We start from the raw sequence: 57,671 nt of genomic DNA, 5'->3' as shown, positions 1-57,671 counted from the left end.
CGAAGAACAGGATGCCTTTGCCATCACGTCATTGACGCGGGCGCAGCGGGCGATCGCGGATGGGGTCTTTGCCGCCGAAATCGCGCCCATGACCATCCGGGGCGCGACCGTCGCCATCGACGAACAGCCGGGCAAGGCGCGGCTGGACAAAATACCCACCTTGCGCCCGGCTTTTCGCGAAGAGGGGACAGTGACGGCGGCCAATTCGTCCTCGATCTCGGACGGGGCGGCGGCGCTGGTGCTGATGCGCCAGTCGCAGGCCGATGCCCGCGGATTGCAGCCGCGCGCCCGCATCCTTGGCCACGCGACCTATGCTGATGCGCCGGGGCTGTTTCCGACCGCCCCCATTGGCGCGATCCGCAGGCTGATGGACCGCACGGGGCTGGATTTGGCCGATATCGACCTGTTCGAGATCAACGAGGCATTCGCCGTGGTTGCAATGGCCGCGATGCGCGATCTGTCCCTGCCCCATGACATCGTGAACCTGCATGGCGGTGCCTGTGCGCTTGGCCATCCCATCGGTGCGTCGGGCGCGCGGGTGCTGGTCACCCTGCTGGCCGCGTTGGAGACCCACGGCCTGCGCCGGGGCGTCGCCGCGCTGTGCATCGGCGGCGGAGAGGCGACGGCCATGGCCATCGAAAGGATCGCATGATGCTGACCCCCGAACAGGAACAGATCCGCGACGCTGCCCGCGATTTCGCGCAGGACCGCCTTGCCCCCGGCGCAGCCGCCCGCGACCGCGACCACGCATTCCCCCGCGCCGAACTGGCCGAGATGGGCGCGCTGGGTTTCCTTGGGATGCTGGTCCCCGAAGCGCATGGCGGCGCAGAGACTGGCAGCGTCGCATATGCCTTGGCGCTGGAGGAGATTGCAGCGGCGGACGGGGCGTGTTCGACCATCATGTCGGTCCACAGCTCGGTCGGCTGCGTGCCGATCCTGCGCTTTGGCACGGATGCGCAAAAGGCGCGGTTTCTGCCCAAGATGGCCGCTGGGGAATGGATCGGCGGCTTTGCCCTGACCGAGCCGCAGGCGGGCTCCGACGCCTCGAACCTGAAGACAAGGGCCGTGCGAAAGGGCGATCACTACGTCATCGACGGGGCCAAGCAGTTCATCACCTCGGGCAAGAATGGCGATGTCATCATCGTCTTTGCCGTGACCGATGCAGCGGCGGGGAAAAAGGGCATCTCGGCCTTTATCGTGCCGACTGATACACCGGGCTATCAGGTGGTGCGGGTCGAGGAAAAGCTGGGCCTGCACGCCTCGGACACCTGTGCGATTGCCTTCAGCGACATGCGGGTGCCCGTCGAAAACCGGCTGGGCGAGGAAGGCGAGGGGTATCGCATCGCGCTGGCCAATCTTGAAGGCGGGCGCATCGGCATTGCCGCGCAGGCGGTGGGCATGGCGCGCGCGGCTTTTGACGCGGCGCTGGCATATGCGCGCGAACGGGTGGCGTTCGGCAGGCCCATCGCTGAACATCAGGCGGTGGCCTTCAAGCTGGCCGACATGGCGACCCAGATTGATGCCGCACGGCTGATGGTGCTGCGTGCGGCCCAATTGCGCGATGCCGGAAAGCCCTGCCTGACCGAAGCGAGCATGGCTAAGCTGTTCGCATCCGAAATGGCTGAAAAGGTCTGTTCGGACGCCATCCAGATCCATGGCGGTTACGGCTATCTTTGCGACTATCCCGTTGAAAGGATTTACCGCGATGTCCGCATCTGCCAAATCTACGAAGGCACCAGCGAGGTGCAGCGCATGGTCATCGCGCGCAGTCTTTAAGGGGGAAATATGGACGATTTGCTGAACCGCTGGCGCAAGATCCCCGTGCCCGTCATCGTGGACCTTGCGCCCGAATGCCAGATCGACATCGCGATCCGCCCGCTGATGCCCGCAGGTCAGCAACCGCCGCTGTTCGGGCGGGCGGTGACGGCACGATGTGCGCCGCCCGATTTCGGCGCGGTGCTGCGTGCCATCGGCCAGATCAACGCGGGCGAGGTGCTGGTCATCGACGCGGCGGGCGAAGCGGCCTGGGCCATGATCGGCGACGTGTTGGGCGGACATCTGCACCGCATCGGCGCGGCGGGCATCGTCTGCGACGGCGCAGTCCGCGACACCGGCAACCTTGCAGGCATGGCGGGCCTGTCGGTCTATTCCCGCCATATCAATCCGCGCGGCCCCACGGGTGCCGCCAAAGGCGAAGTGAATGCCCCCGTCACCATCGGCGGTCGCCCGATAGCACCCGGCGATCTGATCGTCGGGGACGATGACGGGCTTGCGGCGCTGACGCCCGCCGATCAGGAACGGCTGATCGATGCCGCCGAGGCAAAGTTGGCACTGGAAGCTGAATGGATCCGCCGCCTGGCCTCGGACGAGCCGATTGGTCAGATCTTCGGGCTGTTGTAATCCGCAACCAGCAGACGCCAGGCCGCTTCGTCCTCATCAATGCGGGCGAAGCGGCCGACCTCCTGCGCGAACACGTTATCGGTCAGATCATCGTTGACGGTCGAAACCTCGCCCGCCAGCACGTCGCCGTTTTCGGCCCAGAAGCTGTGCCAGACTCCGGGCAGCAGCGTCACGCTTTCGCCCGGACGCAGACGCAGATGCCCGCCGGGGGGCAATTCGCGCAAGGTGCCGTCGGTGGGCACAGTGACGCGGCTTTGCGGGTCCACGTTGCCCTGCGGGTCCGAGCCGTGGATCGACAGCACCAGATCGCCACCGCCCCGGTTGATGATGTCCTCGGCCTTGATGTTGTGGCGGTGCATGGGCGTCACCTGACGGTCGCGCACCACCATCGCCTTTTCGGCGTAGCACATGCCGCGCCCGGCCTTCAGGTCCGCCTGACGGCCATTGCGCAGCGTGAACAGCAAAAGCCCGCTTTCGGCATAACGCCCAAAGCCGAAATCGGTCAGATCCCAGCCCAGCCCCGCCGACCTGATCGCTTCGCTGGCATTGGCGTGGAATTCGTCCGGCGTCCAATGCGCAAATGGCGGCAGATGAAAGCCGAAGCTGCGGATGAAGGCATCGCCCGCACGCAGGGTTTCGTTGACTTCCGAGCGTTTCATGGGGTTCCTTTCTGATGGGATGCGGCATCCAGCCGAAAGCCGCGCAGCCTTGGCAGGACGGATGCCAGATCGACCGCCGCCCCTTGACCAAAGCCAAAGTAAAGCTCGCGAAACAGCGCGAACAGACGTTCGTAGCCGTCGCGCCGGTCGTGACGCGGGGCAAAGACGCGGGTGGGTGGGCAAAGCACCTGCTGCGCCGCCTGAAAGGTTGCGAACGCCCCCGCCGCCACCGCAGCCGCCACGCACGAACCTGTCCCCGTGGGCGAGGTCGCGGGGACATGCAGCTCACGTCCCAGCACATCGGCATAGATCTGGTTCAGCAGGTCGTTCTTCTGCGGAATGCCACCTGCATTCAGGATGCGGGCGGTCTGCGTCCCGCCGCTTTCGATGCGTTCGGTGATGATGCGGACATGCATGGCCATACCTTCGATCGCCGCGTGCATTTCATCGGCGGCGGAATGGTTCAGATCCCAACCCAGCGTCACCGCGCCAAGGTCCGAGCGGACCAGCACCGTGCGGTCTCCATTGTCCCAATTCAGCCGCATCAGCCCGCTGCCACCGGGGGGCATACTGTCCAGCCCTTGACACAAGGTCGCCACATCGCTGCCAGCGCGCCGCGCGATGGCCTCGAACACGTCTCCGGTGGCGGATTGCCCTGCTTCGATCCCCGTCCAGCCGGGCAGGACGCTGCCGGGAACGACGCCGCACAATCCGGGAACGGGCTGAAAGCCATCGGGTGCCATGGCGATGATGCAGGTCGAGGTGCCGACGACATTCACGATGTCCCCCGGCATGGCACCCGCACCAAGCGCGTCCCAATGCGCGTCGAAAGCGCCGACAGGGATGGGGATGCCCGGTTTCAGACCCAGCTTCGTGGCCCATTGCGGCGAAAGATGTCCCGCGATGGCGTCCGAAGTCAGAAAGCGCCCGTGCAGCTTTTCGTTGATCCCGTCCAGCAGCGGATCGACGCGGGACAGGAAATCCTGCGAAGGCAATCCGCCCCATTTCGCGCCATACATCCATTTATGCCCGGCTGCGCATATGCTTCTCGGTATATCCTCGATATTTTCGATGCCGCACAGTGTTGTGGCCACCATGTCGCAATGCTCAAGCGCGGTCGCCAGCCTTGGTCGCAGGTCGGGATTGTGGCGCAGGAAATGCAGAAGTTTCGCATAGCCCCATTCGTGAGAATAGGTTCCGCCACACCATTCCAGTGCCTCAAGGCTTTCGGCACGGGCAAGGGCCGTGATCTCGGCGGCTTCGGCATGGGCACGGTGGTCGCACCACAGATAGTAATCCGCCAGCGGCTGCAGGTCGGCATCCACCATCACAACGCTTGATCCGGTCGTATCGCAGGCAAGTGCCGCAACCCGATCGCCGTCGATGCCCGCCTGTGCCACTGCTTGATACATGGCGTGTGCCAGGGCCCGCATGTGGTCGGCATGGGCCTGCGCGCCCAGCAGCGGATCGGCGGGACTGCGTTTCAGCGGATAGCCCGCGCTTGCGCTGGCCAGCGTTGCGCCCGAGCCGGTCTCCATCAACGTCACGCGCACGGAAAGCGTGCCGAAATCCACCCCGGCGACGATCATGCGCCCGCCTGCCCATAGGTCGCATCTGCGCCATGCTTGCGCAGATAGTGCCGGTCCAAAAGTTCCTGCGAAATAGGTTTAGGTTCGCTTGATAAAGCCATGCAATGCCACGACATTCGCGCCACTTCTTCAAGGATCAGCGCATTGTGCACGGCCTCATCCGGTGTCCTGCCCCAGACAAAGGGGCCGTGGCCCGCAACCAGCACGGCGGGGATCGTTAGCGGATCAATACCCGCGAATGTCTCTGCGATGACTTCGCCGGTCATCAGCACGTAATCCTGCGCAATCTCCTCGGGTGTCAGGTCGCGGGTGACGGGGATCGTGCCGTAGAAATAATCCGCATGGGTCGTGCCAAGGCAGGGGATCGGGCGGCGTGCCTGCGCCATGATCGTGGCAAAGGTCGAATGGGTATGGATCACGGCGCCTATGCCGGGAAACGCCCGATACAGCACCGCGTGGGTCGCAAGGTCGGATGACGGGCGCAGGCGGTTGTCCAGCACCCGACCCTGAATGTCGCAGGCCACCATCGCGTCTGCGGTCAGCTGATCATAGGGCACGCCCGAGGGTTTGATCAGGATGCGCCCCGTCGCGCGGTCGATGCCGCTGGCATTGCCGAATGTGGACACCACCAGCCCATGGCGCACGGTATCAAGGTTCGCCCGCAGCACGGCGCGGCGAAGGGTATCGTCGTCGGACATGTCAAAGTCCCGTCAGGATGAAAAGGGGGCCGCGCAAGGACGCGCGGCCCCGAAGCCTTTAGCGGGGCGAGGTCCAGCCCTTGTAATCACCGATATTGTCGTGGGTGATCAGTTCCGGCTCCAGCAGCACGGTGTCGGGATTGGGCGTTTCGCCTTGCAGCGCCTTGTAACCCATTTCCAGCGCCTGACCCGCCATCGTGTAGGGGTCTTGCGAGGCCGAGGCCTTGATCAGACCTTCGCCCGATTTCAGCTCGCCCTCGATGTCGGGCGCGCCGTCCACGGCGGTGATGATGAACTCGCTGCGGTTGGCCTGCTTGGCGGCCAGCGCAAAGCCGATGGCGGTCGGGTCGTTGATCGCGAAAACGCCGTCGATCTTGTCGAAACGCGTCAGCAGCGTCTGGCCGACATTCAGGCCCCCGTCGCGCGAGCCTTGGGCGTTCTGGTCATCGGACAGGATCTTGATGTCGGGCGATTTGGCGAAAGCGTCCTTGCAGCCTTTGACCCGATCCAGGATCGAGGAGGAAGCGGGGCCGTTCACGATGACCACATCGCCTTTGCCGCCCAATTGGTCAACGATGTATTGGCACGCCTTTTCACCGGCCTGCACGTTATTCGTCATCACCGTCACATCCGCGCCGGGTGCCGACACGTCGAAGGCGGCGACGATCACGCCCGCATCGCGCGCGCGTTTGACGGCAGGCGCAATTGCCGCCGCATCCACCGCGTTCAACATGATGATGTCGGTGCCCGCCGCGATGAAGCTGTCGATCTGGCTGGATTGCTTGTTCAGGTCGTAATCGGCCGAAACCGAGGTGACCTTGACGTCAGGATTGATCTTTTTCGCGGCATCCTCGATCCCCTTGATCGTCGCGACAAAGAAGGGATTGCCCAGCAGACCGACCGAGATGCCGACGCTGTTGAGGTCTTTCGCGGCGACCGGAACCGCCGAGACTGCGGCCAGCGCTAGCGCCGAGGCCAGGGTTTTCGTGTAACGCATGTTATCCTCCCAAATGATGCGTTTTGTTCAGGAAATCAGGTGCGGGCGCCGCCCTTCTGGCGGTAGCGGTCCAGCGCCACGGCGGCGATGATGACCAGACCCTTGACGATATATTGCCAGATGTCGCTGACCCCGATCAGGATCAGGCCGTTCGACAGCACCGCGATGATCAGCGCACCGATCAGCGTGCCCCAGATCGAGCCGATGCCACCCACAAAGCTGGTCCCGCCCAGAATGACGGCGGCGATTGCGTCCAGCTCGTATGCCTGCCCCAGTTGCAGCCCGTTGGCGGCGTAAAGGCGGGCTGCGGCCATCGCGCCACCCAGTCCCGCGAAAAGCCCCGAGATGCCATAGACGAACAGCAGGACCAGCGGCACCTTGATCCCGGTCAGGCGCGCGGCCTCGGGGTTGCCGCCGGTGGCATAGATCCATGTGCCCAGCACGGTGCGTTTCAGGATGAACCATGACAGCACGATCACGGCGGCTGCGATGATCGCCAGCCACGGGATGCCGAACAGGCTGCCATTGCCGATCACGTCAAAGGGCAGTTCGGCGTTGAAGACGGTTGTGTCATTGCCCAGAAGTCGCGCGATGCCCCTGACGGCGGTCAGCGACCCCAGCGTGACGATGAATGGCGGCAATCGCAGCGCCGAAATCAGGATGCCGTTTGCCAGCCCGCAGGCCAGACCCACGCCCATTGCCGCCGGAACGCCCAGCCAGCCGACCTCTGGGATCAGCGACACGATCACCGCGACCATGGCCGATGTCGCCAGGATCGAGCCCACCGACAGGTCGATACCGCCCGTCAGGATCACGAAGGTCATCCCCGAGGCCAGAACGATATTGATCGACGCCTGTTGCGCCACGTTCGAGATGTTGCCCACGCTGACGAAACGCCCGCTCATCAATTCAAAAACCACGGCAAGCAGGATCAGCACGGGCAACATGCCGACCACGCTCATGATCGTGCGCAGGCGCTGGCTGGCGGGGGTGGTCTCGGTCATTGGGTCGCTCCTTTGGTCTGGGGCGCGGTGCCGGTCGAGAGTTCCATGATGGCTTCCTGACTGATCGGGTCGGCGACCTCTCCCGCGATATGGCCTTCGCGCATGACCAGCACACGGTCCGCGACCCCGATGATCTCGGGCAGCTCGCTAGAGATCATGATGACGCCGACGCCCTTGCGGGCCAGCTGGTCGATCAGCTTGTAGATTTCGGATTTCGCGCCGACATCGACGCCGCGCGTGGGTTCGTCAAGGATGACGACCTTGGGGCCGGTTTCCAGCAGCCGCGCGATCAGCACCTTTTGCTGGTTGCCGCCCGACAGCCCACCCGCCGGCATCCGGGCCGAGGGAGCCTTGACCGACAGCGCCTTGATCGCGTCGCCCGCGCGCTTTGCGGCAGCGCGGAAATCCAGCAGTCCGGCCTGTTTCGCATCCTGCTGGATCACGCCGATATTGACGTTTTCCAAGATGGACATGTCCAGAAACAGCCCCAGCTTGGCCCGATCCTCGGTCAGATAGGCGATGCCCGCATCCAGCGAAGCGCGCGGGGCCGAGGTATCGACCGCCTGCCCATCAAGCATGACATTGCCAGAGGTGCGCGGGTCCGCGCCATAGATCAGCCGCGCAAGCTCGGTCCGGCCCGAGCCGACAAGCCCCGCGATGCCCAGAACCTCGCCGCGATACAGGTCAAACGAACAGCCCCTGACCGGCCCGCCCGCCATGTCGCGCACCGACAGAAGCGGCGTGCCGCTATGGTCAGCCGAGGCGACGTGCTGCTTTTTGTAGAAACTGTTCAGATCGCGCCCGACCATCATCTGCACCAGCCGCTGGGCCGACAATTCGGCGCGGTCCAACGTGCCGATGAATACCCCGTCGCGCAGGACCGAACAGCGGTCGGCCAGCGCATAGACCTCCTCCATGCGGTGGCTGATATAGATGATGGCGATGCCGTCGGCTTTCAGCTTGGCGATCACATCGAACAGCCGTTCCGTTTCGCGCGCGGAAAGCGAGGTGGTGGGTTCGTCCATCACGATCAGGCGGGCGTCGGTCGTCAGCGCACGGGCGATTTCGACCATCTGGCGTTCGCCCAGCGACAGATCCTCGACCCGCGTGCGGGCGGAAAATCTGACGCCCAGACGGTCAAGGATCGGTTGCGCCCGCTTGCGGGTGGTTGCGCGGTCCACGACGCCTTTGGTCGCGATCTCGCGCCCTAGAAACATGTTCTCGGCGACGGTCAGGTTCGGGGCCAGTGACAGTTCCTGATAGATGACCGCGACGGCGCCCGCGGCCTCGGCCTGTGGCTTGCCCTCGATCGTGACATGACCGCCGGGATCGGCCTTGTAGGCACCCGAAAGAATTTTCATGAGCGTGGATTTCCCCGCCCCGTTTTCGCCCATCAACGCGTGCAGTTCGGCACGCATCACGGTCAGGCTGACATCCTTCAGCGCCTTGATGGGACCGAAGGTCTTCGAAATGTTGCGCATTTCCAGAATGGGGGCGGTCATTCATCCCTCTCGATCTGGGCGATGACGATTTCGACGCCCGCGCGTTCCAGCATCCGCGCATTGGCGTCCGACAGGCCATCATCGGTGACGACCCGCGAAATGCGCGAAAAAGGCAGGGAAAGGGTCGGCGGGCGCACGCTAAACTTGCGGCTGTCCGCCAGCAGGATCACCTCGGAGACAACGCTGCTCATCTCATCCGCTAGGCGGACCAGCAGCGGGTGCTGTTCCAGCACGCCCTGTTCGCTGATCCCCAAGGCGCCGACAAAGAATTGTTCGGCAAAGAAGCGGTCCTTGGGCGCGCTGACATCGTAAAGGATGCCCGGTTCGCGGTGCAGGTCGCCGCCGCCGACAGTCAGTTGGCAGGTGCCGTTTTCCGCCAGCCACGCGGCCAGCGGCATGGAATGGGTAAAGACGCGAAGGTTGCGATCCGCGATGCGGCAGCCGAAATGAAAGCAGGTCGAGCCGCCGTGAATGATGATCGCGCTGCCATCCTGCACCAGCTTTTCAGCCTCGCGCGCGATGGCGCGCTTGGCTGCGACGGCGATGTCGCGGTTTTCGACAAAGGGCAGGGGGGCGGTGCGGCCATTGCGTTCCAGCGCCGCGACGCCGCCATAGACCTTGCGCGCGCGCCCGGCCTCATTCAGCTTTTCGATGTCGCGCCGGATCGTTGCGCCCGATACGCCTATCAGATGCTGAAGATCGCGCACGGATGCGAAAGGTCGTTCATCCAGAAGCGACGCAATACGTTCCTGTCGTTCGAAATCGCTCATCAACCTCCCCTTTGATGCGCGTTCATGATCAACCTCTATCGGCACAACGCTAATCTGTAAATACTTAATCACATCATGATCACACTGCGTCGCAGCGTGACAAACTATGTGCAGTCGCGGCATGGCGCGGCATCTTTGCTGCGGGTCGGGGGGGAATAGCCGAAATCGTTATAAATACCGTCTGCGATGATTATTCGTTTTCGCGTTCTTTTCACGGGCGGTTCACGCCTGCGTGTTTAATCTGCGACTCGGCATTTTACCCGGTGGTTGCATCCAACACGCAGAGGAGCTGCAAATGCCTACTGGAACCAATGGAAATGACACCCTGATTGGGACGAACTTTTCCGAATATTTTTACGGCTTGGCGGGCAATGATTATATTCTGATGCTCGACGGCAATGATGTCGGCTATGGCGATGACGGCAATGACACCATCTATGGCTATGGCGGCAACGACTGGATTTATGGCGGGCTGGGAAATGATTTTCTCAGCGGCAATGACGGGAACGATTATATCGTCGGCGGCGGCGGGACCGACACCGCCTATGGCGGTGCGGGGTCCGATACGCTTGTATCCAGCGGGGCGGGCTATTACGACGCGGGCGATGACAACGATTATGTCTATGCCGGTCTTGGCACCCCCGAGACGCTGCGTGGCGGCACCGGCACCGACTGGCTGAACACCACGACCTTCAACGGCAATTACAGCGTGAACCTGGCCACGGGTGTCACGAACTATGCCGGTGAATCCTTCATCGAGTTCGAGAACATCGTCACCGGCTCGGGCAATGACACCATCACCGGCACATCGGGCGCCAACTACATCTATGGTGGTGCTGGTAACGATTATCTTTATGGCGCGGGTGGTTACGACACGGTCTATGGCGGCACGGGCATTGATACCATCGTGTCGGGCGGTCTGGGCTATTACGACGCTGGTGACGATACCGACTATGTTTATGCCGGTCTTGGCACACCTGAAACGCTGATCGGCGGCAACGGCAACGACTGGCTGTATACCACCAGCTTTAACGGCGATTACAGCATCAACCTGACGACCGGCGCGACGAATTATTCGGGCGAAAGCTTTACCGGGTTCGAAAATATCATCACCGGCTCGGGCAACGATACGGTGATCGGAACTTCCGGCGCGAACTATATCTATGGTGGCGCGGGCAGTGACAGTCTGGTCGGCGGGGGTGGAACCGACACCATCTATGGCGGTGCTGGTTATGACACGATCCATTCCAGCGGATACGGCTATTACGATGCCGGTGATGACAATGACTATGTCTATTCCGGGCTGGGCACGCCCGAGACATTGCGGGGCGGCGCAGGGATCGACTGGTTGAACACTACCACCTTCAACTTTGATTATGTGGTGAATTTGGCCACCGGAGCGACCAACTATTCCGGCGAGTCCTTTATCGAGTTCGAACATCTGGTGACCGGCGCGGGCAATGACAGCCTGACCGGGACCAGCGGCACGAACTATATCTATAGCGGTGCCGGAAACGATACCGTCGATGGCGGCCTTGGCGATGACTATATCTATGGCGATATCGGCAATGACAGCCTTGTCGGTGGTGGCGGCAGCGACACCATCTATGGCGCGGCGGGCAATGATACCATCCGCTCCAGCGGTTATGGCTATTACAATGCCGGCGACGGCGGTGATGCGGTCTTTGCCGGGCTTGGAACGCCCGAGACGCTGATCGGCGGGGCGGGTGTCGATGTGCTGAACACCCGGACCTTCAACGGCGATTACGTGGTGAACCTGACGACCGGAGCCACGAACTATTCCGGCGAAAGTTTCACCGAATTCGAGAATGTCGTCACCGGCAACGGCAACGACGTCGTAACCGGAACCGCAGGGGTCAATACCTTCTATACCGGCAACGGCAATGACACCGTTTACGGCGGCGCGGGCAATGACTTCATCTCGGGCGAGCTGGGCAATGATCTGCTGTTTGGCGGCACCGGGAACGACACCGTGCAGGGTGGAACGGGCGCAGACCGGCTTTGGGGCGAGGCGGGCAATGACACGCTGCTTGGCCTGCTGGGTTCCGACACCATGACCGGCGGTTCGGGCGAAGATACCTTCGTCTTCCAGACGGTCAACGACTCGGCGGCCGGGCCTGGCTACGATCTGATTACCGACTTCCAAGGTGCGGGCAACCATCCGCCTGCATTCATCGAAGATCGGATCGACCTGTCTGCCGTCTATGGCGGAACGCTGACCTTCACCGGCACCACGCCGGGCGGGGCGGGCACCGTCTGGATGGTCAATTCGGGCGGAGAAACCTGGATGCGCGTCAATATCGACAATGATGCAGCGGTGGAAATGACCGTCCGCATTCTCGATGGCGGCAGTGTCGCTTCCAGTTATTCGGCAAGCGACTTTATTTTGTAAGCAATGGCGCGGCGGGAAATCGCCGCGCTTTTCTGGTTAATAATTATCTGCAATCCACGAACCGGACAAAATGCCAAGCATATGAAAGCGTCGGGCGGTCTTATATCGCCCGACGAACTTATGAGCTTTATCTAAACCTCATCGCCCAGACACGCTTAATCCGCGCAGGTTTGCGCGGTGAATGGCTGGATCAGGTCATAGCCATGCCCAAAGTCCAGCACGGCGCGATCGGCGCGGGGTGGTCCCATGATCTGCAATCCCATGGGCAGCCCGGTCGGACCAAAGCCTGCGGGCACGGCCAGAGCGGGCAGTCCGGCAAGGCTTGCGGGAATCACCACCTCCATCCAGCGGTGATAGGTGTCCATGCTGCGGCCCGCGATCTCGCGTGGCCAATGCAGGGCGGCATCGAACGGGAAAAGCTGCGCGGTGGGCAGCGCCAGAAAATCATAGCGGGTGAACAGGTCCAGCACATGGCGATACCACGCGCTGCGCTGTGTGAATGCGGCCTGCACCTGCGCCGGCGACAGAGCGCGGCCCCGTTCGATTTCCCAGACCGCCTCGGGCTTCAGGTATTCGCGGCTGCGCGGGTTGTCATAGACTGCGCCAAGGCTGCCCGACACAAGGAAGCTGCGCAGCGTGATCCAGCAGTCCCAGAGTTGGTTCATATCGAAACCGGGGGCCAGAGGCTCCACGACACAGCCCTGCGCCTGACACAGCGCCAGCGCCGCTTCGCAAGTGGCAAGCACACCCGGTTCAGTCGCCAGATGCCCGCCCAGATCGCCAAGCCAGCCGATGCGCTTGCCCTTGAGCGTCCCGGCCAAAGTGTCGCGGAATTCTGCCCCGTCACCGCAAAGCGACAGGGGATCGCGCGGATCGTGGCCCGCCTGCGTCGCGAACAGCATCGACAGATCGGCCATATTGCGTGCCATCGGGCCATCGGTCGAAAGCTGTTGCAGAAACATCTCAGGCGCAGGGCCGCGCGGCACGCGCCCGAATGACGGGCGAAATCCATAGATATTGTTCCAGCCCGCAGGATTGCGCAGCGACCCCATCATGTCACTGCCATCCGCCACGGGCAGCAGACGCGCGGCCAGTGCCGCCGCCGCCCCGCCCGAACTGCCGCCCGCGCTGCGCATCCGGTCCCAGGCGTTCAGGGTGGTGCCGAAAACCGGGTTGTAGGTATGCGAGCCAAGGCCGAACTCCGGCGTGTTCGTCTTGCCGATAAAGATTGCGCCTGCGTTGCGCAGGCGCTCAACATGGATCGCGTCGGATTTCGGAATGTTGTTGCGCAGCGCGGCCGAGCCCTTGACGGTGGCGATCCCCGCTGTCTCGGACAGATCCTTGGGCGCTTGCGGGATGCCATGCAGCCAGCCGCGATCCTGGCCATGGGCCAGCGCGGCATCCGCATCCGCCGCCTCGGCCAGCAGTTCTTCGCGCGGGCGCAGCGATACCAGCGCGTTCAAGCCGGGGTTCACCCGTTCGATCCGGTCAAGATAGGCGGCCATCACCTCGACGCAGGAAACCTGACGGCTGTGGATGGCACGGCTGAGGTCCAGTGCGGACCAGTCGGTAAGCGGGCGGTCTGTCGCAATATTCAGCATGACGGCAAGATCAGCAGAAATAATCCGCTCTTACAACCCATTCGGCTTAGCCGGGCTGATGACCGAACCGGCGAAAGACTGCGCGAAAGGCAAATGCCGATGCCACCAGTGCAGCGCCACCCGCAAGATGGGCAGGCATGCTGTGGCCTTGCGTTCCGGCCTCGGCGGCAAGTAGGAACGACATGTTGGCATCAAGACCGAAAGGGGCGCTGCGGGGGTGGCTGCGCAGCGCGGCCCCTGCGGCCAGAAAGGGCATGACCAGCAACAGAGCCCAGCCCGCCGGATCGACCAGCGACAGATCCAGCGCGCGATATGCCAGCGCAGCCCCCACCCCGATCAGCGATCCGGGCGGCATGTATTGCAGCATCGGCGCAGGTGTCCGGCTGGAGGCGATCAGTAAGCTGAAGATCGACAGCGACATGGCCCCGGCGATCCCCGGAGGCCCGCCAACGGTTTGCAGCCAGACTACGCCCAGCAGGCAGGCACCGCCTGCGATCATGCCATGACGCAGCACGTGGCGCATCTGCGGCGGAACGCGGCGCGGCATGGGTTCCGGCCTGCGCGGGGTAAAGACAAAGGTAATCGCCGTCACGGCAATCACGCCGATCAGCGTGCACCAGATGCGGTCCAGCGCGAAAGCGGTGGCTTCGACGTGGTGATCCATCGACGGGACCAGCACCACGGCCACGGTGATCCCGGCCAGCAGCGCACCATAGCTATAGGCGGTGCCGATCCAATATGTCGCGGCGGTCGCGATGCCCACGGCAAGGACCAGCACGATTCCATGCGCCAGCTCTCCGGCCAGTTGGGTCAGTGCAAGCCAGCCGATCGCTGCGCCAAGCGCCGTGCCCGCGACCCGCATAACGGCGCGAAGCAGCAAATCCTCGCGGTGGGGTTGGGCCACGACCCAGACCGGCATCGCCGCCCAGAACGGGTTTTGCAGGCCAAGCTGAACGGCAAGGATCAATGAGATGGCGGCAGCGGCGAACAGTTGCAGCGCACGCAGCGCCCAATGCGATGCAGGATTCATGGCCAAGACTTCGACAGGAAGGGATGGCCATTCCTTGCGTCAAACGGGGCGTAGATGCAACCTGTGCCGGATGCGGGAATTATGCAAAGGCCCGCAAAATCTGCCCGTGAGTTGCGCCATTGGCCAGCAATGCCGCCAGCAGAATGCGCGCCTGACCCGGACGCAGCCATCGCGAATGGATCGCACCCGCCGCCATCAGGTCGTGCCCGCCGCCGCCACCGCCATAGGCGGGTGCAAGCACCCCTTCGGGCACGCGGCTTGAGGTGATGACCGGGATGCCCGCAGCCGTTGCGCGGGCGACGGCCGCCACGACTTCGGCGGTGGTATTGCCCGAACCCAGTGCGGCCAGCACGATCCCTTTTGCATCGACAGCGATGCTGGCGTTCAGGTGCAGCGCATCCGCGCCGGGATGCAGCGCGACAATATCCACGCGCAGCCCCGCCACCGATGCTGGCAGCGCGGGCAGGGCAGGCGCTTGTCCCCCGGCCAGTGCGAATGCCTCGGCGCGGTCGGATGCGTGCTTGTAAAGTCCCCAGACCGGCAGCAGACGGCCCCCAAAGGCCAACCGCACGCCGTCGCCGCCGTCCAGCACCGCGTGGATGGCATCGGCCAGATTGCCCGGTCCGTCCGGCTGCGCGCTGTCAGCCGAAAACTGAGCGCCCGTGAAAACCACCGGCTTTGCCGCACCATGCTGAAGCCGGACCAGCAGCGCGGTTTCCTCCATCGCGTCGGTGCCGTGCAGGATCACCACGCCCGCGATTGCCGGATCGGCAAGCTGCGCGCCCACCGCGTCGCTGACAAGCTGCATATCGCTTAGCGTCAGGCTGGAGCTGTCCTTGGCCAGCAATTCCACCGCCCGCAGGCGAACCTGCATCGGCGGCAGCAGGTCCAGCAGATCCCGGCCGGTCAGCGCGGGACTGGCCGCGCCGTCCGTACCCTTGCGGCTGGCGATGGTGCCTCCGGTCGCGATGACCGCGACCAGAGGGATTTGCGTGGAAGCGTTCACCCGCGCCCCGCTTCGTTCGCCTGCGCGATGGCGGCAATGCGACTGCGCGCCAGATACCAGCCCACGACCAGCGCCGGCACGATCACCAGCAGCGATGCGACGGTATATGTCCCGATCGGATAGTCGAAGGCCATCAGCACGACGACGCCCAGCAGGAAGGCCAGCGTGGCGATGCCGGTGAAGGGCGCACCGAACATGCGGAAATCGGGGCGCTGGATGACGCCTTGGCGCGACAGGCTCCACAGTTTCAACTGGCACAGCACGATGGTGGCCCATGCGAAGATCAGGCCAAGTGCGGCGACGTTGATCGCGATCTCGAACGCGTCTGCGGGCATATAGGCGTTCAGCACTACGCCCAGCACGGTGACGAAAGCGGTGACGGCGATGCCCATGTAAGGCACGCCCGCCTTGTTCATCTTGGCCAGCGATGCCGGGGCCGAGCCAGAGATCGCCATCGAATGCAGGATGCGGCCCGTCGAATACAGCCCCGCATTCAGCGAGGACAGCACCGCCGTCAGCACCACAAGGTTCATGATCACGTCCGCTCCCTCGATCCCGATCGCGCCGAAGAAGGTCACGAACGGGCTTTCGCCTGCCTTATAGGCGGTATAGGGCAGCAGAAGCGACAGCAGAAGCACCGAACCGACATAGAAGATGACAAGTCGCAGAACCACCGTGCGGATGGCGCGCGGCATCACCTCGCGCGGATCCTGCGTTTCGCCTGCAGCCGTTCCGATCAACTCGATCGAGGCATAGGCGAAGATCACCCCTTGAATGATGACCAGCGCGGGCAGCAATCCATTGGGGAACCAGCCGCCGCTGTCGGAAATCAGCTGAAGTCCGGGGGTGTGGCCCGCGACCGGCGTGCCGGTGACGACGAACCAGATGCCGATCAGCAAAAAGCCGACCAGCGACACGACCTTGATCAGGCTGAACCAGAATTCCAGTTCACCGAAGACCTTGACCGAAAGCATGTTCATCGCCAGCACCACCACCAGCGCGCCGAGCGCGAACATCCACTGATCGACGCCCGCCAGCCACGGGATATAGGCCTTGAAGAAGTTCATGTAGACGGCGACGGCGGTGACATCTGCCACCGATGTCATGGCCCAGTTGATCCAATACATCCAGCCCGCCGCGAAGGCGAGCTTTTCGCCATAGAACTCACGCGCATAGCTAACGAATGAGCCAGAGCTGGGGCGGTGCATGATCAGTTCGCCCAAGGCGCGCAGCACCAGAAAGCCGAAAAAGCCGCATAGCGCATAGACCAGCACCAGTGCCGGGCCTGCGACGGCAAGACGCCCGCCCGCACCCAGGAAAAGCCCGGTGCCGATGGCACCGCCGATGGCGATCATCTGGATCTGGCGCGGTTTCAGAGATTTGTGAAAGCCCGCCTCTTCCTTGGCGAAGACCTGCCCGTCGGCAGGGGTGTTCTGATGTGACATAGGTTCTCCGTCCCGTCCCGTTGGCGACACCAGCCTTGTTGCGCGGCATTGCGACAGGCCAGTATCGGCCGCTCTTCCCGGATCGCAATGCTGCAAAGCTGTTTGACAGATTTGGCGCTTAATATCTGTGACACGGAATCGTCAAGGAAAAATGCAGACGCCCCGCGCGGAGGTGGCTGCGCGGGGCGGCGATCGTTTCTGGGAAATGCTTGCAAACCATTCATCAAGCTTGCGATGTTGTTGAATCAGACCCGTTCCAGCGCGATGGCAATTCCTTGCCCGACGCCGATGCACATGGTCGAAAGAGCACGCTTGCCGCCCGTCAGCGACAGCTCCAGCGCCGCGGTCCCGGTGATGCGGGCGCCCGACATGCCCAGCGGATGACCCAGCGCGATGGCCCCGCCATTTCGGTTCACGCGCGGATCGTCATCGGCAATGCCCAGCTCGCGCAAGGTGGCGACGCCCTGGGCGGCAAAAGCCTCGTTCAGCTCGATCACGTCGAAATCGGCGGGCGTCAGCCCCAACCTTGCCATCAGCTTCGCGCTGGCGGGCGCAGGGCCGATGCCCATGATGCGCGGCGGCACGCCCGCCACAGCCCCGCCCAGCACGCGCGCGATGGGGGTCAGCCCGTGCCGTTTCGCGGCATCCGCCGTCGCAAGGATCAGCGCCGCTGCCCCGTCATTCACCCCCGACGCATTTCCTGCGGTGACTGAACCGCCGTCGAACAATGGGCGCAGCTTGGCCAACGCCTCGGACGTGGTGGTGCGGGGGTGTTCATCGCGGTCCACGATCAGCGGATCGCCCTTGCGCTGCGGCACCTCGACCTGCGTGATCTCGCGCGCCAGACGGCCATTCGCCTGCGCTGCTGCGGCTTTGGATTGCGAGGCAAGCGCCATCGCATCCTGCGCCGCCCGGTCGATGCCGTAATCATCGGCGACGTTCTGGCCGGTCTGCGGCATGGAATCGACGCCATAAGCCTTTGCCATAGCCGGGTTGACGAAGCGCCAGCCGATGGTGGTGTCGTGGATCTCGGCGGCGCGGGAATAGGCGGATTCGGCCTTGGGCATGACAAAGGGCGCGCGCGACATGGATTCGACACCGCCCGCGATCATCAGATCAGCCTCACCTGCCATGATCTGGCGCGCGGCGACCAACACGGCATCCATGCCCGAGCCGCAAAGGCGGTTGATCGTCGTCCCCGTCACGCCGACGGGCAGACCGGCCAGCAGGACAGACATGCGGGCGACGTTGCGGTTATCTTCGCCCGCCTGATTGGCGCAGCCAAAGATCACGTCATCAACCGCCTGCCAGTCCACGCCCGCGTTCCGCGCCATCAGCGCGCGCAGGGGGATCGCGCCCAGATCGTCGGCTCGGACCGAAGCAAGCGCGCCGCCGAAGCGACCGATGGGCGTGCGGATATAGTCGCAGATGTAAACGTCGCGCATGATCAAAGCTCCGGGACGGTCAGGTCGGCCACGTCGCCGTCGATATACAGTGTGGCGCCGGTCATGGATTGCAATTCGTCAAATGACAGCGCCGCCAGCTTTTCGCGCAGCACGAAGCGGCCATCCTGCACATCCACCACCGCAAGCGAGGTATAGACGCGCGTGACGCAGCCCACCCCGGTCAGCGGCAGCGTGCAGGTCTTGACCAGCTTGGGCTTGCCGTCCTTGGTCACGTGATCGGTGATGACGGCGACGCGTTTCGCGCCATGCACCAGATCCATCGCGCCGCCCACGGCGGGGACGCCCTTGGGGCCGGTGGACCAGTTCGCCAGATCGCCCGTCTCGGCCACCTCATAGGCGCCAAGGATCGCGACATCCAGATGCCCGCCGCGCACCATCGCGAAACTGTCGGCGTGGTGGAAAAACGCCGTGCCGGGCTTGATCGTCACGGCTTTCTTGCCCGCGTTGATCAGATCCCAATCCTCGGACCCGGCAGCGGGGGCCTCGCCGAAGCCGAGGATGCCGTTTTCAGTGTGAAAGATCGCCTGACGGCCGGGCGGCTGGAATTTCGCCACCATTTCCGGGAAGCCGATGCCAAGATTGACATAGGCGCCATCCGCGATGTCCTGCGCCGCGCGCCATGCGATTTGGGTCGAGGTCAGTTTGCTCATGCTGCATCCTCCGGGTAGCGGGCGTTGGCGCGGTTCAGGTCCTCTTCCTGTGCGGGGTTCGCGACCTGCACGATGCCTTGGACAAAGATGCCGGGGGTGACGACGGTTTCGGGGTCGATGCTGCCCGGTTCGACCAATGCCGACACCTGCACGATGGCGGTCCGCGCCGCCATGCACATCAGCGGTCCAAAATTCCGCGCTGCCATGCGATAGGTCAGGTTGCCCAAGGTGTCGCCCCGATCGGCCTTGACCAGCGCGTAATCCGCCTTCAGCCAGCGTTCCTGCACATAGGCGCGGCCTTCGAATTCCTCGACCGGCTTGCCCTTGGCAAGATCGGTGCCGAAGCTGGTGGGGGTGTAGAATGCCGGAATGCCTGCGCCGCCTGCGCGGATGCGTTCGGCCAGCGTGCCTTGCGGGACCAGCTCTAGTTCGATCTTGCCGGCAAGGTAAGCGTCGGTAAAGACGCGCGGATCGGCGGAACGCGGGAAGGAACAGATCAGCTTGGCGACCATCCCCTGTTCGATCAGCGCCGCCAGCCCGACATGGCCGTTGCCCGCATTGTTGTTCACGACCGTCAGATTTTTCGGATGCCCGGTGGCAAGAAAGCGGTCGATCAGCGCGTGGACCAGCTCGATCGGCGCACCCGAACCGCCGAAGCCGCCAATCATCACGGTCATGCCGTCTTCGATCCCTGCCACCGCCGCGGCCAGATCGGGAAGCGTCTTGTCCATTCCGCCCTCCTGCGAATTGCGATGCGGGTGGGTTAGCGGATCGGCGGGGCTTCCGTAAATGCGGTTTGTGCGATATGATGTTTTTGTTCACATATCGCACGGATTGGCATGACGAACGAACGCGACCTGATGAGCGGGCTGGCCAAGGGGCTGCGCGTGATCGAAACCTTTACCGCCGAACGCCCGCGCCAATCCATCGCCGAGGTGGCCGAGGCATCGGCGCTGGACCGTGCCACCGCGCGGCGCTGCCTGCTGACCTTGGCCCATCACGGTTACGCCGATTACGACGGCAAGTTCTTCACGCTGACGCCGCGCATCCTGCGGCTGGGCACGGCCTGCCTTGCGACGATGCCGCTGCCGCAGATCGTGCAGCCCTGGCTGGACGCGCTGTCGGACAGGATCGGCGAAAGTTCATCGGTTTCGGTGCTGGACGGGGCGGAAATCGTCTATGTCGCGCGCGCGGCGCAGCAGCGGGTCATGTCGATTTCGCTGATGCCGGGGTCTCGGCTGCCTGCCTACTGCACCTCGATGGGGCGCGTAATGTTGGCGGCTTTGACGCCCGATGAGGTGCAGGCTTTGCTGGGGCCCGGCCCCTTTCCGGCGCGCACGGCGCAGACGATCACTGATGGCGCTGTCCTTGCGGCGGAATTGGGCCGCGTCCGCGAACAGGGCTATGCGGTGATCGATCAGGAGGTAGAACAGGGCCTGCGTTCCATTGCCGTGCCGCTGCTGAGCGCGCGGGGCAGGGTGGTCGCGGCGCTGAATGTGGGGCTGTCGGCCACACATGCGACGGTTCAGGATCTGCCCGCGCGGTTCCTGCGCGATCTGCTTCGCATTCAGGCCGAATTGCGCGGGCTGCTGCGTTAGGCCTGCGTGATCCGCGCGATGGCCTTTTTCACAAGGTCGAGGTGATCGGCCATGGCGGCGCGGGCATCGGCCTCGGATCCGGCCGCGATGGCCTGCGCGATGCGGCGATGTTCGTCATTCGAGGCCACGCGGCGATGCGCCAGCAGGTTGACCAATTCGGATTGCTGCATCATCGCATCGCGCGATTCCGACACGATCCGCGCAAACAGCGCATTCTGCGACGCAGCGGCAATCAGCGTGTGAAAGTCGCTGTCCATCTGCACCCATTTCAGCGAATCCACATGCGCGTCCATCTGATCGCACAGATGCAGCAATTCGCGGACCTGCGCCGCGTCGCGCCGCAAAGCGGCCCAGCCGGCGGCGGGAATTTCGATATGCGGGCGCGCCTCGTCCAGATCGCGGGCGGAAATGTCGCCGTAAGCCAGTTCGCTGCGCTGCTGGGTCGAAATGACGAAACTGCCCGAGCCGCTGCGGCTGCGCGTCAGGCCAAGCGTCTGCAGGGACCGCATCGCCTCGCGGATGATGGGGCGGCTGACGCCATAGGTCCGGGCCAGCTTTTCTTCCGAAGGCAGGCGGCTTCCGACGGGAACCTGACCGGAAAGGATCGAGCCGCGAAGATCCTCGAACACGACTTCAGCGGCGTTTTTCCGTGCAATTGGCGCCTTTTCGTTCAGCCAGTCTGCCACGACCTCCCTCCCTTTCTTTTTGTTGTCGGACAGTTTGGCAAATCGTTCCGGCCGGGGCAATGGTGATCGCGGCTTGACGTGGGGGCGAATTTTATTTACGAACGGTCGTATTGAAAAATGGACGAGACGATGGGACGCAAGCGCAGCATTGATCGCGATGGCCTGATGCAGGCCGTTGAATGCGTGGCGCGCCGCTGTGGCGTCAGCGGCCTGAGCATCGATGCCGTCGCCAAAGAGGCCGGCGTCAGCAAATCCAGCGTCGTCTATGACTGCGAAAGCAAGGCTGGCCTGTTGGCCGCCTTTACGCGCTATCAGCTTGACCAGCATCGCGAGAATTTCGACGAAGCCTTTGCCCGCCACGAAGGTCAGCCGAATGCCTGGCTGCGTGCGCTGATCGACGAATTCCGCACCGCGCCGACCGACGAAGACATTGCCATGGCGCTGCTGATCAGCGCGGGCATGGGCGAAAATGCCGAATGCCGCGACATCATGCGTCAGGAACTGTGCCGCGATGCCGAACGGGTCGCAGCCGAAGCCGATGAGCCGCGCAAGATGCTGCGCGCGCTACTGACGCTGCACGGCATGGCGTTTCTGGAATATTTTGGTTTCCACAGGTTCGACGACCAGACGCGCAAGGAAATTCTGGATGACCTGATGGTCATCGCCGAAAGCGACAAGGGTGCGCCGCGCCCGGACTGAAACATCTTTGACGACCTCCCCCTCCCATAGCCTCTCTTCCTCCCCGAAGACCGATCCGAAAGTCAAATCCATGCTAAATGACCGCAAGTCCGGTGGGTTCGCCTGCCTGCTGGCGGGCCTTGTCTTCCTGACCGGCCCCGCCATTGCCCAAGAACTGCCGCCGCCCGTCGTCAGCGTCCAGACGCTGACCCCGCAGCCCATGCCGGTGATCAACGAATTGCCGGGCCGCGTTGCCGCGACGCGCACGGCCGAGGTGCGCCCGCGCATCGGCGGCATCGTCGTCAGCCGCGTCTTCGAACAGGGCAGCACCGTGAATGCGGGTGACGTGCTTTATAAGATCGACCCAGCCCCCTATGCGGTCCGCGTGGCCAGCGCCGAGGCGACCCTTGCCCGCGCCGAGGCCAGCCGCAAGAACGCGCAGGACCAGTTGCGCCGGACCGAACAGCTTCGCGCCCGTCAGGTGACGGCAGGTGTCGATCTGGAAAACGCGACGACTGCGCTGGCCCAGGCCGAGGCGGATGTGGGCATCGCCCGCGCCTCGTTGCAGGAGGCACAGTTGAATTTCGGCTATACCGACGTGACCGCCCCGATCGGCGGCATCGTGGGTCGCGCTTTGGTGACCGAAGGCGCGCTGGTCAACGCCCAGACCGACATCATGGCGACGATCCAGCAGCTTGATCCGGTCTATGTCGATGTGACGCAATCGTCCTCGGACCTGTTCGCGCTGCGCCGTGCGCGCGATGCGGGCACGCTGATGATGGCAACCTCGCAAGAGGCGCAGGTTCAGCTTTATTTCGACGACGGCACGAAATACGCCCATCCGGGCAAGCTGCTGTTTTCGGAAGCCAGCGTGGACAGCACCACCGGCCAGATCACGCTGCGGGCCGAATTCCCGAACCCCGACGGCGATCTGCTGCCCGGCCTTTACGTCCGCGCCCGCGTCGAACAGGCCGTGCGCGAAAATGCCCTGACCGTGCCGCAGATGGCGGTGCAGCGTGACCAGTCGGGCGGTGCATTCGTCTATGTCCTGAAGGACGCCGATACGGTCGAACGCCGTCAGGTCCGTCTGGGCCAGACCAACGACAACCGCTGGCTGGTCGAAGAAGGTCTGGCCGCAGGTGAAAAGGTCGTGGTCGAAGGGGCGCAGAAGCTTTACCCCGACGCCAAGGTCGTCCCCGAACCCGTCGAGGCGACCCCTGCCGCCGCAACCGACGCAGCCACGCCCGCAGCCGAAAGCGCGCCCGCCGCAGCCGATCCCGCCCAAGGCGCGGATCAGGCTGCCGCAGCCGCGCCCACCAAGACGGCGACCAAGGAATAAGTCCAGATGGCACAATTCTTTATTCTTCGCCCGGTTCTGGCCTGGGTGCTGTCGATCTTTATCGTCATCGCGGGGCTGATCGCGCTGCCGCAGATGCCGGTCGCACAATATCCGCAGGTCGCACCGCCGCAGATCCAGATCTCGACCGTCTATACCGGGGCCACCCCGAACGAGATGTATCAGTCGGTGGCCCAGCCCATCGAGCAGGAACTGAACAGCATTCAGGGGATTCAGTATTTCGAATCCACCTCGGACGTATCGGGCGCAATCTCGATCACGGCGACATTCGCGCCGGGCACCAATGTGGGCACCGCGCAGGTCGATATTCAGAACGCGATCAGCCGGGTCGAACCTGTGCTGCCGCAATCGGTCGTCGATCAGGGCATCAACGTCGAGGAGGCGGGCGCGGGCTTTCTGATGATCGTCTCGCTCACGTCCTCGGACGGGTCGATGGACAGCGTGGCGCTGGGTGACTACATCAACCGAAACGTCGTGGGCGAAATCCGCCGCATCGACGGCGTGGGCCGCGCACAGGTCTTTGCCTCGGAGGAGGCGATGCGGATCTGGCTGGATCCCGACAAGCTGACCGGCCTGAACATGTCGCCTGCCGATGTGGCGAACGCCATCCGCGCGCAGAACGCACAGGTCGCCGCCGGTCAGATCGGGGCCGACCCGAACCCGGTGAACCAGCAGTTGACCGCATCCGTTCTGGTCAAGGGCCAGCTGACCGAGCCGCAGGAATTCGGCAATATCGTCTTGCGCGCCAACCCGGACGGCTCGACCGTGCGGCTGCGCGATGTGGCGCAGGTTGAAATCGGTGCCGACACCTATAACTTCGCCTCGCGCCTGAATGCGCAGCCTGCGGCGATGATCGGCGTGCAGCTTTCGTCCACCGGGAACGCGATGGCGACCTCGGCCGCGGTTCAGGCGAAAATGACCGAACTGTCGCAGCTTTTCCCGCAGGGTGTCGAATATTCGGTGCCCTATGACACCGCACCTTTCGTCGGCAAATCCATCGAGAAGGTGATCCACACGCTGATCGAAGCCGTGGTGCTGGTCTTTATCGTGATGTTCCTATTCCTGCAGAACATCCGCTATACCCTGATCCCGACCATCGTGGTTCCCATCGCGTTGGCGGGAACTATCGCGGTGATGCTGGTCGCGGGGTTCTCGATCAACGTGCTGACCATGTTCGCCATGGTTCTGGCCATCGGGATCCTTGTCGATGACGCCATCGTGGTCATCGAAAACGTCGAACGCATCATGGCCCACGAAGGGCTGCCCCCCAAGGAAGCCACGCAAAAGGCCATGGGCGAGATTTCGGGCGCGATCATCGGCATCACGCTGGTTCTGGCCGCCGTGTTCATCCCGATGGCATTCTTCCCCGGATCGACCGGGATCATCTATCGCCAGTTCGCATTGACGATGGTGGTGTCGATCATGTTCTCGGCCTTCCTTGCCCTGACGCTGACACCCGCCCTTTGCGCGACCTTCCTGAAGCCCATCAAGGGTCATCACGAAAAGAAGGGCTTCTTTGGCTGGTTCAACCGCAAATTCGACGCGGCTACCCAGCGTTACGGGCGCGGCGTGTCGGTGCTGACGCGGCGCACCGGGCTGGTGATGGTCGTCTATCTGGGTATCGTCGCGCTGACCGGCTGGAGCTTTACCTCGTTGCCGACCGGCTTCTTGCCTGACGAAGATCAGGGCTTCATCATCTCGGACATCCAGACGCCCGCGACCGCAAGCTCGCAGCGGACCGATGCGGCGATCCGCACGATCGAGGAATTCTACGGCCAGAACCCGGCAGTGGAAAACGTCGTAGGCATTCGCGGCTTCTCGTTCTCGGGGCAGGGTCCGAATGCCGGTCTGGCCTTCATCACCTTCAAGGACTGGTCCGAACGTGACCAATCCGCCAGCGAAATCGCGAACGGTGCCAACATGGCGCTGTTCCAGACCAAGGATGCGCAGATCTATTCGCTGTCGCCCCCGGCCATTCCGGGCTTCGGCACCTCGGGCGGTTTCTCGTTCCGTCTGCAGGACCGTGGCGGCAACGGCCAGGAGGCGCTGAACGCAGCCACAGCCCAACTGATGGCCGAGGCGCAGAACGGCGGGATCGTCACCGGCCTGCGCGTCGAAGGGATGCCCGCAGCAGCGCAGGTCGCGATCAATATCGACCGCGACAAGGCGCAGACCTTCGGCGTCGCCTTCAGCGACATCAACCAGACGATCTCGGCGAACCTTGGTTCCAGCTATATCAACGACTTCCCGAACAAGGGCCGGATGCAGCGCGTGATCGTGCAGGCGCAGGAAGAAAGCCGCATGCAGGCCGAAGACATCTTGAACCTGACCGTGCGCAACGCCAATGGCGGCATGGTCCCCTTCTCGTCATTCGCGACGGTGGATTGGGAACAGGGGCCAAGCCAGGTGGTCGGCTATAACGGCTATCCTTCGGTCCGCATCGCGGGTCAGGCCGTGCCCGGCTATTCCTCGGGTGCTGCCGTAGCAGAAATGGAGCGTCTGGCATCGGAACTGCCGCAGGGCTTTGCCTATGAATGGACGGGTCAGACGCTTGAGGAAATCAGCTCGGGCAATACCTCGACCATCCTGTTCGCCATGTCGATCCTGTTCGTCTTCCTGCTGCTGTCGGGCCTGTATGAAAGCTGGTCCATCCCGCTTTCGGTGATGCTGGTGGTCCCATTGGGCGTCATCGGCTGTATCGCGGCAGTTATGCTGCGCGACATGCCCAATGACGTCTACTTCAAGGTGGGGCTTATCGCGATCATCGGACTGTCGGCCAAAAACGCCATCCTGATCGTGGAATTCGCCAAGGATCTGCGCGAACAGGGCATGACCCTGATCGAAGCGGCGGTCGAGGCGGCGAAGCTGCGCTTCCGTCCGATCCTGATGACTTCGATGGCCTTCACGCTGGGCGTGGTGCCGCTGGCGATTGCCACCGGGGCTTCGGCTGCGTCGCAGAACGCAATCGGCACCGGCGTCATCGGCGGCATGGTCGCGGCCACGGTGCTGGCGGTGTTTTTCGTGCCGGTGTTCTTCGTCTTCGTGCTGGGTCTGTTCAGCCGGGGCAAGGACCGGGTGCGGCAGGCCGTCACCACCAACACGAATACGGCAGGCTAGATACGGCCCGTCGCGCGCGGGCAGGGCTGCTCCGGTCCTTGCCCGCGCTTTTCGATCCATGCCCCAAAGGCGGGGCGCAAGTTGAGATGATCCAGATGTCCCACTCTTCGATCCTGTCGCGTCGCCTGATTCTGGGCGGTCTTGCCTCGACGCTGGCGCTGGCGGCGTGTAGCCCCGCTGCCTATCGCGCGCCTGAAACCGATCTGCCCGAACGCTTTGCCGCCGACAGCCCCGCGCGCCGCGCGGGTGCCAACCCCTGGTGGTCGGCCTTCCGCGACAGCCAGCTTGATGCGCTGGTCGCGGCGGGTCTGGCGCGCAACCTTGACGTTCTGACCGCGATTTCCGTCATCCGCGAGGCGCAGGCCAATGCGCGTCTGGTCGGCGCGAACGATCTGCCCAATGCTGTGCTGCAAGGTGCCGCGTCGCGTGGCGACAGCGAAGGTTCGGGCGTGGTGATCGAGCAAAGCTCGGGCACGCTGGGGATTTCGTGGCTGATCGACATTTTTGGCGCGAACCGCGCGGCGCGTCAGGGTGCGTCGGCGCAGCTTGATGCGGCCTATCTGTCGGCCGAGGTGGCGCGTCTGACCGTCGCCAGCGCCATTTCGCAAGCCTATATTGACGCACGCTATTACGGCGAGGCGGCTGCCCTGACACGGCAAAGCCTTGAAAGCCGCCGCCGCACGCTGTCGCTGACCCGCGAACAGGATGTGCTGGGCTCGGTGTCCCGGATCGAGGTCTTGCAGGCCGAACAGCTGGTCACGCAGGCCGAAGCTGCGCTGCCCGCGCTTGAGGTGGGCTACGACCAGTCGATCAACCGTCTGGCCACGCTGACCGCCGGGCGCAGCGCCGATATTGCCGGGCGGCTGCGTCGTGGCGGTGGGCAGCCCCGCGCCCGTTACCGCGCCAGCGTTGGCGTGCCCGCCGATGTGGTTCGCGCGCGTCCCGATGTGCGCGTGTCCGAGCGCAATTTTGCCGCAGCCATTGCCAGCGTGGGCGAGGCGCGCGCGGCTTTCTATCCCAAGCTGACGCTGACCGGGAACGTCACCCCGATAGATCTTGGCAGCGCAGGCAGCATCAAGACCTGGGGCTTTGGTCCGCAAATCTCGGTTCCCTTGTTCAACGCCGCCAATCAGGCGCAGCTTTCCGCAGCTCAGGCAAAGGCCGAACAGGCGCGGCTGGCGTGGCAATCCTCGGTCCTGAAAGCGGTCGAAGAGGTCGAGAACGCACTTGCAGGCTATAACCGCGATGCGCGCGCCGTCGATGCGCAATCGCGTCTGGTCAACAACGCCCGTGAATCGGTCGGATTGGCGCAGACCTCGTATGAATTGGGCGAGGCGGGCTTCTTCCCGGTTCTGGACGCCGAACGCACCCTGCTGGACGCGCGTCAGGAACTTGCCAATGCCGTTCGTCAGCAGGCATTGAACTTTGTGGCGCTGAGCGCCGCCGCATCGGGCGGGGTCGGCATCCCTGCCACAAACTGACCCGTAAGGGGGCGCAAAACGCGCCCCTTTTTCTTTGCGCGACTGCGGGCTAGGGTCTGCGGCATGAATGCTTTCGTGATCTATCCCCTTGCCGCGCTTGCCGAAATTGCAGGCTGTTTCGCCGTATGGGCGTGGTGGCGTTCGGGCGCATCTGCACTGTGGCTGCTGCCGGGGATGGTCGCACTGGCCACATTCGCATGGCTTCTGGCACAGGTCGAAAGCTCGGCTGCGGGGCGGGCTTATGCGGCATATGGCGGGGTCTATATCGTCGCCTCGGTCCTGTGGATGTGGCTGGTCGAGGGCGAGCGGCCCGGCACCGCCGACATCATCGGAGCAGGGCTATGCCTGCTTGGCGCGGCGGTCATTCTGTCGGTCGCCCGCGCATGAGCGTGACGCTGATCATAGATGGAAATAAATTCAGAAATATCAAAGAATTTTACGAAGAAGTCAATTGTGTTTTCATGCAGGATGAGGATTGGCGGATCGGCGAAAGTCTGGATGCTTTCAACGATCTGCTTTTCGGCGGCTTTGGCGCGGCTGGTCCGGGTCCGCTGGTCCTGATCTGGCGCGACATGGAAAAAAGCTGCGCTGATTTGGGGATGCAGGCAACGCGGGACTATTACCGCGCCAAGCTGGCCCGGCCCGAGCAATTCAACGCCGCCAGATTTCAGGCCGAGCTGGCCGCGCTTGAGGCCGGAACCGGGCAGACCTATTTCGATATTCTGCTGGAGATTATTGCCGATCACCCGCAGATAACCTTGGTTCCTGCATAATCTTCGGGACAGATACCCGCGTCATGGCTGGCCGCGCAAAAATACCGCAGATGCTGCGCATCCACCGCTTCTGCTTTCCGTGTGCGGCTGCTATCTGCTGCCGCTCAGGAGGGTCAGTATGATCATTTGCGATTTCGGACCCGGCGATGCGCCCATCCGGTTTGACCATGCGCGGGATTTGATCGTGGCCTATGGCGCGGACGATCTGCGTCCGGCGCTGGCGCGGGCCGATGCCGCAAGGGCGCAGGGGCACTGGATAGCGGGTTGGCTGGCATATGAGGCGGGGCTGGCGCTTGAGCCGCGCCTGAAAGGGCTGCTACCGAAATCGGCTGACCCGCTGCTGGTGCTGGGTGTGTATGACGCGCCAGTTGCGGCAACTGACAGCGCTATAGAAGAAATTGAGATTGATGCCGTAATACCATTGATCTTAAAGGAAGAATATATCCGATCATTCCGCCGTGCGCAGGATTACATTGCGGCGGGCGACTGCTATCAGATCAACCTGACCTTTCCGCTGGAAACGCGGCTGCGCCAGGGGAGCGCAAGGGGACTTGCGGCGGCCTTGGCGCGGCTGCAGCCCGTGGGCCACGCGGCATTCGCGGATATGGGCGTGGGGCCGGTCATCGTCTCGCGCTCGCCCGAGCTGTTCTTTGCCACCAGTGCCGATGGCCGGATCGAGGCGCGGCCGATGAAGGGCACGGCGCCGCGCTCGGCCGATCCGGGGCTGGACGCGGCTTTGGCGGCGGAGCTTGCGGCGTCGGAAAAGAACCGGGCCGAAAACCTGATGATCGTGGATCTTTTGCGCAATGACATTTCCGTTCTGGCGCAGATCGGCAGCGTGAAGGTCCCCGAGCTTTTCGCCGTGGAAAGCTATGCGACCGTGCATCAGATGACATCGCGCATTACCGCCCGGCTTGCCGCGCCGCCCAGCCTTTCGGCGCTGATGCCTGCGCTGTTTCCCTGTGGCTCGATCACCGGAGCGCCCAAGATCCGCGCGATGGAGATCATCCACGAGCTGGAGCCTTACCCGCGCGGCATCTATTGCGGCACGCTGGGGTGGATGGCACCGGACGGGGCATCGCGTTTTTCTGTTGCGATCAGGACGTTGGCGATCCGCGGTGACAATGTGCGGCTGAATGTCGGCGGCGGTATCGTGGCGGATTCCACCGCCGAAAGCGAATGGGAGGAGGCATTGTGGAAAGCCCGTTTCATCCAGCCCTTGACGACCCGCAGCTGAGGCTGATCGAAACCGCGTTATGGGATGGTGCGGCCTGTCCCATGGCGGGGGGGCATCTGGCGCGTTTGCAAAGCGCCGCCGCGCGGCTGGGCTGGCCGTTGGATATGGATGCGGCGCGCGCCGCGTTCAGCGGTCCTGCGGGGCAGCCGCGGCGATTGCGGCTGCTGCTGGACCGCTGCGGTGCGATGACGGTGGAACATGGCCCGCTGGCCGCACCTATTGCGGAATGGCGGCTGGGGCTTGCCCAGGAACACCTGCAATCTGATGATCCGTGGTTGCAGGTGAAATCGACGCGCAGGCCCGCCTATGACGCCGCCCGCGCCGCTTTGCCCGCCGGCCTCGACGAATTGGTAATGCAGAACGAACGCGGTGAGGTTTGCGACGGCACCATCACCACGATCTTTTTCGACCGGGGCGAGGGTCTGCGCACACCGCCCTTGCGCTGCGGGCTTTTGCCGGGCGTTTTGCGCGCCGACATGCTGGCGTGGGGCCGGTGCACCGAGGAGGTGCTGATGGTTCGTGACCTGCCCGATGTCAGGCTTTGGGTCGGCAATGCGCTGCGTGGATTGTCACCTGCGGTCTTGACTGCGGCGAAGGGCCGCTGACGGGCGTTCCGGTCTGGTGCTGGGCGGCCCGCATGTATATCTGCGGCCCCAACGCATTTCCCAGCAGGAGCCATGATGGAACGCCTTATCGAACGCAGCCTTTTTGCCAGCCGTTGGATGATGGCGCCGATGTATCTGGGACTGGCGCTGGGTCTGGTGATCCTTGTCTGGGTGTTTCTGGTCGAGCTGTGGAAATTCGCGCTGATCATCCCGGTGATGACCGTCAACGACGCCGTTCTGGGCGTTCTGGCGCTGATTGATCTTAGCCTGGCCGCGAACCTGATGCTGATCGTGATCTTTTCGGGATATGAGAATTTTGTCAGCCGCATGGACCTGGATGGGCACGAAGACCGCCCCGACTGGCAGGGCGAGGTCGATTTTTCGGGACTTAAGCTGAAACTTGTCGCCTCGATCGTGGCGATTTCGGGCATCCATCTGCTTAAGGTGTTCATGGATGTGAAGAAATACACCCCCGAGGATATTCGCTGGATGGTCGTTATCCATCTGGTCTTTGTCATTTCGGGCGTGCTTCTGGCGGCGATGGACTGGATCGCCAATCACGCCAAGTCGCTGAAGAAGCCGAAGCTGGTCAAAGCCTGATTTGCGCAACCGGCGCTTGCAGCACAAACATGCGCCGGGCTAAAGTCGCACGGCACTTCGACGGCGCCTGACGGGGCGCGCGCTGAGCGGAGGGGGTGCGCAATAAATCGAGGGAGGAGCTGCATGGTGTCAGCCGTTTCACTTAGGGCTGTGGACATCAGCTTCAACGTCACTGGAAAGGCGCCGTTTCGCGCGGTGGCCAACGCCGATCTGGACGTCGCCAAAGGCGAATTCGTCGCCATCGTAGGACCGACCGGGTCGGGCAAATCGACACTGCTGAATGCGGCGGCGGGGCTTTTGAAACCCTCGGCCGGGGTGGTCGAAATCCATGGCAAGCCGCTGTCCGGCCTGAACCGCGAGGCGGGCTATCTGTTTCAGGCCGATGCGCTGATGCCTTGGAAAACCTCGCGCGATAACGTCGCCATCGCGCTGGAGATTGCGGGAACGCCGCGGCGCGAGGCTTTGGCGCGGGCCGATGAATGGCTGGTGCGGGTGGGCCTGCGCGGCTTTGGCGACCGTTACCCGCATATGCTGTCGGGCGGTCAGCGCAAGCGCGTCGCCATGGCACAGGTGCTGATCCGCGATCCGGCGATCCTGCTGATGGACGAACCCTTTGGCCCCCTGGACGCGCAGACGCGGCTTATCATGGGCGATCTGCTGCTGGATCTGTGGCAACAGGACCGCAAGGCGGTGATGTTTGTGACCCATGATCTTGAGGAAGCAATTTCGCTCTCTGACCGAGTGGTCATCCTGTCCACCGGCCCCGATGCTCGCATCATGGGCGATTTCCCCATCGGGCTGGAGCGTCCGCGCGATGTGTCGGAAATCAAGCTGACGCCGGAATTCCAAAGCCTGCACCGCGATATCTGGCACATCCTCAAGGAACAGGTGCTGAAAGCTTACGGCCATAGCACGGGGATGAAAGCCTGATGTCGAGAATGCTTCTTCTGACGCTGCAAGTACTTGTCGCGGTCGTAGCTGTGGCCTTTTGGTGGGTGCTGACGCAGACCACGCTGTTCGGAGATCCGTCGCGGACGCAGTTCTTTTTCTCGACGCCGATGGATGTGCTGAAACAGATCGTCGCGTGGTTTTCGTCAGGCCAGATCTGGTATCACCTGTGGATCACGCTGATCGAGGCGGCACTGGCCTTTGTCATCGGCACGGTCGCGGCGCTGATCCTGGGCTTCTGGCTGGCGCGCAGGCCAAAGGTCGCAGCCGTGTTCGACCCCTATATCAAGGCCGCGAATGCCCTGCCGCGCGTGGTGCTGGCCCCGATATTCACACTTTGGTTCGGGCTTGGCATCTGGTCCAAGGTCGCGCTGGGGTTCACGCTGGTGTTCTTCATTGTCTTTTTCAACGTTTATCAGGGCGTGAAAGAGGTGAACCGCACCGTCCTGCAGAACGCCCGCATGTTGGGCATGAGCGAGCGACAGCTGCTGCGCCATGTCTATCTGCCTTCGGCGCTAAGCTGGGTGTTTTCGTCGCTGCACATCTCGATCGGGTTCGCGGTCGTGGGTGCGGTCGTCGGCGAATATTTGGGTGCATCGGCGGGGCTGGGCTATCTGATCGCGCAAGCCGAAGGCATGTTCGACATCGCAGGCGTCTTTGCGGGCATGTTCGTGCTGTCAGCATTCGTGCTGATCATCGACTGGCTGGTTACGGTCGTCGAACGCAGGCTTTTGGTCTGGCGTCCCGACAACGACCAGCAACATTGATTCAAGGGGAGGGAACACATGAACATCCGCACCACGCTTATCGCCGCGCTGATCGCATCCGCCAGCGCCATTCCTGCAACAGCCGAGACGGTCAAGATCGCCATCGGCGGATCAAGCTGCATCTGCTATCTGCCGACCGTGTTGGCCAAGCAGCTTGGCAACTACGAAAAGCACGGCGTCGATGTCGAACTGATCGACTTCAAGGGGGGCTCGGCTGCGCTCAAGGCGGTGGTGGGCGGCAGCGCCGACGTCGTCTCGGGCTATTATGAGCATACGATCAGCCTTGCGGCCAAAAAGCAGCAGCTTGCATCCTTTGTGGTCATGGACCGCCTGCCGGGCATCGCGCTGGTCGTGGCGCCGGGACAAGAGGGGGAAATCAACTCGGTCGCCGATTTGTCGGGCAAAGCGGTGGGCGTGTCGGCACCCGGTTCCTCGACTGACTTTTTCCTGAAATACCTGCTGTCGCGGGAAAATGTCGATCCCAACGCGGCCTCGGTCGTGGGCGTCGGCGTGGGCGCCACGGCGGTTGCGGCGCTGGAGCAGGGCCGGATCGCTGCGGCGGTGACGCTGGACCCGGCGATCTCGCAGCTTAAGCAGCGCCATCCCGACCTGAAAATCATGGTGGATACCCGGAAAGAGGCCGATGCACGCCATCTGTTCGGCGCGGATTATGCGGGCGGCGCGCTTTACACGCGGCAGGAATGGATCGACGCGAACCCGAAACAGGCGCAGGCGCTCACCTCGGCCATCGTCGATACGCTGCATTTCATCCACGAATCCTCGCCCGAGGAGATCGCGGCCAAGATGCCACAAGACCTGATCGGCGATCCCGCGATCTATGCCGAGTCGCTGAAAAGCAGCCTTGAGATGATCTCGACCGATGGCAAAATGGATCCCGATGCCGCCGAGGCGGTGCTGAAGGTCATGAGCTTCAACTCGCCCGAGATCGCGGGGGCCGAGATTGATCTTTCCAAGACCTATACCAACGCCTTCGTCGAAAAGGTCGCGGCGCAGTGATCCGCGCGCGGCCCGGCATCAGGGCCGCCGTCGCTGTCAGCGCAAACCTGCCGCCTTGTGGGTTTTTCCGGTTGCTCGCGTCGCTAAACCTATAGAAGAATCGCACCGCGCCTGCCTATCATGAAAGACAGGTTGGCGCGGTTTGCGTTCGCCCCGACGCACTTGTTGATACAGGGGACGGCGCTTACCATGGCCAGGTTGCAGGCAGGCCCGGCAAGTCGCCTGATGCGTTGGCAAGACCTGTTCGGTGACGGTGTGTCGCGATCGTCTTGGTTTTATCTGGTTCGACGTTTGCCCAAATTATTGGTCTGGAGGACTTCTTGAAAGTCGTTGGCGTATGCAGGTTTTCTTTGATTGGTCGTGGTGACTGGAAAGATTACCAGAATAAGGACGAAGCTGAGATCGCTGCTGCAATCCGGCAGCGTGCCGAAATGCTTTTTGCGCCAAAGCGGATCGAACAACGGCTGAAAACCTTTGAGCTGCTGACACTGGCCAGCCTGAAGGCGCAGACGGATCAGGATTTTCAGTTTATCGTGCTTGCATCGCAATTGATGCCGCCGGCCTATCGCAAACGCCTGAATGCGCTTTGTGCCGAGGTGCCGCAGGTTGTGCTGCGCTATTTCGATCTGTCTACTGCGCCCGATGCCCAGCGACAGGTTTTCACGGAACTTGGCCTTGAAATGCCCAAGGTCGTCCAGTTCCGGCTGGACGACGATGACTGCCTTTGCCGAGAATATGTGGAAATATTGCGTAGCGCGTTGGCCGAAATCCCTGAAACCGACGAGCCTGTCGCAGCCAGCGTCCGGGGCGTCTTGTACAGCGTTACCGATGGTCCGCTGACGGGCGTCTATCATTGGCCTGCTGAGTATTTCAGCGCAGGCGCGGCGCTTCGCGGGGCAGGGCGTTCTATATACGAATTTGGGCATTTTGCGCTGGGGCGGCGTTTCAAAAGCGTTGTGATCGAGGATCATATGTCGCTGGCGACCAATTCAGGGGTTAACGACACGAACATTACGCCGCACCTTGTGAAAAAACGCGGGATGGAGTTGTTGTCGGCTGATGAAATGGAAAATGCGGTTATCACCCATTTTCCATTTCTGACGGATGACGCATTGGCGGTTGCGGGGCTGATCGACTCGGAACCCGAAGGGCCGTTGCCCGAGGAGGTTATCCCGGCACCGGCTTGGTATACGAATTTGGCAAACTCGGCGTATCGGCGCGGATTTTATATTGCCGAAGACGAATTTGCGCTGCAATTTACGCAACGCGCCACAGAACGGCTTTATGTCAGTTTCGACAATCTGTCGGATGCGCGCGCATCGACAACCATGCGCGACCCTTGGGGTTATGCCTTTGCACAAAAGCGCGATTGGTCGCATCTTGGGGTCATGGCGTTTCGCGAAAACTGGTATCGCTCGGAAGAGCTTTTCAATGAGCTTGAGAGACTTGCCGCCAAGGACTTCTTTTCGCGTTTCAAGCAAGTGATCTTTTCCGGGACTTCGATGGGTGGATATGCAGCTTGCGCATTTTCATCTCTTGCGCCGGGAAGCACGGTGATCGCATTCTCGCCACAATCCAGTCTGGCCAAAGCCGTCGTGCCTTGGGAAAAGCGATATTCGAAAGGGCGCAAGGCGGATTGGAGTGGGCGTTATTCCGATGCGGCTACCGAACTGCATTTGGCACAGAAAGTCTGGATATTCTACGATCCGCTGATGGCCGAAGACCGGCTTCATGCTGAACGAATGGCGGGGCCGAATACGGTCTTGTTGAAGACCCGCCGCGCGGGACATTTCAGCGCGCAATTCCTGCGGCAGATGGGGGAACTTTCCTCGGTCGTGACAAAGTGCGTGGAAGGATCGCTATCCGAAGGGCAGTTTTATTCTACATATCGGCAGGCACGCGAATATCGCCGCTATCTGGAACAGATGGTGCTGCATGTGATTGAGAACGGCACGTTGCCGTCCATGCGTCGCTTGGCACGTGCGCTGGAAAACATGCATAAGCCACAGCTTTTGTTGACTTTGCAGAACGCGATCCGCGAACGCAATGCCGTCGATGCCGACAAGATTACCGACACCGATTTGGAAGGCCGGAGCGTTTCGCAGATTTTTTAGCAAGCATTTTAATGGGGAAGGAATAAGATGACGAGTTCTGTTCTGATAGTAGAAAATGCGATCATCGTTCCTCCGCCTGTGGGTGCCGATGGGCGCGTTGTCAATTCATCGGCGGTTTTCATGCCAGATGGCACGCGGATCGAAACTGCCATATCCTATACGCATGGTCGGTCCCGTCATGCCGACATTGCGTTCCCGACCGACGCCGAGATGGATGATCTGCCCGGCACGCATATTTTCGGTGGCATATTCTTCGGACATTTTGGGCACTTTATCACCGAATCCACAGGCCGGCTGTGGGCTTTGGATGAACCCGGCGTCGATACCCGCTCGGTGGTCTATATCCCAAAGGCCGGCCCCGTTGCAGATGGCGCAATCCGCACGCAGGTCAGCTTGTTGGCCGCAATCGGCATCGACGTTTCGATGAATGTTGTGAAAGGTCCGACGCGGGTCGAACGCTTGCTTATTCCCCGACAAGAATTCGGGTTGGATGAAAACATCATTGCCGGATCCCCGCGTTATATCGCATTTTCTCGCGCAGCCGCCGCGCGCACCAAGGCCGAGGGCCCCGAAAGGCTATATATCTCTCGGCGCGACCTTCCTTTGGATCGCGGCACCATTCTGGGAGAGTTGTTCCTGGAAAAACTGCTTGCTGCCGAGGGCTATGATATATGGTTGCCGCATCGGGCCAGCAAGGAAGAGCAGGTGGCGCATTATCGCGCAGCCAAGGAAATCGTTTCGGTTGATGCCTCACCGCTGCATCTGTTGGCTTATGTCGCGCGGCCAGATCAGAAACTGGCGATCATCAAGCGCCGCTCAATGGATGCAGTCGATTTCATCCACACTCATGTGACATCATTCGGCGGCAGTCAGGTCACGATTATCGACGCATTGCGGGCGGATCACGTCCATGAACGAATGCGCCGGATCGGTCGTTCGTCATGGGGAGAGGTGGACTTTGCCGAAATCGGCGCGCGTTTGCATGAATTCGGTCTGATTTCCGATCCCGCACCTTGGCGCCATTGGCCCGAGAGCGAGATGCAGGCACAATTGCAATCCATTGAGGCGACGGCGGGTGCCAAGTTTTTGCGTATCCCCGCCGGGCAATCCCAGCCAATGGCCGAAGAAATGGATTAGGCTGATCTGGGGCGGCATGGCAGGGCGTGATGTCTCTCGTCCTGCCGGGTCATCTGCCCCTCTGAACAGTTCCGCTTTGCAGATCGTTTGTATGGGGCCAGCCGCGATACTCAGCCGCCGATCAGGTAAACGGCGAACATCGCGCCGCCAAGGCTGACGGTGATATCCGCGCTGATCATACGCAAAGCCGACCAACCGCGAACGGGACCATTTTCCAAAAGCCAGATCAGGCTCAGCACGCCAATGGCGAGGATTGTCAGAACGGCCAGAATGCTCAACAGGATGCTCATGACGGTTTTCTCCCTGATTTAAGGGCGCCGGGCGGGCTGGGTAGCGGCCCGGCGCGTTGATTTGAATAAGGCTGCCCGCATGGCGGGACGCGCTTTGGGTCAGGCCACCAGTTCGCGGCGGTTGCGTGCATGACGCTCGGCAAGTTTTCTTGCCATCTTGCCCGTGCACAGCATCCGAACGGCGCTGTGGCCTTCGCCTTCGCGCAATTCCGGGAACAAGGCGAAAATTTCTTCGCGTGCTGCCGGTCCGACCGCTTTGAGGGCCTGACCGCCGGTGTAAAGCGACTCCGTCTCGGCCCCATTCGAGGTGACGATCTGGTGTTCGTCGAACAGGAAGTGGACATAGACGACGCTTGTCATCTCCTCGGCGATGTCGATGCCCTCGATCTCGCAAAGCTGCTTGGCGGCAACAAGAACTTCGTTCGTGCCGAACATGCGTTGCGCGATCTGCGACCGCACCAGAATGCGGTGCTGGGGCGAAACGACCAGATCGGTCGTGGGTGTCCCGCCCCCAAGCGCACCCTTGCGGATGCGGATGGGCCGCAGATTGGGCGAGGCCTCCAGGATGTGCCGGCCCAACTCGCGCTTGCCGATCCAGCGGATGGGTTGCAGTCCGGCATCGCGGGTGCGCACCATCATGCCCACCTGCAGTTCCCCGGCGGTCACGGGGCCATCCTTTGTCTCGATCAGGGCGTCGTCCGAGAAGCAGACGACATTCGAGTTTGCGTTGGAAAGATCGTCGGCGGAAACGGCGGTGCCGTTGTTTTGAACCCGCAACGAGAAGTTGGCGCCAAAGCCGTTGGCGGTGTTGATACTGTTCAGCACCCCATCGTCGGATTGGTCGGCGCGCATCCAGCCAAGCGAAGTCTCATACGGGCGCAGCCCGGCAGCTTCGCGGCTGGCATTGATGATCGCAAGGTTAGCGTCGTTGTAATACCCTGAAAGATCGACGAAATCGCTGGTTGCCGGATCAGCGGTCGCGGTAAAGTCCGAGATGAGATCGTTGTTGCCCGCAGCAAACGTGTCAGCCCCGGTGCCGCCGGTCAGTGTGTCGGCCAGGTTGTCGTCAACCGCGTTGCCATTGACGATATTGCCGCCCGCGATGAAGTCGTTTCCGGCGCCGCCTGCGACAGTATCGCTGCCGAGACCGCCTGCCAGCGTATCGTTGCCGGTCCCGCCATCGACCGAGTCGTTGCCCGCACCCGCGAACACGACGTCATTGCCGCCGCCCGACAGCACCGTGTCGTTGCCGTCGCCCGCATTGATGGTCTCGGCCCCACTGCCGCCGGTCACCAGATCCGCGCCAGCGCCGGTGTTAAAGGTCGCTGCCGTGGTATTGGCCGAGGCGTCGATGGTATCGGCCCCGTTGCCGGTGGTGATCGTTTCGATCGTATTGAACCCGGCCGTGCCGCCCGCGCTGGCGAATGTGCCCGCGCCGTTGGTATAGGTGACGGTGGCGTTGCCTGACAGTGCCGCGCCGTTCAGCGTATCGGCCCCGGCACCTCCGGCGATGGTATCTGCGCCATAGGTGCCGGACAGGTTGATGGTGTCGTCGCCGTCGCCAGCGTCGATGCTGTCCGCGCCTGCGCCGCCGTCGATCACGTCATTGCCGCTGCCTGCAAGGATCGTCTCGGTCGCGGCGCCGCCCGTGATCGTGTCGTCGCCCGCACCTGTCGCGAAAGTGGCCGCCTGCGTGCTGTTCGTCGCGGCGTTGATGATATCGGCACCCGAGCCGGTGGTGACAGCCTCGATCGTCGTGAAGCTGGCCGTGCCGCCTGCGCTGGCGAATGTGCCCGCGCCATTGCCGAATGTGACGGTCGATGCGCCTAGCGACGCGCCATTCAGCGTATCGCTGCCCGTGCCGCCGGCGATGGTATCTGCACCATAGCTGCCGGTCAGGTTGATGGTGTCGTCGCCGTCGCCAGCGTCGATGCTGTCCGCGCCCGCGCCGCCGTCGATCACATCATTGCCGCTGCCTGCAAGGATCGTCTCGGTTGCGGCGCCGCCCGTGATGGTGTCGGCCCCCGCGCCGGTCGCGAAGGTTGCTGCCTGCGTGCTGTTCGTCGCGGCGTTGATGACATCGGCACCCGAGCCGGTGGTGACGGCCTCTATCGTCGTGAAGCTGGCCGTGCCGCCAGCGCTGGCGAATGTGCCCGCGCCATTGCCGAATGTGACGGTCGATGCGCCCTGCGACGCGCCGTTCAGCGTATCGCTGCCCGTGCCGCCAGCGATGGTATCTGCACCATAGCTGCCGGTCAGGTTGATTGTGTCGTCGCCGTCGCCCGCGTCGATATTGTCCGCGCCCGCGCCGCCGTCGATCACGTCATTGCCGCTGCCTGCAAGGATCGTCTCGGTTGCGGCCCCGCCCGTGATGCTGTCATCGCCCGCGCCCGTGGCATATGTCGCAGCCAGCGTGCTGTTTGTCGCGGCGTTGATTGTATCATTGCCGCTGCCAGTGGTGACAGCCTCGATGGTGTTGAAGCTGGCCAAGCCGCCAGCCCCGGCAAAGGTGCCCGTGCCATTGGCGAAGGTCACTGTCGCAGGACCGCTTAGCGATGCGCCGCTAAGCGTGTCGGAACCCAGGCCACCCGTGATCGTATCGGCGCCATAGGTGCCGCTTAGGTTTATGGTGTCGTTGCCGTCGCCCGCGTCGATGACATCCGCGCCCGCGCCACCGTCGATCACGTCATTGCCGGTGCCTGCGTTGATCGTCTCGGTCGCGGCCCCGCCGATGATGCTGTCATCGCCCGCCCCGGTCGAAAACACCGCACCCAGCGTGCTGTTTGTCGCGGCGTTGATGGTGTCATTGCCGCTGCCGGTGGTGATCGCCTCGATCGTGGTGAAGCTTGCCGAGGCACCCGAACTTGCGAATGACCCTGTGCCGTTGCCGAAAGTGACGTTCGCGGCAGTGTTTAGCGTGCTGCCATTCAGCGTGTCGGAACCCGCACCGCCGGTGATCGTATCGGCACCGTGGTTCGCTGTCATGTTGATCGTATCGTCGCCATCGCCCGCGTCGATGACATCCGCGCCCGCGCCGCCGTCGATGACGTCGTTGCCCGCGCCTGCGTTGATGGTTTCGGTCGCGGCCCCGCCGGTGATCGTGTCGGCGCCGCCTCCGGTCGAGAATGTCGCAGATTGCGTGCTGTTGCCGCTGGCGTTGATGACATCGGCACCGTCGCCCGTGGTGATCCCCTCAACGGTATTGAAACTGACCGTGCCGCCCGTGGCCGCCAGACTGCCGGTCCCATTGGCAAAGCTGACGGTCGCCGCCCCTGTCACGGTGGATGCGTTGATCGTGTCGCTGCCAAGGCCGCCGGTGATGGTGTCGTTGCCGAAAGTGCCGGACAGGTTCACGGTGTCGTTGCCGTCGCCCGCGTCGATTAAATCCGCACCGGCCCCGCCGTCGATGATGTCGTTGCCCGCGCCTGCATTGATCGTTTCCAGACCCGCGCCGCCGGTGATGCTGTCATCGCCCGCCCCGGTCGAAAAACTGGCTGCAGCCCCATTGCTTGCGGCGTTGATTGTGTCGTTGCCGCTGCCGGTGACGATGCCCTCGACGGTGTTGAATGTCGCGGTGTTTCCGCTGCTGACGAAGGTGCCTGCCCCCGCGGCATAGGTCACCGTAGCGGCCGTTGTCAGCGTTGAGCCGGTCAGTGTATCGCTGCCCGCACCCCCGATGACCGAGTCGTTGCCATAGGTGCCGCTCAGGACGATTGTGTCATCGCCATCCCCGCCATCAATCGTGTCATTGCCCGCGCCACCGTCGATGCTGTCATTGCCAGCCTCGCCCAGGACCGAGTCATTGCCCAGGCCCGACAGGATGGTGTCATTGCCGGCTCCCGCGCGCACGCGGTCATCCTGCCAGGCGCTGCCCGAGCTGGAAATCCCGTCCCCGCCATCGATAAAATCCGAACCGGATGCGACAGGTTCGACATAGCTGCTGTTGATCAGATCGGCCCCGGCGGTGCCATCGACATAGCCATTGTCCCAGCCGATCTGCAGGCGGTCAGCGACGAAGTTGGCGTCGTTGTTGTTGACCGAGTTGAACGTGACGGACTGGATCGGTTTGTTGGTCAGTGCGGCATTGGCAGTTGTTGCGGGCGGCGCAAGGAAAAGCTCGCCCGTGGTCGATTGTGCCGCGATCAGGACCGTGGTCGCCGTGGTGCCGTCGGCATAGGTGACGGTCGCATTATAAGCCACCACCCCGTCATAGGTGAAAGTCTGGTTGCCTGCACCGATGTTCGTGACGAATGAATCATCAGACAGCAGGTTGTTGGTATCCAACGAACCAGCCGTTCCCCCCACATCCTGCGTCGTCGCAGAAGTAATCTGATTATAAAGCGGCGAACCTGCGCTGCCAAAGGTGAAGTTATTCAGAAGCGCAGCACCCTCCGAGATCGTTCCACCTTCGGTCGGATCGATCAATACAGGAAGCCCCGTAATAGGGGTCCGCGGCACACCGAGATAAATCCAATTGAATGTCGTCGGCATATTTCCTCGCTTCGATCTAAAATGATTGTTGACGGGATATAAGGGTCCAGATCAATGCATCTGTGCATTGATTTTCATAGATATTGTTGGGTTGATTTATGAACGACACGCAATCGGTAAAATGCCATCCCATTTAATGGGATCGGCGTCACGGCACATTTAAAACCAATGGCCTAATATGGTGGCCAGTCGGCTTCATATTTGTCTTATTCGTCGAACGCGTAATTCGCGCTTTGGAATATGAATCACAGGCCGCATTATCACCAAGCGATTTGGCGATTTGCAAACTTATAATTCAGTAATTCGATTTCGGTTTCGCGTGAATTTCAGAAGATCGGCGAAAATATGCCTTCGATCTGTGCGCGGTTATGCAAGGGGTTGATGTATGTGAAACAAATAGTTTCAGCAGCTTGTTGATACGGCATGGCGATGGGCGATCAAAATTAAGCCGTCATAGGCAGAATTCCGCGCAAACCGTTTGGCTCTCAACTTCGTTTGGTATTGCGGCTTTGGAGTTCAGCAAGTTGCTGAATCGCGGCAGGGCGCTCTGGCAGGAAATCCGCGTGATTGAGCTTTGCCGGCCTGCCTCGGACGAATCGCGTGTGTGATCGGTCGTCAGCACCTGTTCAAAGTGTCGGACCCCTATGGCTCGTGGTAGGAAACATCATGAATCTTGGCCCCTTGAGGTAGGATATGAAGCATTTTGCGCCCGCAGTGATGTTCGTCTGGGTCATCGCGGCGCCGGGATGTGCCGATACTGAATGGCGCCTGCCACCTACCGCCGGTGCTGCGGATTATCAGCTTGGCGGTGCCTATCGCCCCGATCCGCGTGTCACCATTGTCGCGCGCGACAGTCACGCGCAGCCTGAGCCGGGGCTTTACAATATCTGCTATGTCAACGGCTTCCAGACCCAGCCGGGTGAGTTGCAGACATGGATTGACGACCATCCCGACGCGGTTTTGCACGACGGTGAGGGAAACCCTGTTTCTGATCCCGGCTGGCCCGACGAATACGCGCTGGATACCCGCTCTGCCCGATCACGCACCCAGATTGCCGAGGTGGTGGGCAGGGCCATCGCGCGCTGTGCCGCGTCAGGCTTTGACGCGGTTGAGTTCGATAATCTTGACAGTTGGACCCGTTTCGACGGGCTGACCGAACAGGGCAATCTGGCGCTGGCCGCGGAGCTTGTGGACCTTGCGCATCATCGGGGGCTGGCCGCCGGACAGAAAAACGCGCCCGATCTGGGTGACAAGGGGCCGGGCGCCGGCTTTGACTTCGTGATCAGCGAAGAATGTGCCGCCTGGAACGAATGCGGTGCCTATCGCGCGCAATACGGCTCGCATCACATCGACATCGAATATCAGGATGCGTTACCCAAGGGGCATTCGTTTGACACCTTATGCCGGTTGCCCGACCAGCCGGACCTGACGGTGTTGCGCGACCATTTGTTGCGGACACCGGGTCAGCCGGGCTACGTGTTCGGGCTGTGCCCTGTGCCGTAGCTTGTGCCAACGCGAAAAGCAGCACCTTGTCCCGTCCTGCGATCACGGCATTCTGGACAGAAATCAGGCAGTATGGGTCAAGACTATTGACGTGCGATGCTCTGGTGCGGTCAGTTTGGATATACGCATCATAGCCGTTGGACGAACATGAACATCCTTGTATTCCAGCATCTTGCCGTCGAACATCCGGGTATCTTCCGCGACTTTTGGCATGAGGCAGGCCATTCCGTGCATATCGTCGCGCTGGACGAAGGTGCGCCGATCCCCGATCTGGCGGGTTTTGACCTGCTTGCGGTGATGGGCGGGCCGATGGATGTCTGGGAAACGGACAAGCACCCTTGGCTGGTCCCGGAATTGGACGCGATCCGCACATGGGTGTGCGATCTGGGTCGCCCCTATCTGGGTATCTGCCTTGGCCACCAGTTGCTGGCCGAGGCGGTGGGCGGCAAGGTCGGGCGCATGGCCGCCCCCGAAGTCGGCGTCACCGCGACCACCTTGACGCAGGCCGGGCGCAGCGATCCGCTTTTCGCGGGTTTCCCGGAAGAAATTCAGGCCTTTCAATGGCATGGGGCCGAGGTTCAGCAATTGCCGCAAGACGGGGTCACGCTGGCCGGAAACGCTGCATGTCCGGTTCAGGCGATCCGTGTGGGGGAAAGGGCATGGGGCATCCAGTTCCATGTCGAGATGACCTCCAGCACGGTCGCGGAATGGGGCGCGGTGCCCGAATATGCCGCCAGCATGCAGACCGCGCTGGGGGCCGAACGCGCCAAAGGGCTTGAGGCGGAGCTCGCCAGCGACCTGCCGGCCTTCAACGCGATGGCACGCCGGATCAATGACAACCTGTTCCGCGCGATTGCCAAGGTTACGGTTGCCTAGAACCCGAACGCGCCGACGACAGTTGCGGGGCGGACGCCGCTGCGCCGCAGGGACGCGGCCCCCGACGATCCGGGAATGGCGGCTTCGGCGGCAAGCCTGTCGGGTTCCTCGATGCGTGGCGCGGGGCAGACGCCTTTCTTTTCCCAAAGGTTGCGGGCAATCGGCCCTGCCACTGCGCCAGAAATCGTGCCACCCGCCAGATCGTTTTCGCGCACACGTCCCGCCGCCACCAATGCCTTGATGGATGCTGCTAAAATCTCGGCGGATTGCTGAAAGGTGATGTCAGCGACTTTTCGCTCGGCGGGCGTCGGCGTGCCGTCCACGTTGCAATGCTTTGCGACGAACAGCCAGTCGTGGATCATATAGGCCGGAGCATAGCCCCAAGGGCCAAAGCCGTTGAACAATTGCCCGATACGTGGGATCGAGCCGCCGTCGGTATACATCATCTCGGGCTGGATCTGGCGCTTCTGGCCCAGATCGTCGGTCCAGGTAAAGGTCAGGCGGTCGTTCGGATTCGGGACAAAGACGAACTTGCCGTCCCCTGATGCGCCCCCTTCGCCGACCCACATCACGAACAGGCCACCGCTGAATTCACCGGGCTTGGTTTCGGCGTAATTGACGTTTCCGCAGCCCGCCAACGCGGCGCTTAGCGTGAATATGGATACGAGCAGGGGCAGACGGCGTTGGAACATCATTCGCCTTTCGCACAACGGGCTGTTTCCACAATCACACCACCAATGCGCGAAAAAGAGAAACGCTGATGCTCGCGTTACGGCTGTATATTCGGGCAGGATTCCGGGGCTTGGACCGATCGCGATGCCGAAATGCCCGGTCATGGCGGCGACAGACGTGGCCGCCGCCATGCGCGGTTGCGTTACGGCTGCGATGGCCCGCGCAGCGCCATGCCGTTGACCTTGACCTCACCCGTTCCCAAGGCTTGGATTTCCCAGATCTGCTCGCCCTCGGTCGTGCCGGGTTTGGCCATGGCACGCGCCATGCGCAGCATCGTCAGAGGTTGCGCGGTTTCTTCGGGCGGGGCTGCTGCCAGTGCCGCCTCGATCTTGGCAAGTCCGGTTGCGGCGATCCGTGCCGTGCCTTCGGGGGAACCGCCGGGGGTCAGCGGACTGTTCATCTGACCGCTGGCGATGACATTGTAATCCTGCCCGGTGATCTTGCCGTCCTTCAGGCTGAAGGTGATATGTCCCTTGGGAAAGGTCGCCTGCTGCATGGCGGGGGCGTCCAGTGTGCCCAACGGGTCTTCGGCGTTCAGGTCATAGCTTTCGATCAGCATCTTGCTGGCGGCGGCAAGGTCCAGTCCGTCCAGCTGCAGGTCCAGATCAAGCTGCGACGGGATCAGCGGCAGCGACCAATCGGGTGCCAGCCCCTCGGGCAGGGTCAGGTTGCGCAGGCCGACACGCTGGCCGAATTTCGCATCGCTGATAAGGCCGCTCAGGCCGAAATCAATCGACATCTCCTCCATCGCGAAACGTCCGATGGGGGTGTCCACGGTCGAATCGTGCATGGTCGCGTCGATCGCCATGTCGTTCCATAGCGGCAGGGCGCTGGTCAGCTGCGCGCGCAGATCGTTCTGGCCCTCCTTGATCAAGGCCTCCGAGGGACGGGCCACGAACCATGCCGCCAAGGCCAGCAAGCCCTTGCTTTGCAATTCATCGATCTTGACGGCGCCATCATAAGCGGGCGACGTGAAGCCGACATGGATCGGGGCTTCCTGATCGCCGCCGGGATATATCTGCATGTTCTGGACCAGGCCACGCGCGGCAAAGCTGCCGTCGATGTCCACCCCGCCCGCGGTGCCCGCGGCGGCGCGATTTTCATAGGTCATGCTTTCGGTCGTCTGGCTGTCACGCGACACGATGACCGGGGCTGCGTCCGGCGCAGGTTCGATCCAATTGCCCGCATCATCCAGCGAACCCGTCGCGGGCTGATACTGGATCGTCTCGGTGACCATATTGGTCAGCTCACCCTTGTTTTCGCGGAAGGTGCCAAGGCTTTCATCCCAGATACCGGACGAGCGGCTGTGAAGCGTGATCGTCTGGTCTTGCACGTCCTTGATCTTGATCGAGACCGAAAAGTCCTGCTCCTCGGAGACGTTCCATGTTCCGTCGCCGTTGTCCTGCAGGCGATAGGCGATCGGCTTCATCTCAAGCGTCAGCTTGTCTTCGGGCAGCTTGGCGACCAGCGGGGCGGGATCAATGCTCATGTCATAGAAATCCCCGGCGGGTGTCACGGCAATCACACCCTCGGTCGTGCCAAGATAGGATTGGAAAATCTGTGTCAGCCGCTCGGCCCCCGCGTCTGTCGCGGGAACGGCAAGCGCCGGGATCGGCATAAGGGCAAGCAAGGCTGTGGTGGTATAGCGGTCGAGCATCTGGTTTCCTTGTCAGGGCATTGCGGATGGTCGGCGGTCGTGGTGGCTTGCTGGTGCGGGCTTACACGATCCGATACGGACGAATTCTTGCGCCCCGCACATCGGCATTTTCAACAGTTTCCTTGCGTTACAGAGTTTTGCCTGCAACGCAAGTCGCGGTGTGACAAAGCGGTTTTCAGATTGGCGCAGCGTTTTCCTGCGGCGCGAGACGCAAAACCGATGCGGCTACGCAAAGCTGCGTGCCGCATCCTGTTCAGGGAAGGAAGGACCCAAGGTCCGATGGTCAGATCAGCGGCGTGGCACCCGGCTGGTTGCGCAGATCCTCAAGCGCCTCTTGCAGCTTCACGGGATCTTCGGGAAGCTCGGTCCCATAGAATTCCTGGGCAAGGTCTCGTAGCAGCACGACCTGACTTGCCATCGAGTCGGCAAGTTTTCCTTGTAGACTGACCAGGTTCATCGAGTGCAGCGCAGTATCAAGCTCTGCCAATGCCCCAGCGCAGGTCCGAATCGAAGCGTGCAATTTCGCCTCTACATCGTTTCCGATCTGCATCTGTGTCCTCATCGATATCCTCCGCTATCGGTTGTGTGACAAAGGCTCAAACCGCGATAGGGGTCAGGGTTCCCCATTCAGGGTGCATTTTTTCCTACGTCGGCGAATACATGCTGATCGTGTCGCTCAGCGCAGATCGGCGATCACCTTGCCATCATTGGGCAGACTGCCCGGCGCCACGATCTCGACCGAGCCTTTCAGCCGCGTGATCTCGGCCAGCTTTTCGGCCAGCGTCGCCGCGACGGTGCTGTCATGATGTTCGACCAGCAGATGCATCCGGTCCTGTTCGCCCGCCCGGCGGACTTCCAGCCGCAGGCGCAGACAGCCGGGGACGGCGCGACCGATGGCGGCGATCTGTTCGGGGCGCACGAACATGCCCTTGACCTTGGTCGCCTGATCGGCGCGGCCCATCCAGCCCTTGATGCGGCGGTTGGTGCGGCCCGCCGTCGCGGGAAGGATCGCCGACATGTCGCCAGTGGCAAAGCGTAGCAAAGGATAATCCGTGTCCAGCCGCGTCACGACGATTTCGCCCACCTCGCCATCCTGGACGGGATCGCCGGTGCCGGGGCGCAGGATCTCGACGATGACGCCTTCGTTCAGCACCATGCCCGGCCCACCATCTTCATAGGCGACGATGCCCAGATCGGCTGTGCCGTAGCATTGCCGCACCGCGACACCGCGTCCCGCCAGCTCGGCGCGCAGGCTTTCGGGCAGCGCTGCACCCGTCACCATGCCGACCTGCAGGGAACTGCGGTCCACGCCCGCCTCATCGGCCTTGTCCAGCAGGATCTTCAGGAAATCCGGCACGCCGACATAGACGCGGGGGCGATACTGGGCGACGGCGGTCAACTGTTCGGCGGTATTGCCCGGACCCGCCGGGATGACCGGGCAACCGATCGCTTCGGCGCCCGCCTCGAAGATGAAGGCGGCGGGGGTAAGGTGATAGGAGAAGGTGTTCAGCACCACATCACCCTTGCGCACCCCCGCGGCGTGCAGGGCGCGGGCCGATCCCCACCAGTCCGGCGCCCCGCCCTCGGGGTCGAAGATCGGACCGGGCGATACGAAAAGCCGCCGCAGATGGCCAGTCGGCACCCCCGTCAGCCCGCCGAAAGGCGCATCCTGCGCCTGCAGCTCGCTCAGGTCCGACTTGCGCAGCACGGGCAGGGCGGCCAACCCGGCCAGATCGTCCAGCGGCGCGGCGGGTAGCCGGTCCGCCCAGAAGGGTTGCGTGGCCCGCATCCGCGCGATCTGCGCATTCAGGCGGCCAAGCTGGTCCGCCGCGCGGTCGGTTTCGCTGCGCGTCTCGGTCTGGTCGTAATGTTCGGCGGTCATGGGCTTTCCTCAGGCCAGCCAGCGCTTGCGCCGGCGATAGTGTTTGACGTTGCGGTAATCGACGTGATCCGCGCCACCCAGATAGAAATCCTGCACATCGGGGTTGGATTTCAGGGTCTCGGCCGGGCCGGACATCACGACCTGGCCCTGTTCGATCAGATAGGCGCGGTCCACGATGTCCAGCGTCGCCGCCGCATTCTGTTCGACCAACAGCACGGACAGCTTTTCGCGGGCGTTAATGTCGCGGATGATGCCGAAGATTTCCTGCACCAGCAGGGGCGACAGACCCAGCGAGGGCTCGTCCAGCATAATCAACTGCGGCTCGGTCATCAGGGCACGACCGATGGCCAGCATCTGCTGTTCGCCCCCCGACAGATAGCCCGACTTGGACTTGATGCGTTCGCGCAGGCGCGGGAAATAGGCATAGACCTGATCGCGCAATTCGTTGAAGCGCCCGATATTGCGGCCCCGATAGGCGGCGATCAGGTTTTCATCCGGCGTCAGGTGGCCGAAGATGCGCCGCCCCTCCAGCACATGGACCAGCCCGGACGCCACGCGTTCCGGTGCGCCCATGTTAAGGATCGACCGATCCCCGAAACGCACATCGCCGCGCGTGACCAACCCGCGTTCGGGGCCCAAAAGCCCCGAGACGGATTTCAGCGTCGTGGATTTGCCCGCGCCGTTCGACCCCAGCAGGGCGACCATCTCGCCCTCGGCCACCTCCAGCGAGACGCCCTTGATGGCAAGGAACACCTTGTCATAGATCACCTCGACGTTTTCCAGAACCAGCGCGGGCATGGCGTCACTTCCCGTAATGCGAGGCGGATTCCTCGATCACCTTGCGCACCAGATCGGGATAGGCCGCGTGCCATTCCGACACGGGCACCCATTTTTCGCCGTCCCATTCCGATACGCGGCCCGCACCGCCGCCCTGATGGTCAGCCCCCGTGATGGTGATGGCGGGCATCAGCCCTTCGGCGTCATAGCCCGCGATCTTTTCGAAGCCCGCTTTCAGCGCGTCGCCGTTTATCGTGGCCCCGCCTTCGGCCCCCAGCCGCGCCGCTTCGACCGCGACGGCCATGGTCGCGACGCCAAGGTTGTAATAGCTGTTGCCGACATTGGCGGTTTCGCCCGAGCCTTTGCCCGGCGCGATGACCTTTTCGTTGATGCGCTGGATGATCGGGTGATCCATCCCCGAGGCCGTCGCCTCGAACCGCTTCACGCCCTTCATCTGCGGGCCGACATTGGCGGCATCGGTTTCGGCCAGCCAGATCACCGAATGGATCTGTTCGGGGCGGATGCCGTTCTGGATTGCGGTGCGGACGGACACGGCCTGACCGCCCCCCGCGCCCCAGATCATCACGTAATCGGGGCGATAGCGCCGCACCTCGGACCATGCCGAGGATTGTTCGTTGCCGGGGCTGGCATAGGGGAAGGCCTTGAATTCGAACTTTTCCTGTTCGGACAGGGCTTGCAGGATCGGCCCCGGTTCGCGACCAAAGGGGCTGTCGATATGGACGATGGCGATCTTTTTCCCCTCAAGCCCGCCGGTCTGCTTCATGTATTCGACAAGGTTTGCGGCCTGCGCCCAATAGGTCGCCATCATCGGAAAGACATAGGGAAATACCGTCCCGTCCGACGCATCGCCCCGGCCATGTGCGGGGGTGATGACAACGTTCTTATCAGACTGCGCCTGATCCAGAATGGCGGCGGAAACCGGGGTGGAAAGGAAATCGAAAAGGATCGCGCCTTCTTCCTTGGCGCGGTTATAGGCCTCGATCCCGCGCTGGGGCTGGTTGCCGGTGTCGCGAACGATGGCGGTGAAGGTGTTGCCGCCGATGCCGCCTTCCTCGTTCACCAGCCGCAGATAATCCTGCTGCCCTTGATTGTATTGCCCGGTCACGAAGGTATAGACCGCCGTGAAATCCTGAAGCAGGCCGAACTTGATTTCTTCGGCATGTATCGGCCCTGCGACGCCCACGACCAAGGCGGTGGTCAGTGCCAGTTTGCGCATCCAGTTCATCTGTCCTCCCTTCATGTCAGACCCCCTCCCAAGGATCAGCTTCTGGCGTGGCGGAACGGCCAGACCAGAAAATATTTGCGGATATTGTCGTAGATTTTCGCCAGCCCCAGCGGCTCCAGCAGCAGAAAGCCGATGATCATCGCGCCATAGATCATCAGCGGCAGATGCGAGAGAAAGTTCTGGCTGACGGGAACCCAGCCCGTCGCAGCAAGGGCGGATATGATGTTCGTCAGAAAGATCGGCGCCAGCAGCACGAAGCCCGCGCCCAGCCACGACCCGATGACCGAACCCAGGCCCCCCACCAGCACCATCGCCACCAACTGGATCGAGACGTTGAAGCCGAACTGTTCCGGCGTCACGGCGCGATAGAAGCAGAAGGCAAGGATCGCCCCGGTGACGCCGCCCATGAACGACGAGGTGAAGAACGCCATCAGCTTGGTGCGGAACGGATCGACGCCGATCACGGCTGCGGCGAAATCCTTGTCGCGGATCGCGACCAGCGCCCGCCCGAATGAGCTGCGCTTGACGTTCATAAAGAACACCGTCAGCAGCACCGCCCATCCCAGCGCCAGCCAATACCGCGCGGCAAGGCTGTCCAGCGGCAACAGCAGGAAACTGACGGCAGGCGTGCGCAGGGTCGCATGTGCGCCGCCCGAAATCCACGGCACGTTCACCACGACCCAATCGACCAGATACTGCATCGCCAGCGTCGCCATGACCAGATACAGCCCCTTGACCCGCAGGGCCGCACCGCCAAAGACCGCGCCGATCACAGCAGCGATCAGGCCCGACAGCAGCAGCGAAATCTCGAACGGGATGCCCGCCCGCGTCAGGTGGATCGAGGCATAGGCCCCGATTGCCATCACCGCCGCAAAGCCGAAATGCAACTGTCCGGCCAGCCCCATCAGCAGTGTCAGCGACAGCGCCGCCGCCGACCAGATGACCCAGGGCAGGACATAGCTGCCAAGGTAAAGCGGCGAGACGTAAAGCGGCGCGAAGGCCCCGAGCACCAGCAGCGCGACCACCAGCCAGCGGTCGGTCGGCACCTTCCACAGCCGGCGGTCGGCGCGGTAGCTGGTGTGATAGGTGCCCGACAAGCGATAGAACATGGCTCAGATCCTTTCGATGTCTTCGCGGCCGAACATGCCGAAGGGGCGGATCATGATGGTCAGCAGGATGATCAGCGAGGTGACGACATCGCGCGTCGAGCCGCCCGCGACGCTGTCCAGATAGCCGGGGATGACCGTCCCCAGCACGCCGACCAGAATGCCGCCCAGGACCACGCCATGGATCGAATCCACGCCGCCAAGGATCACCACGGCGACGGCGGGAAACAGCAGTGCCGACAGCGTCCAGTCAACGCCCTGCGACGACCCCCATAGCGCGCCCGCAACGACCGCCGCGACCCCCGCAAGCCCCCATGAGATGCCGATGGCACGCTCGACCGAGATGCCGACGGCCCAGCTGGACACATGGTCATCGGACACGGCGCGCAGCTTTGTGCCCAGACGGGTGCGAAAGAATGCCAGCGCCGCGCCGACCAGCACCAATGCCGCGATGCCGCCATAAAGCGAGGTGCGGTTGATGAACACGTCGCCGATGATGATGGGGGCGAAGTCGATGCCAAGGTCGATGGGCTTCGGGGCCGATCCAAGGATGCCGGGAACAAGGCCGCGCAGCAGGATCTCCAACCCCAGCGTCAGCATGACGACCATGATGACCGGCTGGCCCACCATGCGGCGCAGCAGCAGCCGTTCGACCACAAGGCCGAAGCCGAACATGATCGCGCCTGCGATCGGGATCGCGGCCCAGACCGGCAGGCCCCATGACATGACCAGCCAGACCGCATAGCCCGCCGTCATCACCAGCGCGCCTTGGGCCAAATTCGGCACGCCTGCGGATTTGTAGATCAGCACGAAACCCAGCGCGACCAGCGCATACATCAGCCCGGTCAGCGCGCCCGAAATCAGCAGTTCAAGGAAATAGGCCATCAGCTGTCCCCCGCATCGGCCAGCCGCAGCACCCGATCCAAAGATCCGGTCTGGCCGTTTTCATAGGTGATCCGCGCCTTGAAATCGATCTGGTCCGCGCCGTCGTTCAGCGCCTGAATGATCGGACCGTAACGGTCGTCGATCACGTTGCGCTTCAGCTTGCGGGTGCGGGTGACCTCTCCGTCATCGGGGTCGAATTCCTTGTGCAGATTGGCGAAACGCGCCACCGACAGCCCATGCGGCAGGCTGGCATTGACCGCTGCGATCTGCCCCGCGATCAGGTCATAGACGCGCGGCGTCTGCGACAGTTCGGCATAGGAGGTATAGGCCACGCCGTTTTCCTGCGCCCATTGGCCGACCGCCTGAAAGTCGATGCAGATGATCGCGACCAGCATGTCGCGGCCCTGTCCGATGACGGCGGCGTCCTTGATATGGGGGGAGAACTTCAACCGGTTTTCAATATAGGTCGGGATAAAGCGCGTGCCGTCGCGCTTTTCCACCACCTCGGACACGCGGCCCAGGACGACAAGCTGTCCATCCGGTTCGATCTGGCCCGCATCGCCCGTTTGCAGCCAGCCATCCACAAGCGCCTCGGCACTGGCCTTGGGGTTCTGGAAGTAGCCGTCGAAGATATTGTCGCCGCGCAGCAGGATCTGGCCCGCATCGTCGATCCGCATCTCCACCCCCGGAAAGGGGCGGCCCACCGTGGTCAGGGAAATGTCGTCCGGCCCCTGCGCCACGGCCAGCGCGCAGTTTTCGGTCTGGCCATAGAACTGGCGCAGGTTCAGACCAAGGGCGCGGAACCACAGGAACACATCTTCGCCAATCGCCTCGCCCGCGGTATAGGCGCGCTTGACGCGGGCCAGACCCAGCTGATCGCGGATCGGGCCGTAGATCAGCCATTCACCCAACCAGCGCGTCAACCCGCCCGCGCCGGGCTTGCCTGCCAGCCGCGCACGTTCGGCGGCCATGGCGCGGGGCATGAACCAGTCGTAAAGCCAACGCTTCACCCCCTTCGTTTCCGCAATGCCCACCTGCACGCGGGTCAGCATCGCCGACCACGCGCGGGGCGAGGCGAAGTAAAGCGAGGGCGCGATTTCGCGCAGATCATGCAGCGCAGTTTCTTGCGCCTCGGGGATGTTGACGCTGAAACGCAGTTCCGTCGCAGCGGCGATCGAGAAGATGTAATCGCCTACCCATGCCATCGGCAGATAGGCCATATGCACCTCGCCCTGACGGAAATACCCGGCGGCGGCGGCGTTCCTGACGCCCGACAGCACATGCCCGTGCTTCAGCGGAATGCCCTTGGGCGCGCCGGTGGTCCCCGAGGAATGCATCAGCACCGCGATGTCATGGACCGAAGCGCGGGTGATCAGCGCATCGCGCAGCCCCGGCTCGGCCTGCAAGCGTGCGGCCCCGGCGGCGCGGATCGCGTCAAAGCCCATGACGCCCGCAGGCTCGCGCCCGGACAGACCGCGCGGGTCATCATAGATCACCAGTTCAAGTGCGGGCCAGCTTTCGCGGGCCTCCAGCATCTTGTCCACCTGCTCCTGATCCTCGGCCACGGCCATGCGGATGTTTTCGCGCGCCATCTGCGCCGCCAGCTCAGTCGTCGGCGCATCAGCATAGGCGGGCGAGGGGATGGCCCGCAGACAGGCGATGCCCAGCATGGCGAAATACAGGTTCGGGCGGTTGTCGCCGATGACCATGACCACATCGCCGGGGCCGATGCCCTGCGCCTCAAGCCCCGCGGCGAACTCGGTCACGGCGGCCAGATAGGCGCGCCAGTCATATTCCTGCCAGATGCCCCGGTCGCGTTCGCGCATGGCGATCTCGCCCGGATACTGCGCGGCGTTCTGCGCCAGACGCGCCAGAATTGTGTCGCCGGGCCGCCAGTCGGGATGCAGCGCCACGCTGGTGTCGATGGGATCATGCTGCATCGCGGGGCTTTCCGATATAGGCCTCGATCACACGGGGATCGGCGATGGCTTCGCGGGCCGGGCCTTGGGCGATCTGCTGGCCGTTGTTCAGAACCAGCACCCGGTCGCACAGCGCGGTGACCACATCCATGTGATGTTCGATGATCAACACGGTCAGCCCCAGCGCGTCCTGCGCGTCCAGAATGAAGCGGACCATGTATTCCTTTTCCTCCTGGTTCATGCCCGCCATGGGTTCGTCCAGCACCAGAAGCCGAGGCTCGGCGCACAATGCGCGGGCCAGTTCGACGCGCTTTTGCAGACCCAAAGGAATGACATCGACATATTCGTCGCGCGCAGGCGCCAGTTGCAAAAGGTCGATCACCTCTTCGACCTTGCGGCGATGGGCGGTTTCTTCGCGCGCTGCCCACCACGGGTAGAAAAGCGAGGCCAGCGGGTTCGGCTTCATATAGATGTGCCGACCCATCAGGATATTGTCCAACACGCTCATGCCATGAAACAGCGCGACGTTCTGGAAGGTGCGGGCCACGCCGCGGTCGGCGATGCGAAACGGCTTCATGCCGTTGATCGGCTGGCCGTCCAGCAGGATCTGGCCCTGCTGCGGCGGATAAAAGCCGGTGATCGCATTGACCAGCGTGGTCTTGCCCGAGCCGTTCGGCCCGACCAGTCCGAATATCTCGCCCCGCGCAACCGCGATCGACACGTCCTTTAGTGCGACGACCCCGCCAAAGCGACGGGTGACGTTCCGGCATTCCAGAACAGCATCTGTCACGGGCGCACCCGCATGACTGCAAAGCGCCCGAACGGCGCAAAAGAACCGTGCATAGGCTGTCCTCCCAAACAGTTCTGCTGGTCGGCTCCTCCTCCGACCTCGGATCGTTGGAATCAGGCTAGCACCGGTTTCGGTTTTGGGTAAAACGAAAAGAATGACAAAGTTCTTTCGGGAATCTTGAAATGCATCCCAACCTCGTCGATCACCTGCAGGCGTTTTGCGCCATCGTGGACCAAGGCAGCCTGACGGCGGCGGCGCGCGAATTGCGCAGGCCCATATCGTCCGTCAGCTATTCGCTGACCCAGCTTGAGGCGCAATGCGGCTTTCCCCTGCTGGGCACGGGCACCAGTCGGGCCGAACTGACGCCGCGCGGTCGCGTCCTGCTGACCGAGGCGCGCAGCGTTGTCGAACGCGCCCGCAGTTTCACGACCCATGCGCAATCCTTGGAAGTGGGCGAGGAGACCCGGCTGCGCGTGCTGGTCGATGTGCTGTTTCCGCGCGCCGACTTGAACCGGGCGTTGCGTGATTTCGCGCTGGCCCATCCCCATGCCCGCTGCCAGTTCTTCAGCTCATCGCTGGCGACGCTGTGGGATGAATTGCGCGATGGCGATTTCGACTTTGCCCTGACGCTGGCTGCTGCGATCCCGCTGGACATATCCGCCCGTCATCTTGCGTCCGAGGTGCTGGCCCCGGTTTGTGCCGCAGGTCATCGGCTTGCCCGCCTGCCGCAGCCCTTGCCGATGCGCGCCTTTGACCGCGAAAGGCAGATCTATTACGTCGGCTCGCCTCTGACCGATATGGAGCGGGTGGGGCGGCTGTTTTCGCCCGATGTCTGGACGGTGAACGATGTGGACGCGATCAAGTCGATGGTGGTCGCGGGCCTTGGCTGGTGCTTTTCCGCGTCCCGCACATTCGCCGCCGAAATGCAGCGCGGCGAGGTGGTGCGCCTGACCTGCGAAGACATGCAGTTCCATCCCGCCCGCACGATTGTCGTGGCATGGCCCGCGCATCGCCGTCCGGGTCCGCTGGGTCAGCAGATGGTGGATGCTTTGACGGCGGGGCTGGGAAATCCCGGCGGCGCAGGGCAGGGCTGACCCGCGCTGCACCGGCGCAGTCGTGCAAAGCGGTCAGTCAGCGCCGCCCTGTATCGAAAGCGCAAGACAGGGGCGCAGCGCAGCCATCAAAGCGGTGCGTTCGCTGCTGGTGACAGCAGGTGTTGGCGCGTGGCAAAAATCGCAGGGAATGCGGCCCAGTTCCGCAAGGCACGCCTTCAGCCGCGCAGCCGCCATATGGCCCGGCGCTGCATAGACAAGCCGCGCAAAGTCGAAAAGCGCGGTATGGATTTGCAGCGCGTGGGTGAGCTGCCCGTCCCGCACGGCCTGATCCAGCGCGACGATCAGTTCCGGCAGGATGGCGGCCAGACTGACCGCGCTGCCTTCGCTGCCGATCAGATAGCATGACAGCAGATGTTCATCCCCGGACGCCATCACGGCCACATCCGGCCTTGCCGCGTGGACGATGCGGCGGGTCGTCTCATAGGCGCGGGTTTCCCAGCTGCCTTCCTTGATGCCGACGATACTGTCGATGTCCATCAACGCGCGCAGCGTGTCCGGGGCATAGGCCAGCTTGCCCGACCCGACCGCGCCCTGAAACAGGTAGATCGGCGCGCCCGTGGCATCCGCAATGCCGCGATGATGCGCCACGATGGCACGGGGATCGGCGCCAAGCGCCCATGAATATGGAGGGAATACCATCACGGCATCAGCCCCGGCCCGCAATGCGGCCAGCCCGTCCGCGACAGCCCAAGCCGTGGCCTCGGCGCTGACGGCGGCAAGGATGCGGGTGTCCGGCGCGACCTGACGGGCAAGGGCGATGACATGGGCCTGTTCGTCGCGCGACATGAAGATGCCTTCGCCCGCATGGCCGTTCAGCAGCAGCCCGTGGATCCCTTTGGTTTCCAGAACGGCGGAAAAATGCGACTGCTGGGCATCGGTATCGATGCGCCCGTCCGGGGTCAGCGTGCAGATGGTGGCTGCGTAAATCCCGCCATTCATGTGGCTTACACCTTCCCGGTCAGTTCCGGGACGGTTGTGAAGAGGTCACCGACCAGGCCGTAATCGGCGATCTGGAAGATGGGGGCTTCCTCGTCCTTGTTGATGGCGACGATGACCT

The 57,671-nt window shown here is 62.8% G+C and carries 50 protein-coding genes and 1 pseudogene (1 of these 51 running past the window's edge); 22 read left to right on the top strand and 29 right to left on the bottom strand.

All coding sequences use genetic code 11. From position 1 onward, the window contains the following. The 3 genes in view from FN835_RS02380 to FN835_RS02370 are tightly spaced (at most 9 nt apart) and all read left to right on the top strand, a layout consistent with a single transcriptional unit that may run on beyond the window. Positions 1-652, top strand: partial view of an acetyl-CoA C-acyltransferase gene (locus tag FN835_RS02380; protein WP_425467447.1) — the 3' portion only. Its footprint begins 527 nt before the window's first position; only the last 652 of its 1,179 coding nucleotides appear in the window; the start codon falls outside the window, past its left edge; the stop codon is at positions 650-652. Next, positions 649-1,776 carry an acyl-CoA dehydrogenase family protein gene (locus tag FN835_RS02375; RefSeq protein ID WP_142661600.1) on the top strand — a complete coding sequence of 376 codons (1,128 nt, stop codon included), beginning with the start codon at positions 649-651 and terminating at the stop codon, positions 1,774-1,776. Before FN835_RS02380 ends, FN835_RS02375 begins: the two co-directional genes overlap by 4 nt. Before the next feature lie 9 nt (positions 1,777-1,785). Then, entirely contained in the window at positions 1,786-2,400 is a 615-nt protein-coding gene (locus tag FN835_RS02370) for an RraA family protein (protein ID WP_142661599.1), read from the top strand. Here the strand turns inward: FN835_RS02370 and FN835_RS02365 are convergent. Genes FN835_RS02365 through FN835_RS02335 form a run of 7 tightly spaced genes read right to left on the bottom strand, consistent with a single transcriptional unit; the run spans position 2,379 to position 9,619 of the window. Continuing rightward, on the bottom strand, positions 2,379-3,059 hold the full coding sequence (locus tag FN835_RS02365; RefSeq protein WP_142661598.1) for a D-lyxose/D-mannose family sugar isomerase: 681 nt from the start codon (positions 3,057-3,059) through the stop codon (positions 2,379-2,381). The genes FN835_RS02370 and FN835_RS02365 overlap by 22 nt on opposite strands. Further along, a complete protein-coding gene (locus FN835_RS02360; protein WP_142661597.1) occupies positions 3,056-4,648 on the bottom strand; it encodes a ribulokinase in 1,593 nt (530 codons plus the stop codon). Before FN835_RS02360 ends, FN835_RS02365 begins: the two co-directional genes overlap by 4 nt. Further along, positions 4,645-5,346, bottom strand: a complete 702-nt coding sequence (gene araD / locus FN835_RS02355) for an L-ribulose-5-phosphate 4-epimerase AraD (RefSeq protein ID WP_142661596.1) — start codon at positions 5,344-5,346, stop codon at positions 4,645-4,647. Before araD ends, FN835_RS02360 begins: the two co-directional genes overlap by 4 nt. 58 nt (positions 5,347-5,404) lie before the next feature. Next, positions 5,405-6,343, bottom strand: coding sequence for an ABC transporter substrate-binding protein (locus FN835_RS02350; RefSeq protein WP_142661595.1), 939 nt, complete (start codon positions 6,341-6,343; stop codon positions 5,405-5,407). Positions 6,344-6,378: 35 nt separating this feature from the next. After that, entirely contained in the window at positions 6,379-7,347 is a 969-nt protein-coding gene (locus FN835_RS02345) for an ABC transporter permease subunit (RefSeq protein WP_142661594.1), read from the bottom strand. Then, complete coding sequence (locus tag FN835_RS02340) at positions 7,344-8,849, bottom strand: sugar ABC transporter ATP-binding protein (protein ID WP_142661593.1); 1,506 nt, start codon at positions 8,847-8,849, stop codon at positions 7,344-7,346. The genes FN835_RS02345 and FN835_RS02340 overlap by 4 nt, the downstream gene beginning before the upstream one ends. Continuing rightward, the gene (locus FN835_RS02335; RefSeq protein ID WP_142661592.1) at positions 8,846-9,619 is read right to left on the bottom strand and encodes a DeoR/GlpR family DNA-binding transcription regulator; all 774 of its coding nucleotides are present in this window, start codon (positions 9,617-9,619) and stop codon (positions 8,846-8,848) included. Before FN835_RS02335 ends, FN835_RS02340 begins: the two co-directional genes overlap by 4 nt. A 295-nt stretch (positions 9,620-9,914) precedes the next feature. On the opposite strand from FN835_RS02335, the gene FN835_RS02330 reads away from it, so the two are divergent. Next, positions 9,915-12,032, top strand: a complete 2,118-nt coding sequence (locus FN835_RS02330) for a calcium-binding protein (RefSeq protein ID WP_142661591.1) — start codon at positions 9,915-9,917, stop codon at positions 12,030-12,032. A 155-nt stretch (positions 12,033-12,187) separates the two neighbouring features. Here the strand turns inward: FN835_RS02330 and FN835_RS02325 are convergent, their stop codons facing one another. The 7 genes from FN835_RS02325 to FN835_RS02295 all read right to left on the bottom strand — a co-directional run bounded on the left by FN835_RS02325 (position 12,188) and on the right by FN835_RS02295 (position 19,961). Next, positions 12,188-13,633 carry an amidase gene (locus FN835_RS02325; protein ID WP_142661590.1) on the bottom strand — a complete coding sequence of 482 codons (1,446 nt, stop codon included), beginning with the start codon at positions 13,631-13,633 and terminating at the stop codon, positions 12,188-12,190. A 46-nt stretch (positions 13,634-13,679) separates the two neighbouring features. Further along, the gene (locus tag FN835_RS02320) at positions 13,680-14,663 is read right to left on the bottom strand and encodes an FUSC family protein (protein WP_142661589.1); all 984 of its coding nucleotides are present in this window, start codon (positions 14,661-14,663) and stop codon (positions 13,680-13,682) included. Positions 14,664-14,742: 79 nt separating this feature from the next. Continuing rightward, positions 14,743-15,669: an asparaginase domain-containing protein gene (locus FN835_RS02315; RefSeq protein WP_142661588.1), complete on the bottom strand. Its 927-nt coding sequence runs from the start codon at positions 15,667-15,669 to the stop codon at positions 14,743-14,745. After that, positions 15,666-17,114 carry an amino acid permease gene (locus tag FN835_RS02310; protein ID WP_142661587.1) on the bottom strand — a complete coding sequence of 483 codons (1,449 nt, stop codon included), beginning with the start codon at positions 17,112-17,114 and terminating at the stop codon, positions 15,666-15,668. Before FN835_RS02310 ends, FN835_RS02315 begins: the two co-directional genes overlap by 4 nt. A gap of 245 nt (positions 17,115-17,359) precedes the next feature. Beyond that, positions 17,360-18,559, bottom strand: coding sequence for a 3-oxoadipyl-CoA thiolase (gene pcaF, locus FN835_RS02305; RefSeq protein WP_142661586.1), 1,200 nt, complete (start codon positions 18,557-18,559; stop codon positions 17,360-17,362). A 2-nt stretch (positions 18,560-18,561) separates the two neighbouring features. Next, a complete protein-coding gene (locus tag FN835_RS02300) occupies positions 18,562-19,230 on the bottom strand; it encodes a 3-oxoacid CoA-transferase subunit B (RefSeq protein ID WP_142661585.1) in 669 nt (222 codons plus the stop codon). After that, a complete protein-coding gene (locus tag FN835_RS02295; protein WP_142661584.1) occupies positions 19,227-19,961 on the bottom strand; it encodes a 3-oxoacid CoA-transferase subunit A in 735 nt (244 codons plus the stop codon). Before FN835_RS02295 ends, FN835_RS02300 begins: the two co-directional genes overlap by 4 nt. A gap of 108 nt (positions 19,962-20,069) precedes the next feature. On the opposite strand from FN835_RS02295, the gene FN835_RS02290 reads away from it, so the two are divergent. Next, positions 20,070-20,828 (top strand): IclR family transcriptional regulator domain-containing protein, encoded by a 759-nt coding sequence (locus tag FN835_RS02290; protein ID WP_142661583.1) that lies wholly within the window; start codon positions 20,070-20,072, stop codon positions 20,826-20,828. Here the strand turns inward: FN835_RS02290 and FN835_RS02285 are convergent. Further along, entirely contained in the window at positions 20,825-21,514 is a 690-nt protein-coding gene (locus FN835_RS02285) for a FadR/GntR family transcriptional regulator (RefSeq protein ID WP_246098633.1), read from the bottom strand. The two genes, FN835_RS02290 and FN835_RS02285, sit on opposite strands and share 4 nt — an antisense overlap. A 129-nt stretch (positions 21,515-21,643) precedes the next feature. On the opposite strand from FN835_RS02285, the gene FN835_RS02280 reads away from it, so the two are divergent. From FN835_RS02280 to FN835_RS02215, 14 genes are all read left to right on the top strand, one after another. After that, positions 21,644-22,213: a TetR/AcrR family transcriptional regulator gene (locus FN835_RS02280; RefSeq protein WP_142661582.1), complete on the top strand. Its 570-nt coding sequence runs from the start codon at positions 21,644-21,646 to the stop codon at positions 22,211-22,213. A gap of 70 nt (positions 22,214-22,283) precedes the next feature. After that, entirely contained in the window at positions 22,284-23,531 is a 1,248-nt protein-coding gene (locus FN835_RS02275; protein WP_142661581.1) for an efflux RND transporter periplasmic adaptor subunit, read from the top strand. A 6-nt stretch (positions 23,532-23,537) separates the two neighbouring features. Continuing rightward, complete coding sequence (locus tag FN835_RS02270) at positions 23,538-26,666, top strand: efflux RND transporter permease subunit (RefSeq protein WP_142661580.1); 3,129 nt, start codon at positions 23,538-23,540, stop codon at positions 26,664-26,666. A gap of 86 nt (positions 26,667-26,752) precedes the next feature. Further along, entirely contained in the window at positions 26,753-28,147 is a 1,395-nt protein-coding gene (locus FN835_RS02265) for an efflux transporter outer membrane subunit (RefSeq protein ID WP_246098632.1), read from the top strand. Between the two features lie 63 nt (positions 28,148-28,210). After that, positions 28,211-28,534 (top strand): YnfA family protein, encoded by a 324-nt coding sequence (locus tag FN835_RS02260; RefSeq protein WP_142661579.1) that lies wholly within the window; start codon positions 28,211-28,213, stop codon positions 28,532-28,534. Further along, a complete protein-coding gene (locus tag FN835_RS02255) occupies positions 28,489-28,920 on the top strand; it encodes a barstar family protein (protein ID WP_425467446.1) in 432 nt (143 codons plus the stop codon). The genes FN835_RS02260 and FN835_RS02255 overlap by 46 nt, the downstream gene beginning before the upstream one ends. A gap of 118 nt (positions 28,921-29,038) precedes the next feature. Next, the gene (locus FN835_RS02250) at positions 29,039-30,157 is read left to right on the top strand and encodes an aminodeoxychorismate synthase component I (protein ID WP_142661577.1); all 1,119 of its coding nucleotides are present in this window, start codon (positions 29,039-29,041) and stop codon (positions 30,155-30,157) included. Continuing rightward, positions 30,115-30,762 (top strand): aminotransferase class IV family protein, encoded by a 648-nt coding sequence (locus tag FN835_RS02245; protein WP_425467445.1) that lies wholly within the window; start codon positions 30,115-30,117, stop codon positions 30,760-30,762. Before FN835_RS02250 ends, FN835_RS02245 begins: the two co-directional genes overlap by 43 nt. Positions 30,763-30,837: 75 nt before the next feature. Then, positions 30,838-31,362, top strand: coding sequence for a TIGR00645 family protein (locus tag FN835_RS02240; RefSeq protein WP_142661575.1), 525 nt, complete (start codon positions 30,838-30,840; stop codon positions 31,360-31,362). A 123-nt stretch (positions 31,363-31,485) separates the two neighbouring features. Continuing rightward, a complete protein-coding gene (locus FN835_RS02235) occupies positions 31,486-32,292 on the top strand; it encodes an ABC transporter ATP-binding protein (protein ID WP_142661574.1) in 807 nt (268 codons plus the stop codon). Continuing rightward, positions 32,292-33,077, top strand: coding sequence for an ABC transporter permease (locus FN835_RS02230; protein WP_142661573.1), 786 nt, complete (start codon positions 32,292-32,294; stop codon positions 33,075-33,077). The genes FN835_RS02235 and FN835_RS02230 overlap by 1 nt, the downstream gene beginning before the upstream one ends. An 18-nt stretch (positions 33,078-33,095) precedes the next feature. Further along, positions 33,096-34,094, top strand: coding sequence for an ABC transporter substrate-binding protein (locus tag FN835_RS02225; RefSeq protein ID WP_142661572.1), 999 nt, complete (start codon positions 33,096-33,098; stop codon positions 34,092-34,094). A 320-nt stretch (positions 34,095-34,414) separates the two neighbouring features. Next, a complete protein-coding gene (locus FN835_RS02220) occupies positions 34,415-36,208 on the top strand; it encodes a glycosyltransferase (RefSeq protein ID WP_185958551.1) in 1,794 nt (597 codons plus the stop codon). 120 nt (positions 36,209-36,328) lie between these two features. After that, positions 36,329-37,345, top strand: a complete 1,017-nt coding sequence (locus tag FN835_RS02215; RefSeq protein ID WP_185958550.1) for a glycosyltransferase 61 family protein — start codon at positions 36,329-36,331, stop codon at positions 37,343-37,345. 110 nt (positions 37,346-37,455) lie between these two features. Here FN835_RS02215 and FN835_RS02210 read toward each other — a convergent pair whose 3' ends face one another. Together FN835_RS02210 and FN835_RS02205 are read right to left on the bottom strand one after the other, a co-directional pair. Then, entirely contained in the window at positions 37,456-37,635 is a 180-nt protein-coding gene (locus FN835_RS02210) for a hypothetical protein (RefSeq protein WP_142661569.1), read from the bottom strand. A 99-nt stretch (positions 37,636-37,734) separates the two neighbouring features. Beyond that, entirely contained in the window at positions 37,735-42,060 is a 4,326-nt protein-coding gene (locus tag FN835_RS02205) for a Hint domain-containing protein (protein WP_221930383.1), read from the bottom strand. A 759-nt stretch (positions 42,061-42,819) separates the two neighbouring features. Here FN835_RS02205 and FN835_RS02200 point away from each other — a divergent pair. Both FN835_RS02200 and FN835_RS02195 read left to right on the top strand, forming a co-directional pair. After that, positions 42,820-43,629: an endo alpha-1,4 polygalactosaminidase gene (locus FN835_RS02200; protein WP_221930382.1), complete on the top strand. Its 810-nt coding sequence runs from the start codon at positions 42,820-42,822 to the stop codon at positions 43,627-43,629. A gap of 147 nt (positions 43,630-43,776) precedes the next feature. Beyond that, the gene (locus tag FN835_RS02195) at positions 43,777-44,505 is read left to right on the top strand and encodes a type 1 glutamine amidotransferase (RefSeq protein WP_142661567.1); all 729 of its coding nucleotides are present in this window, start codon (positions 43,777-43,779) and stop codon (positions 44,503-44,505) included. Here FN835_RS02195 and FN835_RS02190 read toward each other — a convergent pair. The 10 genes from FN835_RS02190 to FN835_RS02145 all read right to left on the bottom strand — a co-directional run bounded on the left by FN835_RS02190 (position 44,502) and on the right by FN835_RS02145 (position 55,499). After that, a complete protein-coding gene (locus FN835_RS02190) occupies positions 44,502-45,197 on the bottom strand; it encodes a DUF1353 domain-containing protein (protein WP_142661566.1) in 696 nt (231 codons plus the stop codon). The two genes, FN835_RS02195 and FN835_RS02190, sit on opposite strands and share 4 nt — an antisense overlap. A 182-nt stretch (positions 45,198-45,379) precedes the next feature. Next, positions 45,380-46,894 carry a hypothetical protein gene (locus FN835_RS02185; RefSeq protein WP_142661565.1) on the bottom strand — a complete coding sequence of 505 codons (1,515 nt, stop codon included), beginning with the start codon at positions 46,892-46,894 and terminating at the stop codon, positions 45,380-45,382. A gap of 283 nt (positions 46,895-47,177) precedes the next feature. After that, a complete protein-coding gene (locus FN835_RS02180; RefSeq protein ID WP_142661564.1) occupies positions 47,178-47,444 on the bottom strand; it encodes a hypothetical protein in 267 nt (88 codons plus the stop codon). A gap of 126 nt (positions 47,445-47,570) precedes the next feature. Next, positions 47,571-48,776, bottom strand: coding sequence for a phenylacetate--CoA ligase family protein (locus tag FN835_RS02175; protein ID WP_142661563.1), 1,206 nt, complete (start codon positions 48,774-48,776; stop codon positions 47,571-47,573). Between the two features lie 9 nt (positions 48,777-48,785). Continuing rightward, positions 48,786-49,574 (bottom strand): ABC transporter ATP-binding protein, encoded by a 789-nt coding sequence (locus FN835_RS02170; protein ID WP_142661562.1) that lies wholly within the window; start codon positions 49,572-49,574, stop codon positions 48,786-48,788. 4 nt (positions 49,575-49,578) lie between these two features. Beyond that, complete coding sequence (locus FN835_RS02165; RefSeq protein WP_221930381.1) at positions 49,579-50,814, bottom strand: ABC transporter substrate-binding protein; 1,236 nt, start codon at positions 50,812-50,814, stop codon at positions 49,579-49,581. Between the two features lie 20 nt (positions 50,815-50,834). Continuing rightward, complete coding sequence (locus FN835_RS02160) at positions 50,835-51,908, bottom strand: branched-chain amino acid ABC transporter permease (protein WP_142661561.1); 1,074 nt, start codon at positions 51,906-51,908, stop codon at positions 50,835-50,837. Positions 51,909-51,911: 3 nt separating this feature from the next. Next, positions 51,912-52,790 (bottom strand): branched-chain amino acid ABC transporter permease, encoded by an 879-nt coding sequence (locus FN835_RS02155; protein ID WP_142661560.1) that lies wholly within the window; start codon positions 52,788-52,790, stop codon positions 51,912-51,914. Next, entirely contained in the window at positions 52,790-54,730 is a 1,941-nt protein-coding gene (locus tag FN835_RS02150; protein WP_142661559.1) for an AMP-dependent synthetase/ligase, read from the bottom strand. Before FN835_RS02150 ends, FN835_RS02155 begins: the two co-directional genes overlap by 1 nt. Then, on the bottom strand, positions 54,720-55,499 hold the full coding sequence (locus tag FN835_RS02145; protein ID WP_142661558.1) for an ABC transporter ATP-binding protein: 780 nt from the start codon (positions 55,497-55,499) through the stop codon (positions 54,720-54,722). Before FN835_RS02145 ends, FN835_RS02150 begins: the two co-directional genes overlap by 11 nt. A 182-nt stretch (positions 55,500-55,681) precedes the next feature. Here FN835_RS02145 and FN835_RS02140 point away from each other — a divergent pair, with 182 nt between their 5' ends. Then, complete coding sequence (locus FN835_RS02140) at positions 55,682-56,593, top strand: LysR family transcriptional regulator (protein ID WP_142661557.1); 912 nt, start codon at positions 55,682-55,684, stop codon at positions 56,591-56,593. A gap of 33 nt (positions 56,594-56,626) precedes the next feature. Here the strand turns inward: FN835_RS02140 and FN835_RS02135 are convergent, their stop codons facing one another. Both FN835_RS02135 and FN835_RS02130 read right to left on the bottom strand, forming a co-directional pair. Further along, the gene (locus FN835_RS02135; protein WP_142661556.1) at positions 56,627-57,553 is read right to left on the bottom strand and encodes a dihydrodipicolinate synthase family protein; all 927 of its coding nucleotides are present in this window, start codon (positions 57,551-57,553) and stop codon (positions 56,627-56,629) included. A gap of 5 nt (positions 57,554-57,558) precedes the next feature. Continuing rightward, a pseudogene (locus FN835_RS02130) lies at positions 57,559-57,671 on the bottom strand (electron transfer flavoprotein subunit alpha/FixB family protein); the annotation flags it as partial.

This window comes from Paracoccus laeviglucosivorans (genome assembly GCF_900182695.1).
GTDB classification, from domain to species: domain Bacteria; phylum Pseudomonadota; class Alphaproteobacteria; order Rhodobacterales; family Rhodobacteraceae; genus Paracoccus; species Paracoccus laeviglucosivorans.
The sequence above is the reverse complement of the archived record's forward strand: the minus strand, read 5'-3'. Positions and strand labels throughout refer to the sequence as shown.

Bases quoted from the DNA above. Each gene is read 5' to 3' on its own strand.
- FN835_RS02375 (WP_142661600.1), top strand. From the start codon at position 649: ATGATGCTGACCCCCGAACAGGAACAGATCCGCGACGCTGCCCGCGAT.
- FN835_RS02370 (WP_142661599.1), top strand. From the start codon at position 1,786: ATGGACGATTTGCTGAACCGCTGGCGCAAGATCCCCGTGCCCGTCATC.
- FN835_RS02365 (WP_142661598.1), bottom strand. From the start codon at position 3,059: ATGAAACGCTCGGAAGTCAACGAAACCCTGCGTGCGGGCGATGCCTTC.
- FN835_RS02360 (WP_142661597.1), bottom strand. From the start codon at position 4,648: ATGATCGTCGCCGGGGTGGATTTCGGCACGCTTTCCGTGCGCGTGACG.
- araD (WP_142661596.1), bottom strand. From the start codon at position 5,346: ATGTCCGACGACGATACCCTTCGCCGCGCCGTGCTGCGGGCGAACCTT.
- FN835_RS02350 (WP_142661595.1), bottom strand. From the start codon at position 6,343: ATGCGTTACACGAAAACCCTGGCCTCGGCGCTAGCGCTGGCCGCAGTC.
- FN835_RS02345 (WP_142661594.1), bottom strand. From the start codon at position 7,347: ATGACCGAGACCACCCCCGCCAGCCAGCGCCTGCGCACGATCATGAGC.
- FN835_RS02340 (WP_142661593.1), bottom strand. From the start codon at position 8,849: ATGACCGCCCCCATTCTGGAAATGCGCAACATTTCGAAGACCTTCGGT.
- FN835_RS02335 (WP_142661592.1), bottom strand. From the start codon at position 9,619: ATGAGCGATTTCGAACGACAGGAACGTATTGCGTCGCTTCTGGATGAA.
- FN835_RS02330 (WP_142661591.1), top strand. From the start codon at position 9,915: ATGCCTACTGGAACCAATGGAAATGACACCCTGATTGGGACGAACTTT.
- FN835_RS02325 (WP_142661590.1), bottom strand. From the start codon at position 13,633: ATGCTGAATATTGCGACAGACCGCCCGCTTACCGACTGGTCCGCACTG.
- FN835_RS02320 (WP_142661589.1), bottom strand. From the start codon at position 14,663: ATGAATCCTGCATCGCATTGGGCGCTGCGTGCGCTGCAACTGTTCGCC.
- FN835_RS02310 (WP_142661587.1), bottom strand. From the start codon at position 17,114: ATGTCACATCAGAACACCCCTGCCGACGGGCAGGTCTTCGCCAAGGAA.
- pcaF (WP_142661586.1), bottom strand. From the start codon at position 18,559: ATGCGCGACGTTTACATCTGCGACTATATCCGCACGCCCATCGGTCGC.
- FN835_RS02300 (WP_142661585.1), bottom strand. From the start codon at position 19,230: ATGAGCAAACTGACCTCGACCCAAATCGCATGGCGCGCGGCGCAGGAC.
- FN835_RS02295 (WP_142661584.1), bottom strand. From the start codon at position 19,961: ATGGACAAGACGCTTCCCGATCTGGCCGCGGCGGTGGCAGGGATCGAA.
- FN835_RS02290 (WP_142661583.1), top strand. From the start codon at position 20,070: ATGACGAACGAACGCGACCTGATGAGCGGGCTGGCCAAGGGGCTGCGC.
- FN835_RS02280 (WP_142661582.1), top strand. From the start codon at position 21,644: ATGGGACGCAAGCGCAGCATTGATCGCGATGGCCTGATGCAGGCCGTT.
- FN835_RS02275 (WP_142661581.1), top strand. From the start codon at position 22,284: ATGCTAAATGACCGCAAGTCCGGTGGGTTCGCCTGCCTGCTGGCGGGC.
- FN835_RS02270 (WP_142661580.1), top strand. From the start codon at position 23,538: ATGGCACAATTCTTTATTCTTCGCCCGGTTCTGGCCTGGGTGCTGTCG.
- FN835_RS02265 (WP_246098632.1), top strand. From the start codon at position 26,753: ATGATCCAGATGTCCCACTCTTCGATCCTGTCGCGTCGCCTGATTCTG.
- FN835_RS02260 (WP_142661579.1), top strand. From the start codon at position 28,211: ATGAATGCTTTCGTGATCTATCCCCTTGCCGCGCTTGCCGAAATTGCA.
- FN835_RS02255 (WP_425467446.1), top strand. From the start codon at position 28,489: ATGCCTGCTTGGCGCGGCGGTCATTCTGTCGGTCGCCCGCGCATGAGC.
- FN835_RS02250 (WP_142661577.1), top strand. From the start codon at position 29,039: ATGATCATTTGCGATTTCGGACCCGGCGATGCGCCCATCCGGTTTGAC.
- FN835_RS02240 (WP_142661575.1), top strand. From the start codon at position 30,838: ATGGAACGCCTTATCGAACGCAGCCTTTTTGCCAGCCGTTGGATGATG.
- FN835_RS02235 (WP_142661574.1), top strand. From the start codon at position 31,486: ATGGTGTCAGCCGTTTCACTTAGGGCTGTGGACATCAGCTTCAACGTC.
- FN835_RS02230 (WP_142661573.1), top strand. From the start codon at position 32,292: ATGTCGAGAATGCTTCTTCTGACGCTGCAAGTACTTGTCGCGGTCGTA.
- FN835_RS02225 (WP_142661572.1), top strand. From the start codon at position 33,096: ATGAACATCCGCACCACGCTTATCGCCGCGCTGATCGCATCCGCCAGC.
- FN835_RS02215 (WP_185958550.1), top strand. From the start codon at position 36,329: ATGCCAGATGGCACGCGGATCGAAACTGCCATATCCTATACGCATGGT.
- FN835_RS02210 (WP_142661569.1), bottom strand. From the start codon at position 37,635: ATGAGCATCCTGTTGAGCATTCTGGCCGTTCTGACAATCCTCGCCATT.
- FN835_RS02200 (WP_221930382.1), top strand. From the start codon at position 42,820: ATGAAGCATTTTGCGCCCGCAGTGATGTTCGTCTGGGTCATCGCGGCG.
- FN835_RS02195 (WP_142661567.1), top strand. From the start codon at position 43,777: ATGAACATCCTTGTATTCCAGCATCTTGCCGTCGAACATCCGGGTATC.
- FN835_RS02190 (WP_142661566.1), bottom strand. From the start codon at position 45,197: ATGTTCCAACGCCGTCTGCCCCTGCTCGTATCCATATTCACGCTAAGC.
- FN835_RS02185 (WP_142661565.1), bottom strand. From the start codon at position 46,894: ATGCTCGACCGCTATACCACCACAGCCTTGCTTGCCCTTATGCCGATC.
- FN835_RS02180 (WP_142661564.1), bottom strand. From the start codon at position 47,444: ATGCAGATCGGAAACGATGTAGAGGCGAAATTGCACGCTTCGATTCGG.
- FN835_RS02175 (WP_142661563.1), bottom strand. From the start codon at position 48,776: ATGACCGCCGAACATTACGACCAGACCGAGACGCGCAGCGAAACCGAC.
- FN835_RS02170 (WP_142661562.1), bottom strand. From the start codon at position 49,574: ATGCCCGCGCTGGTTCTGGAAAACGTCGAGGTGATCTATGACAAGGTG.
- FN835_RS02165 (WP_221930381.1), bottom strand. From the start codon at position 50,814: ATGAAGGGAGGACAGATGAACTGGATGCGCAAACTGGCACTGACCACC.
- FN835_RS02160 (WP_142661561.1), bottom strand. From the start codon at position 51,908: ATGTTCTATCGCTTGTCGGGCACCTATCACACCAGCTACCGCGCCGAC.
- FN835_RS02155 (WP_142661560.1), bottom strand. From the start codon at position 52,790: ATGGCCTATTTCCTTGAACTGCTGATTTCGGGCGCGCTGACCGGGCTG.
- FN835_RS02150 (WP_142661559.1), bottom strand. From the start codon at position 54,730: ATGCAGCATGATCCCATCGACACCAGCGTGGCGCTGCATCCCGACTGG.
- FN835_RS02140 (WP_142661557.1), top strand. From the start codon at position 55,682: ATGCATCCCAACCTCGTCGATCACCTGCAGGCGTTTTGCGCCATCGTG.
- FN835_RS02135 (WP_142661556.1), bottom strand. From the start codon at position 57,553: ATGAATGGCGGGATTTACGCAGCCACCATCTGCACGCTGACCCCGGAC.